Here is a 57,671-nt window from a genome sequence, read left to right as displayed (position 1 = left end):
CACCATAGAACGTCATCCGCTCAAGCCCGGCAAGCAGCGCCGCTGCGATATCCGCCTTTTCCGTCATCGCCTTGGCGGCAGCGGTGAAGAAGATCGACAGAAGCACGCCACTTGAGCCGCCCATGCTGGTGCTGAGGATATCGCCGATCGACGCCAGTGTTGCTGCCGGCTGCTTCAGCGGCAGACCCGACAGCCGGGCCAGGACGCTGCGCGCTCCGGTGGCAACCGTCGAGCCGGTGTCGCCATCGCCGACACGGCCGTCGAGCCTGTTGAGTTCGCCCTCGAGCGAGACCAGATGTTCGCAGAGCGCCGCGATCAGCCGCTTCGTGCGCTCGTCGTCGCTGGCCGCAGCCGCGCCATTGGATTTGGCGGCGACCTTCGGTGCGGGAAGCACGACGATGGCGTGGCGCTCGACAACGGGAATCCAGGCTTGCGGCGCGACCGCTGCCGCAAGCGCTGCCTCACGGCTGTCGTCCAGCGCAATGAGCGAGAGCGAGAAGCCGTTCATGTTGAGCGCCGTCATCATCGGCGCCGGCCCGATGATCAGCTTGACGCTGGCGGCAAGCGGGGACGACAGCACGGCATTGGCAATAACGCTCATTTCCAGCGGTGGCACGGCGCCGAGATTGTTGATCAACAGCGCGTGCGGCCCTGCCTTGCGCTGCGCTGCCGCAAGTCGCGCAGTCATGGTGGCGACGATATCGGCGACCGGTTGAAGCGCGATGCGTTCGACGCCCGGCTCGCCGTGGATGCCGAGCCCCAGCTCGCCTTCAGCCTCGCCGAGGCGATCTTCGTGCGCCTGGCCGGGCACGCTGCAGGTGCTGAGCGACATGCCGAGCGAAATGATGTCGCCGGCGGCGCTAGCGGCGTGGGCTGCGACCGATGCCAGGTCCTCGCCCGCCTCGGCATGAAAGCCGGCGATCTTGTGGACGAACAGCGTGCCGGCGACGCCGCGCGGCTGGTTGATATCCGGTATGGCGATATCGTCGGCGACAATGACCATGTCGACGTCGAAGCCTTCGGCCCGTGCCTTTTCCGCCGCAAGGCCGAAATTCAGCCGGTCGCCGGTATAGTTCTTGACGATCAGCAAGGCGCCCTTCGGACCGGTGACCGCCCGGATCGCTGTCAGCACCGCGTCGACGCTTGGCGAGGCAAAGATTTCGCCCGACACGGCCGCTGTCAGCATGCCCTTGCCGACGAAACCCGCATGCGAGGGTTCGTGTCCGGCGCCGCCGCCGGAAATGATCGCCACCTTCGACTTGTCCCAGTCGGCACGCAGGATCACCTTGATCTCGGGGAAGGTATCCAGACGGGCGAGGCGTCCCGCACCGCTGGTCAAAAGCAGACCATCGACCGCTTCGGTGACGATGTTTTCCCGACGATTGAAGAAATGTTTCATGGAATGATACCCGTGTGTTTGTCGTTGCATGCCGTCTTTGTTTGACCTTTGCGGCTCAGACGAGCCGTTGTCCACCCGCATCGAAATAGAGCGGATCGCGAAGCGTCAGATTGATCCGGTCGCCCGGCCTGATCTCGATATAGGGATCGGCGAGGGTGACGAGCTTGTGATCGCGAACGCGGATGTGCAGATGGTTCTGGTCGCCCAGATGCTCGATCCAGTCGACCTGCGCATTGGCATTCTGGCTGACGGCGATCTCGAGATGTTCGGTCCTTGCCCCGATCGTCTTCGTGCCCGCGGGTGGTGCGGCGCCTTCGAGCAGGTCGGCCGGCAACAGGTTGATGTGCGGCTGGCCGAGCCGGGCCGCGACATGCAGGTTGGCGGGATTGGAGTAGATTTCCCGCGGGGTGCCGACCTGCATAAGCTTTCCCTCCGCCAGAATGCCGATGCGGTCGGCCATGGTCATCGCCTCCACCTGGTCATGGGTGACGTAGAGCAATGTCGAGCCCAACTCCTTCTGGATGCGCTTCAGCTCCAGCCGCAGTTCCGAGCGCAGCTTGGCGTCGAGCGAGGAGAGGGGCTCGTCCATGAGATAGATCGACGGTCTGCGCACCAGAGCGCGACCGATGGCAACGCGCTGCATCTCGCCACCGGACAGCCGCGTCGAGCGGTTTTCCAGCTTGTGGTCGATCCGCACCATGCGGGCAATCTCGCGCACCCGCCGGTCGATCTCCTCGTTGGACAGTTTGCGGACCGGTGCCTTTAGGGGGAAGGCCAGGTTTTCGTAAACCGTCATGTGCGGGTAGAGCGAATACTGCTGGAAGACGAACGCGACATCCCGTTCGGCCGGTGCCTGACCGGCGACGTCCCGGCTGCCGATCTCGACGCGGCCATTGTCCGGCTTCTCAAGACCGGCGATGAGCCGAAGCGTCGTCGTCTTGCCGGCTCCGGTCGGCCCCAGAAGCACGACAAACTCGCCGTCGCGGATCGCAAGATCGAGGTCGCTGATGGCCTGGTTGTCGCCGAAGCGCTTGTTGAGACCTTTGAGAACAACGTCAGCCATGCTGGCCTCCCGAATAAAGCGATGAGGCGACTGCGCGACCGGACTTGCAATCGAAGAGCGCGAGGTTGGCGGGGGTGAACTCCAGCCCGACGGTTTCGCCGATCTGGAAATTGCGGTTTGCCGGCACGCGTGCCTTGATCAGCCCGTTACCGGTTTCGATGGCTACGACCTGATTGGTTCCGAGATACTCGCTGCCGTAGACAGCCCCGCGCAGCGGTGAGGCATCGCTGAAGCGGATATGCTCCGGCCGCACGCCGAGCGCGAGTTCACCGACCGCAACATCCTGATGGATCTCCGGCACGATGACGTCGACGCCGTTGAGCGAAATTGCGGATGCGCCCCTTTTCAGGCCGGATGTGAAACGTAGAAAGTTCATCGGCGGCGAGCCGATGAAGTCGGCGACGTACATGCTCGCCGGCTTGCGGTAGATCTCCTGTGGCGTGCCGAATTGCTCGATGACCCCATGGTTCATCACCGCGATCTTGTCGGCCATCGCCATGGCTTCGTGCTGGTCGTGGGTGACATAGACCGTCGTTGCGTGCACGCGGTTGTGCAGCTCTCTCAGCTCATGGACCATCACCTCGCGGAACTCCGCATCGAGCGTACCGAGTGGCTCGTCCATCAGAAAGCATTTCGGCCGCCGCACGATCGCCCGACCGAGGGCGACGCGCTGCCGGTCGCCACCGGCAAGGCCCGAGACGGAGCGGTCGAGGATATGGCTGATCTGCAGGAGCCGTGCGGTCTCTTCGACGCGCTCGCGGATTTCCGCCCTGGGCATGCCCTGGGACAGCAGCGGGAAGCCGATGTTCTTGCGCACGTTCATATGCGGGTAGAGCGCAAAGAGCTGGAAGACGAAGGCGATGTCGCGGGCGCTGGCCCGGTTGAAGGTGACGTCCTCGCCGTCGAGATAGATCTTGCCGCTCGTCGGCAATTCGAGCCCGGCGATCATGCGCAGCGTCGTCGTCTTGCCGCATCCGGAGGGTCCGAGAAGCGCCAGGAACTCGCCGTCGTTGACGACGAAGCTCGACTCCTTGACCGCGACGAAATCGGCGAATTCCTTGCGCAGGTTTTCAATTCTGATCTCGGCCATCGGTCACTCCGGAAATTTCGAAACGATGATGAACATCACCGTGCCGGCAAGCAGCGTTACGAGCGAGTAGGTGTAGAGCACCAGCGCAAACGGCTGGAACAGCATCAGAAAGCCGGTGGCGATCAGCACGGTCGCGATGTTTTCCATTGGGCCGCGCCGGAAGAAGAACGGCCGCTTTGGAGAGGTCTTGGTAGGTGTCCGGGTCAGATCTGTCATTTGCGCACCGCTCCAAAGGTGATGCCGCGCAGCAATTGCTTGCGTAGGAGAATGGTGAAAACCAGGATCGGGACCAGGAAGATCGTCGTGCCGGCCGCCACGGCCGGCCAGTCCTGGCCGCCTTCGCCGATGATCGTCGGGATGAACGGCGGCGCGGTCTGTGCCTGGCCCGAGGTCAGGAGTGCCGCGAAGGCATATTCGTTCCAGGCGAAGATCAGGCAGAAGATGGCGGTTGCCGCGATGCCGGTGGTTGCCTGCGGCAACACCACCTTTCGAAACGCCTGCAGCCGGGTATAGCCGTCGATCATCGCTGCTTCCTCGTATTCCCGTGGGATTTCGTCGATGAAGCCTTTCAGCAGCCAGACGGCGAGCGAGACGTTGACGGCGGTGTAGAGCAGGATCATGCCGAGCGCTGTATCGGAGAGCCCGAGCTCGCGGTACATAAGGTAGATCGGGATCGCGACGGCGATCGGCGGCATCATGCGCGTCGACAGTATGAAGAACAGCAGGTCGTCGGCAAGCGGCACCTTGAAGCGCGAGAAGCCGTAGGCGGCCAGCGTTCCGAGGAAGACGGCAAGGAAGGTCGAGCCGAAGGCGATCACCAGCGAATTGACGAAGCGTGGCAGGAAGTTCGACGGACCGGCGATCACCATGTTGCGCTTGCGCGTGACCTCGTCGCAGGTGCTTGTCGGCTCCGGCAGGGAGGCGATGTAATCAGGGGTCTGCCGCGTCCTCGTCGTGAACAGGTTGCAATAGCCTTCGAGCGTTGGGGTGAAGACGATCTTAGGCGGATAGCTGATCGAATCCGGCGGCGACTTGATGCTGGTCAGGAAGATCCAGACGAGCGGAATCAGCGTGATCAGGGCGTAGACGATGACGATCGTGCCGGCCACGCGTTTGCTGGTGTCGCTCGGCGCGACGACCGAATGGGCGGTGTTGGCGGAGCTCATCGTTGTTTCACCTTGTTGAGGGCTTTGACGTAGATGTTGGCAAGGCCGAACACCGCAACGAAAAGAATGATCGCGAAGGCGGACGCCCTGCCGGTTGCCCAGCTTTCGAACGCCGCACGCTTGAGTGTGATCGAAGCGACTTCGGTGACGGACCCTGGGCCGCCGCCGGTCAGCAGCGTTACCATGTCGAACATCTTGAAATTCTCGATGCCGCGGAAAAGAACAGCGAGCATGATGAAGGGAAGGGCCATCGGCACGGTGATCGACCAGAACTGTCGCCAGCCGGAGGCACGGTCGACTTCGGCAGCCTCGTAGATGTAATCCGGGATCGAGCGCAGCCCGGCGAGGCAGATCAGCATCACATAAGGGGTCCACATCCAGGTATCGACGATGATGATCGCCCAGGGCGCCAGCGAGACGTCGCCGAGCATCCGGATCTCGGAGGTCGGAATGCCGGTGACCATCGAGGCGGCATAGGCGAACAGGCCGATCTGCGGCTCATAGAGGAAGCGCCAGAAATTGCCGACCACGGCCGGCGAAAGCATCATCGGGATCAGGATGATCGTCGTCCAGAAGGCGTGGCCGCGAAACTTGCGGTCGATGAGATAGGCGAGAGCAAAGCCGATGACGGTCTGCAGCACGATCGTCCAGAAGACGAAATGGGCCGTCGTCTGCATCGCCTGCCAGATATCGGGGTCAGTCAGAACGCGTTGGTAGTTCCTGAGGCCGACGCCTTCGACGACTGCGTTCGGGCGATTGGCCCGATAGTTGGTGAAGGACAGATAGATTGCCCAGAGCAGCGGGAAAATATTGATCGCCAGCAGCAGGGTGATGGCAGGGGCGATGAAAGCCCAAGCGATCGCCCTGTCGGAGAGGCCGCGTACCCGCCGGGCAATGGGCGCCGGCGTTGCCATCGCGGCCGTCTCGGCGATGGAGGAATGGGAAAGGGTCAAGGTATCACCTGGTCTTTTGGGTCGGGATTTCGAGGCGGCCCGCAGCGATTGCCGATGGGGCCGCCCTTAGCGGCACGAGATCTCCGGATTTCGAGCCCGGACTAGATCTTGCCGTCTTCCTCGAACACCTCTGTCCAATCCTTCACCAGGCCGTCGAGCGCTTCCTTGGCGGTGCCGTTGCCGGCGACCACGTAGTTGTGCACGCGTTTCTGCATGTCCTGGAGCAGGGAGGCATAGCTCGGCTCGGCCCAGAAATCCTTGACGATCGCCATGGAGTCGAGGAACGCCTGGGCATAGGGCTGGCTGGAGGCAAAGCCTGGTGCGTTGACGACGGCCTTCAGGCAGGAGTAGCCGCCGAGTTCCCACCACTTGGCCTGCACGTCAGGCTGGGCGAACCACTTGATGTATTGCAGCGCGGCATCGCGCTTTTCAGAGTAGGACACGACCGATATGCCCTGTCCGCCGAGTTGGGCGAAATGCGCCTTTTCGGCCGGATTGGGGAAGAAGCCGATGCGATCGCCGCCAACCTTCTCGTCCTTGTAGAGGCCGGGCCAGGTGAAGGCGAAGTTCATCTGCATCGCCACCTGCCCCGATTTGAACGCATCGGCGGATTCGACCATGTAGACGTTGGAGCTGCCGGGCGGTGTGCAGCAATCGTAGAGCGCCTTGTAGAATTCGAGGCCCTTCACCGCATCGGGTGAATTGACGAAGCCTTCCATTTCGTAGGGCTTCTTCGGGTTCTCATACTGGAAACCCCAGTCGTAAAGCACGTTGGTGACACCCATGGTGATGCCTTCCGAGCCGCGCTCGGTATAAATCGAGGCACCATAGACGGTCTTGCCGTCGACTTCGCGCTTCTGGAAGAATTCGGCGATCTGCTTCAGCTGATCGTAGGTTTTTGGCGGGCCGAGATCCCAACCGTATTTCTCCTTGAATTCCTTCTGCAGTTCCGGCTTTTCGAACCAGTCCTTGCGGTAGGTCCAGCCGACGACGTCGCCCATTGCCGGCAGCGCCCAGTAATTCGGCGTGTTCTTCGGCCATTCGGAATAGCCGACAACGGTCGCCGGCACGAAGTCATCCATTTTGATGCCTTCCTTGTCGAAGAACTCGTTGAGCTTGACGTAGTGGCCGTTCTCCGCCGCGCCACCGATCCACTGGCTGTCGCCGATGATCAGGTCGCAGAGTTTGCCTTGGGAGTTGAGTTCGTTGAGAAAGCGGTCGGCATAGCTGGTCCACGGCACGAATTCGAACTTCATGTCGATGTTGGTCTTGGCGGTGAAATCCTTGGACAGCTCGACCAGAGCATTTGCCGGGTCCCAGGCGGCCCAGCACAGTGTCAGTTGTTCGGCCTTGGCCGCATTCGGCAACGCTGACGACAGGGCAAGCGCCGAGGCGAGCCCGAGAAGGGCTTTCAATTTCATCTGCATGAGTTCCTCCCAGAACTGAAAAAGCCGGCTCCCCGCCAGCGTCGAAACGGTATCGACTTCAATGAATGCTCACATGAACTCCTCACGCGTCATGTTTAGCAATATGTTTAGTGAACAGCATTTTTATAAACAACGCAAGCGGCAATCGTTGCTGCGTTGCACACAGGGCGTGGGGTGGGCGCTACGCGAAAGGCTGGGCCCGAAAGCGGCAAGGCCCGGTCACCTCACGGCGGCCGGGCCTCGTCTTCAGGTTAGCGGGCTATCGCAGAGGGATAGCTGCTGGAGATCGACCGTCTATGGTCTCAGGAGAACGTCAAGGCGCGGTCGCCGTCCGCATCCTTGATGCGGGTGGGAAGTCCGATCCGGTTGAGGATGTCGAGGAACGGGCGCGGCGGCAGCTCCTCGACGTTGACCATCTGCTTCACGTCCCATTCGCCCGATGCAATCAGCATGGCGGCAGCGACCGGCGGTACGCCGGCGGTGTAGGAGATGCCCTGCGATCCGACTTCTTCGAAGGCTTCCTTATGATCGGCCACGTTGTAGATGAAGACTTCGCGTTCCTCGCCGTCCTTCAATCCCTTCACGAAATCGCCGATGCAGGTCTTGCCCTGGTAGTTCGGTGCCAGCGACGACGGATCCGGCAGCACGGCCTTGACCACCTTGAGCGGCACGACCTCGAGGCCTTCGGCAGTTTTCACCGGCTGCTCGGACAGGAGGCCGAGGTTTTTCAGGACGGTGAAGACGTTGATGTAGTGATCGCCAAAACCCATCCAAAAGCGGACGTCGGCGCCGTCCATGTGCTTTGCCAGCGAATGAACCTCGTCGTGGCCGGTCATGTAGGCCTTGCACTTGCCGACCACCGGCAGGTCATATTCCTTGCCGACCTCGAACATCGAATTGGTCTGCCACTGGCCGTTCTGCCAGGAATAGACGACGCCGGTGAATTCGCGGAAGTTGATCTCGGGGTCGAAGTTGGTGGCGAAGTACTTGCCGTGGCTGCCGGCATTGATATCGACGATATCGACGGCGGTGACCTTGTCGAAATACTCATCCTTGGCGAGGCGTGCATAGGCGTTGACCACGCCCGGGTCGAAGCCGACGCCGAGGATGGCGGTGACGCCCTTTTCCTTGCACTCCTGCGCCCGCTGCCATTCGTAGTTTCCGTACCACGGTGGCGTTTCGCAGATCTTCTTCGGGTCTTCGTGGATCGCGGTGTCCATATAGGCAGCACCGGTATCCATGCAGGCGCGCAGCACCGACATGTTGACGAAGGCGGAGCCGACATTGATGACGATGCCGGCCCGGGTCTTTTCGATCAGCGCCTTCGTTGCCTCGACATCCATGGCATCAAGCGCATGGGCTTCGAGTGTCACGTCGGTCTTCAGGCTCTTCTTTTCGCGGACCGAGGCGACGATCGCGCGGCACTTTTCGACCGTTCTGGATGCGATATGGATGTCTCCCAGTACATCGCAGTTCTGCGCGCACTTATGCGCCACGACCTGAGCCACGCCACCGGCGCCGATGATGAGAACGTTCTTCTTCATTTCGGGTGATTTTTCCTTCTTTTGTGGGGGTATGACGAGCCTTAGGAGAGGCTCTGTTCGTAGTCGGCGAATGAAAATTCGCGGACGAGCCTGACGCTGCCGTCAAGCTCTCTGATGGCGATCGACGGCATGCCGACGCCGTTGAACCAGTTCTTCTTGACCATGGTGTAGCCGGCCGCATCCTGGAACGAGACGCGGTCGCCGACCTTCAGCGGCTCCGGAAAGCGGAACTCGCCGAAGATGTCGCCGGCGAGGCACGACTTGCCGCAGACCATGATGCTGTGCGGGCCTTCGTTCGGCTCGACCTTGGCGCTTTCGCGGTAGATCAAGAGGTCGAGCATGTGCGCCTCGATCGAGCTGTCGACGATGGCGAGGTCCTTGCCGTTGTTGAGCGTGTCGAGAACGGTGGTCTCGAGCGTCGTGCTGCGGGTGATCGCGGCTTCGCCGGGCTCCAAATAGACCTGAACGCCATGACGGCCGGAAAAGGCCTTCAAGCGCTCGCAGAAGGCGTCGACCGGATAGTCGTCGCCGGTAAAATGAATGCCGCCGCCGAGACTGACCCAGTCGGCGCGGGAAAGCAGTCCGCCGAACCTTTCCTCGACCTCGCCCAGCATCCGGTCGAATAGGCCGAAATCCCTGTTCTCGCAGTTGTTGTGGATCATGAAGCCGTTGATGCGGTTCATCGCAGTCTCGATCCGGGCCGCATCCCATTCGCCGAGCCGGCTGAAGGGGCGGGCGGGATCGGCAAGGTCGAAACTGGACGAGCTCATTCCCGGATTGAGGCGCAGCCCGCGGGCAATGCCGGACGCCTTGTCGGCGAAGCGGTCGAGCTGGCCGATCGAGTTGAAGATGATCTTGTCGGCATGGCCGATCACCTCGTCAATTTCATTGTCGCCATAGGCGACGCTATAGGCATGGGTTTCGCCGCCGAATTTTTCGCGGCCGAGCCGCACCTCGTAGAGTGAGGAGGACGTCGTACCATCCATGTATTCGCGCATCAGATCGAAGACCGACCATGTGGCGAAGCATTTGAGCGCGAGCAGCGCCTTGGCGCCGGATTTTTCGCGCACATAGGCGATCTTCTCCATGTTGCGAAGGAGCTTCGCCTTGTCGATCAGATAGTAGGGGGTCTGGATCATGATGTGCCTTGTGTCTTCAAGATGTCTTCGGATGCTTGGGCTGTCGGTGGGCAGGCCAGGGTTATCTGACGGTTAGCCCCAGCGCCCGCCGCTTCATGGCGCGGGCGGCAAGCGAGATATTGATCGAGCTTTTGGAGCGATAGTTCATGGCCAACGTGCCGACGTTACCCGCCTCGCCGATCATCGGTGCGGTGGGCAGTTGTTCGGGTAGCGAAGATTGGTTGGCAGCCGGTGTCGGGCAGAACTCTTCGCCCCTGATCGAGCCTAGCCAGATCAGATCGTGTTCGCCCGTTTGCCTCAGCACGGCCGCGGCCTCAAGAAAATCGGCTTGCGCGGCCGCATCCTGCGGGTCGAGGCGAAGGCGTTCCTGGCTGGCATGGATCGCGGTCGCAATGCCATGTGGATCGCACTTCGGTCTGCGCCACAGCAGATATCGTCCGTCGATCAGGTCGATGTAGTCGTCGAGCATGGCGACGGGCAGCGGTTCTGCGGCAAATGGTCCAAAAAACTGGAACGGGTCGGCGGCGGATGCCGGTTCAAAGCGCGCGCCGGTGTCGTGCGACGTTTCGGGCTCGAAGTCGACAATGCGGGCGACCGACACGGGGATCTGCGGCCAGTTCGAAAGCGCCTGCTCGGCAACGTGGCATTTCAGGTCGGCGTCGCAGCGAAGCGAATGGATGATGGCGAGGCTGGTGCGTGCCGCCGCGTCGAGCTCGAATTGCTCTGGGCCGTCTGCGCAAGCAGCCCGTCGTGTGCTTTTCAGCGTGTTGCAGTCGAACAGCTCGGCGAGCGCCGCCCGGCTTTCGCCGAGCGCGGTTGCGATGTCGAACGCGGTAAGCAGGCCGGAGCGCCAGCCGGCAGTTTGGGGAAGATTTTTCATTACATGCTGTCGAGAGCTAAGGCCTGCTCGCTATCAGGAAGTCCGCTTGTGGCGGTGCGAGGCGGCGACCGATTTCATCGTCTCAGCTAGCAGGGAGATAGCTGGGATGGCGTGACATGCCCCGGTCGCGCACGGTAAAAGCCGCGGCCGGGTTACGATCCCGCTTTGAGGCGCACGGGTTCTCGAAGGGCATATGAAGTCACGATCAGCATGCCACTATCGTAAATGCGACGGCGCATAAGTCAAGGCGATGGGCCCGGTGTGCGCAAGCGCCGCACTCTCCGGCGTGGCTTTCGGTCATCGATGCGGCTTCCCGAACGGGGCATGCGCGGCGCCAGAACGTACGAGAAAATGAGGAGTAGCAAAAAATCGCGGCGGTCATGCGAATCTTGGAAGAGCGATCCCTCTCGGGCTTCAGTTCTGGTTTTGCATTGATTGAGAACCGGGCGCCGTGCTGTCACATTATGACGGTCGCTTGATGTGCAGCCATCCTCCCGGCTGCGATAGCGATGTTCCCTCTGGAGGTTACACCTCTCGCTTTGCGTGGAGGTCATATCTCTCACTTTGAGGCCGCCGGTTCTACGGTGGCCTTTTTCTTTTGACACCACAACAAGACCGGCAAAACCACGTCCGAAATCGGGCGGGCTTGCGGACTCGAAATCTCCGTGGTAACGTTCCCACGAATTCATGCCATGGGAGGGCGTGTGGAATGCAGCGGAGGCGGCCGACGATCATTGACGTCGCGCGAAAGGCGGGGGTGTCGAAGAGCACCGCCGGCCGGGCACTCTCCGGCGCGTCCAATGTTACGGACGAGGCGCGCGAGCGTGTGCTCGAGGCCGCCCGTGCCGTCGGCTATGAGCGCAACGATCTGGCCGTCGGCATGCGCTCCGGCCGCACAGGCCTGCTCGGCCTTGTCATTCCTGATATCACCAACCCGTTCTGGGCCGAGGTGGCGCGCGGTGCGCAGGACCGCGCGGCCGAAAACGGCACTTCGCTCCTGGTGTTTTCCTCCGATTGGGATCATGGCCGCGAGGCGAGCCATCTGCGTGCCCTGCGGCAGGCGCGGGTCGATGGCGCCATCATCAATCCGGTTGCCGACAGCTTCGACGATCTCGACAGGTTCGGGCTGCCCTTCGTGCTGATCGGTTCGAGTGCTGAACGTTTTCCGGCCAATTCTTCCGTCGGTTCCGATATTGCCCAGGCGGTCAGGCTCGGCATGGACCATCTGGTGTCCAAGGGGCATCACGCGCCGGCGCTGATCCTCGGGCCGAAATCGCGTATCGCGCGGGCCCGGTTTCTGCGCACTTTTCATGAACATTGCGTCGAGCGCGACATCGACCCGGCAGCACTGCCGATGGAAGATGGCGAATATACCGTCGAAGGCGGGCGCACCGCGATGATGCGGCTGCTTGCACGCGACCGGGTCGGCCATCTCGCGGTTTTCGCCGCCAACGATCTGATGGCGCTCGGCGCCATGGTCGCCGTGCGCGAAGCCGGTCTGCGTTGCCCGGAAGACGTCTCCATCCTCGGCTTCGACGGCATTCCCGCAGGCGCATTTTCCTGGCCGGGACTGACGACGGTCGCCAAGCCCGGGCGTGAGATCGGCGTGCGCGCCGTCGATTGCCTGTTCGATGAAATCGCCGGCCGCCCCGAGCATGGCCGGGTGTTCATGCCATGCCGGCTGATCGAGCGCGGCTCATTGGCCGATCTGTCGCTCAACCAGCCCAGACGCGCAGCAAGCTCCGGGAGGGGGTAAGCAATGACCAATCGTGACGAGGCGGTGATGTCGCCTAAATTTGGGAACGTTCCCAAATCGAGCGCGCGCCGCAGGCAGGGGCGCGTTGCGGTCGCCGCCGATGGCTGGCGCCGGTGGTGGCCCTATTACGTCATGATGGCGCCGGGCATCCTGTTCTTCCTCATCTTCCATTACCTGCCGATCTGGGAGGCGCGCATCGCCTTCGAACAGGTCCGCATCGTGCCACCCAACATCTGGGTCGGCATCAAGCATTTCCAGGTGCTGTTCTCCTCGCCGGTGTTCTGGCAGGTGCTGGCCAACACCCTGATCATCTCGGCCATGAAGATGGTGTTCTTCCTGCCGGTGCCGATCATCGTCGCGCTGCTGTTGAACGAGGTGCGCGGCGGTTCGCTGCGCAAGTTCATCCAGTCGGCGATCTATCTGCCGCACTTCCTGTCCTGGGTGGTGATCGCCGGCATCTTCATCGCGGCGCTGTCGCCGACCGATGGCGCGGTCAACAATATCATGGGCATGGCCGGCATCGCGCCGCGGTCGTTCATGACCGATACGGGCGCGATCCGCTGGGTGCTGGTGTTCACCGAGATCTGGCGTTCGGCCGGTTGGGACAGCCTGCTTTATCTCGCCGCCATCATCGCCATCGACCAGCAGCTTTATGATGCCGCCGAGATCGATGGCGCCAACCGCTGGCAGAAGATCCGCCACGTCACGCTGCCCGGCATCGTACCGACGATCGCGACGCTGTTCATCCTCAATGCCGGCATGTTCCTCAACGCCGACCTCAACCAGGTGATCAACCTCTCCAACGACGTGGTGCGCAGCAAGATCGATATCGTCGACACCTATGTCTACCGCATCGGGCTGCAGACCGGCGAATACTCGCTGGCAACGGCCGCAGGCCTCTTCAAGGCCGTGCTCGGCACGATGATGATCGTAATCGCCCATTTCGTTTCCAAGCGTTTGACCGGAAAGGGAGTCTGGTAATGGCCCTGTCGCGCAAGACCCCGATCGAACGCATCGAATATGCGATCATCGTCTCGACGCTGCTGCTGCTCGTCGTCGTCACCGTCCAGCCGATCCTCAACCTGCTCGCCGTCTCGCTGTCGAACCCGGCAAAGGTGCCGGGCATGAGCGGGCTGACCATCATCCCTCGAGGGTTCTCCTTCGAGGTCTGGAGTGTTCTGCTGCAGCACCCCAATGTGCAGCGCGGCATCTTCAACTCGATCTTCATCACCGCTGTCAGCACCGTGATCGGCGTGGTCGGTACCGCGCTGATGGCCTGGGGGCTTTCAAGGCCCGGCCTGCCGGGTCGCAAGGCGCTGTTTATCCTCGTGCTCGTCACCATCGTGTTCGAGCCGGGCATCATTCCCGACTATTTCGTCAACAAGCGTCTGGGCCTCCTCGACAGCTACTGGTCGGTGATCCTCTTCAAGGCGGTCAATGCCTGGTATCTGATCATCCTCATCCGTTTCTTCGAGGAGATTCCGCAGGAACTGCTGGAGGCTGCCGAACTGGATGGCGCCAACCCGTTCCAGGTGTTCTGGCATCTGGTCCTGCCGCTCGCAAAGCCGGCGCTCGCGACCATCTCGCTGTTCTATCTCGTCTTTCACTGGAACGAGTTCTTCCGCGCGATGATCTATCTGAACGATCAGGGCAAATGGCCGTTGCAGGTGGTGCTGCGCCAGTTCGTCATCGATGGCGACAAGGTCGCGATCGTCGGCGCCAACAACGCCAGCAACAACACCGGCGCCAGCCAGATCGACCTGAGATCGCTGAAAGCCGGCATGATCCTGCTCACCATCGTGCCGATCCTGGCGATCTACCCGCTGATCCTGAAATTCTTCACCAAGGGAACCATGAGCGGCGCGCTCAAGGGGTGACGAAGACACGCGTTCAAACAAAGAAGCCTATCTAAACGGAGGAGACGAAATGCTTAGAAAAATGGTCCTGCTGGCATCGACAGCCCTGGCGCTCAGCCTCGGTGCTGCCGCCCCGACATTGGCCGAACCGGTCAAGATCCGGGTGGTGTCCAAGGACTTCACCCCGTCCAACCCCGACGACGTCAAGCACCTGCAGCGCATTGAGGACGCGCTTCGGGCGCAGGGCACCGATCTGGACATCGAACTCGTCGACCTGCCATCTTCCGGCTATGCCGACAAGCTGTCTGTCATGCTGCTCTCGGGAGACATCCCGGACCTGATCTATTTCCAGGGCGGCGACGCCAAGATGGTCGAGCAGGGGGTGCTCGAGGATCTCGGCCCGATGCTGGCCGACACCAAGTACCTGAAGGACGCGCTGTGGCCGCACAATGTCGAGCGCCTCAAGAACTATCCGTACCTGCTCTACGTCTATCCGGTGCGCGGCCCCCAGCCAGTGATCCGCAAGGACTGGCTGGAAAAGACCGGCCTCAAGGCGCCTGAAACCGTCGAAGACTATGTCACCCTGTTCAAGGCGATCAAGGACGGCGATCTCGACGGCAACGGTGTCGCCGACAGCTATGGCGTGACCACGGCCGACAACACCAACGAGCTCGATTCGATCTTCAACCAGGCCTTCGGCATCACCGGCACCTGGATGAAGAACGCAGGCGGCGAGTGGGTGCATGCGCGCACCACCACGCAGGAGAAGGACAAGATCGCCTTCTACGCCTCGCTGCGCGAGCAGGGCCTCTACGATCCCGAATACATCACCACCAAGTTCGACGTGAAGGAAGACAAGTTCTACACCGGCCGCGCCGGCGTGATCTTCGGCTCCTCCGGCGAGGTTATCGACATCTATGGCGGCAAGATGCGCCAGGTTCATCCGGGCACCGAGCTCGTGCTGCTGTCGCCGCCGAAGGGACCGGGCGGCCAGGGTCTCGCCGCCGTCGACGTCTCCAAGGAATCGCGCGGCTTTGCGATCTCGTCGGTGTCGGAACACAAGGCCGAAGTGATGAAGCTCTTGGACTTCATGGCAAGCCCGGAAGGCCAGATGTTCGACCGCCTCGGCTTCGAAGGCCAGGAATACACCAAGGACGGTGACGCCTATAAGGTCACCGACAAGATCGCCACCTGGTATGCCCGCTTCATGGTTGCAGCGAACTGGACCCCGCCTGTTGTCTGGCAGTCGGAAGCGGCCCAGCAATCGCTGGCGACGATCCAGAAGGACTTCAAGCCGGACAACACCTTCGTCTGGCCGGCCGACTATGCCGCCGATCTCGATGCCACTGAAAACGTCTACCGCTCCTGGGTCTACAAGTTCATCTCCGGCGCCGCCAAGATGGATCAGTGGGATCAGTACGTCGCGGAGTGGGAAGCGGCCGGTGGCAAACGTCTCAACGAGTATGCAAGGACTGTTCTCGATGCACAAAAGTAGCGTTCAAGGGCTCTCTCTCAAAGGGAGAGTCCGCGCGCTCATCCATGGCGTCGCGCTTGGCGACGCCATGGGGGCGCCGGTCGAAAAACTGCCGGCCGCCGAAATCGCTAAGCGATATGGCCGGGTCAGCTCGCTGGACACCGAGTGGCACAAGATGTCGCTTGACGCTACGGCCCGCAACGGCCGGGTGCGCGGCAACGGCATCGTCACCGACGACACGCTGATGACGCTCTGCCTCATGGATATCTATGGTGACGTCGGCCGGCATCTCGATGCCTGGGACATGGCCGACGGTATGGTCAGGCAGATCGCCTGGGTGCCGCGCTACGTGCCGGAACTGCAGCGCGAAGCGATGCTGATCGAGCGCCTTTTCTATCCGGAGAAATGGATCTTCCAGCGCCACCAGCTGACATCGTGCGATCCGCGCCAGGGCGGCATCGGCAACATGGTCAATTGTGGTGCCGCGATGTATGTCGCGCCAATCGGCGTCGTCAACGCCTGCGATCCGAGGGCCGCCTATGACGAGGCGATCGCGTTTGCCTCCGGCCACCAGGAGAGTTTCGGGCTTGAGGCGGCGGGCGTGTTTGCCGCTGCGGTTGCCGCGGCGTTCGTTCCGGGAACTGATATCGAAGGCGTGATCGAAGCCGTTCTGGCATTGGCCAAGGACGGGACGCGCAACGCCATTGCCGACATCGCAGACGTTGCCCGCAAGCTCAAGGTGCAAGGTGCTGATCATCAGACGGTCGTTGCCGCCTTCCACGCGGCGATCGCGCCCTATTCTCCCATGGGCGACGACGTCAACCATACCGCCGCCAAGGCAGGTCGCCTGACGGCCGCCTATCAGCCGAGCCGCCTCGGTTCGATCGAGGAGCTGCCGCTGGCGCTCGGGTTCTGCCTGCTCAACGACGGAGATTTCCGCCGCTCGATCGAGGACGGCATCAATTCCGGTCGCGATACTGACTCCATCGGCGTCATGGCTGGTGCGATCCTCGGCGCGATGCACGGCGAAGGTGTCATCGACGACGCCGACCATGCCCTCCTCGACCGGGCCAACAGGCTCGACCTCACCGCTTCGGCCGATCGCTTCACCGAAGTGGCAACGACGATGCTTGCCGCCGACCAGGCGGCCGCCGACCGGCGGGCCAGCTTCCGCGCCGCCCTCACATTCTGATCGATAACGAAAGACGCATGATGCCCAAGCTCAGCAAAGAGACGATTTACGAGAAGATCTATGCCGGTTTCATCGGCAAGGCCATTGGCGTTCGCCTGGGCGCCCCGGTCGAACCGACGATCTGGAGCTATGAGCGCGTCCAGAAGACCTATGGCGAAGTCACCCAGTATCTGCGGGACTTCAAGAATTTCGCCGCCGACGACGACACCAACGGCCCGGTCTATTTCATTCGCGCGCTGCGTGACTACGGCCTCAAGGCGAGTGCTGCCGATGTCGGCAAGACCTGGGTGAACTATGCCGCCGAAGAGCATGGCATGTACTGGTGGGGCGGCTTTGGGGTTTCGACCGAGCACACCGCCTACCGCAACCTGCGTGCCGGCATTCCTGCGCCGCAATCCGGATCGATCGCCCAGAACGGCGCGACCGTTGCCGAGCAGATCGGCGGCCAGATCTTCATCGACAGCTGGGGCTGGGTGCATCCGGGCGAGCCGCAGAAGGCAGCCGACGCTTCGGCTCGCGCTGCGAGCGTTGCCCATGACGGCGACGGCCTGAACGGCGCGCGCTTCTGCGCCGCCGCCATCGCTGGGGCTTTCGAGGCGACCTCGATCGCCGAGGTGATCGCCGCCGCCATGGCGACCATCGACGCGAAATCCACCTATGCCCGCGTGGCGCAGGCGGTGATCGACTTCCACAAGGCCAATCCCGGCAACTGGCGCGCCTGCCGCGACATGCTGACTGCCGATTGGGGCTATGACCGTTATCCCGGAGTCTGCCACATCATCCCCAATGCCGGCGTGACCGTCATGGCGATCCTCTATGGCGAAGGCGACCTGCCGCGCACTGCCGAGATCGCCACCATGGCCGGCTGGGACACTGACTGCAACGCCGGCAATGCCGGAGCGATCGTCGGCACGTTCCAAGGGCTTCAGCCGGGTTGGGACAAATACAGAAAGCCGATCAACGACTTCATCGTTGCCTCCGGCGTCGTCGGCTCGATCAATATCGTCGACATCCCGTCCTTCGTCCGAGAACTGACGGTGCTGGCGCTTCAACTGCGTGGTGACGACGTGCCGGCTCTCTGGCTCGAAGACTTCACCCGCCGTGGCGTCCGCTTCGACTTCGACCTGCCCGGATCGACCCACGGTTTCCGCACCGAGGGCTTCAACCAGATCAGCCTCAAGGGCTCGACCGAGAAACAGGCCGAAGGTTCGCGCGGTTCGCTCGAAATCCAGCTCGACCGCCTCGAGCGCGGCCAGGGCGGACGCATCTTCTGGAAGCCGTTCTATCGCCGTTCCGATTTCGACGATGAGCGCTACCGCCCGATGTTCTCGCCGCTCGTCGATGCCGGCCAGACGGTGTCGTTCAAGCTGTGGCTCGACCCCTGGAATGGCGACGGCAACCTGCGCGTCGCCCCCTATATCCGCCGGGCCATATCCGGCGCGATCGAGGAGACCGGCGCGTGGCACGTGCCCAACCACGAGGGTTGGCAGGACTATGCGTTCACCGTGCCTGAAGGTGCCGAAGCGATCGACGAGATCGGCATCCAGGTCGAGTATTTCGGTCGGTTGAAATTCCTCGGCCGCCTGTTCCTCGCCGACTTCAAGGTCGAAGGTGCTGGCCACACGGTCATCGACCCCAAGGGCGAAGTGCAGGAATGGGGCGCAATCTCGCGCTTTACCTGGAACCGCGGTCACTGGACCCTGCAGGATGGTCGCATCCATGCGCATACCGCCAGCGATGCCGACATGTGGACGGGCCACTACTACGCTCGCGACGTCGAGGTGATTGCCGATATCAAGCCGCTTGCTGGACCTTCGCAACTGGTCACCGCCCGCGCGCAGGGCACCAGCCGGTTCTATGCCGCGGGCTTCGACGGCGACGACGTGGTCATCCTCAAGGAGGATTTCGGCACCACCGTTCTCGCGCGCGCACCGTTCAAGCGTGAGCTTGGCAAGAGCTACGGCTTCGCGTTCACCCTCAAGGGCGATGCGCTGTCCTTCGCCATCGACGGCAAGCCGTTGATCGAGGCGCGTGACGGCCAGTTCGTCTATGGCATGGCTGGGCTTCGCCTCGGCGCGCTCGGTCGCATGAGTGTCGGAACGATCGAGATTGTCGAGACTGCCTGAGCGGCCCTGATCTCGCTCGCCGGCCCTTAAAAAACGGGCCGGCGAGGAGCCGGGAACCGCGTCTGCATATCAAGTGGGAGGAGAGACCATGTCCGAGATCGAACTCAGGAATGTGGGCAAGAGCTACGGCAGCATGTCGGTGCTCGACGATATTTCGCTCGACATGGGTAGCGGCGAATTCGTCGTCCTGGTCGGCCCGTCCGGCTGCGGGAAGTCGACGCTCTTGCGCATGATCGCAGGGCTAGAGGACATCAGCGCCGGCGAGATCACAATCGGTGGCCGCATTGTCAACGACATGCCGGCCAAGGAACGCGACCTTGCCATGGTGTTCCAGAGCTATGCGCTCTATCCGCACATGAAGGTGGCCGACAATATGAGCTTCGCGCTGAAGCTCGCCGGCGTGTCGAAGAGCGAGATCAAGCGTCGCGTCGATGAAGCAGCCGACATCCTCGGGCTCGGGCATCTGCTCGAGCGGCTCCCGCGCGAACTGTCGGGCGGCCAGCGCCAGCGTGTGGCCATGGGGCGCGCCATCGTGCGCGACCCGCGCGCCTTCCTCTTCGACGAGCCGCTTTCCAACCTCGATGCAAAGCTTCGGGTGAAGATGCGCGGCGAGATCAAGAAGCTGCATCAGCGCCTGGGCAAGACGACGATCTACGTCACCCACGACCAGACGGAAGCCATGACCATGGCCGACAAGATCGTGGTTCTGAACGGCGGCAAGATCGAGCAGATGGGGCCGCCGCTGGAGCTCTACAAGAACCCGCAGAACCTGTTCGTTGCCAGCTTCATCGGCTCGCCTGAGATCAACCTCTTGCGCGGCGAGGTCGATGGCCAGATGCTGCGGCTTGCCGATGGCGCCCGGCTGCCGCTGCCCACAGGTCACGGGCTCGCTTCGGGGCGCAAGATCGTTTACGGCATCCGCCCGCAGCACATCCACCTTGCCGACAGTGGCATCGCCGCCGAGGTCGTGCTGGTCGAGCCGACCGGGGATGCGCAGGAGGTGATGCTTCGGGTCGAGACCACCGACATCACCATGGTTCTTGGCGAAAGCGCGCTTCTGCAGTCGGGCGCGAAGGTGACAATCGGCTTCGACACGGCCAATGTGCTTTTGTTCGACGACAAGACGGGCGGGCGCCTCCAATGAACGATTTCGTCAAAAAGCACTGGGATCCTGATGCCGTAGGGCCGCTTCAGGGGATCAAGGTGCTTGACCTTTCGCGTCTGGTCGCCGGCAACATGCTGTCGCTGCAGCTTGCCGATTTCGGCGCCGACGTGATCAAGATCGAGCCGCCGGCGGGCGACCCGCTGCGCGAGTGGAAGGACGAAGGCCTGTCGTTGTTCTGGAAGACCTATGGGCGCAACAAGCGCTCGGTGGTCCTCAACCTCAGGGAAACGGCCGATCGCGAGGCACTCTGGGCACTGGTCGCGAGCGCCGACGTTTTCATCGAAAATTTCCGCCCGGGAACACTGGAACAGATGGGCTTCGGCCCGGACAAGCTTCTGGTGCGCAATCCCGATCTCGTCGTCGTGCGTGTGTCCGGCTTCGGCCAGACCGGTCCCTATGCGGCATTTCCCGGCTTCGGCACTATCGTCGAAGGCATGAGCGGCTACGCCTACCGCACCGGCTTTCCCGACCGGGAGCCGGTGCTGCCGCCCTTGGCGCTCGCCGACATGATCGCCGGCGTATACGGCATGTCGGCGACGATGACCGCGCTGTTTGCGCGCGAAAAGGGCAGGGCGCGCGGACAGGTCATCGACCTGTCGCTGCTGGAGCCGATCTTCTCGGTTCTCGGCCCAGAGGCCGCGATCTATGCGCTCAACGGCACCGTCAAGGAGCGCATCGGCAGCGCCTCGAACACCGCCTGCCCGCGCAACGTCTATCAATGCGCCGACGGCAAGTACGTCGCGCTGTCAGGCTCGACACCGGCCGTCGCCCGACGGATCTTCGAGATCATCGGCCGCGCCGACATGAACGAGGATCCGCGGTTTCGTTCCAACAGCGAGCGCCTCAAGCATCGCGATCTGGTCGATGAGGCGATCGGCGCCTGGTTTGCCGTTCGCTCTCACGACGAGGCACTTGCTGTCATGCGAGACAGCGGCGCAACGGTCGGACCGATCTACAACATTGCCGACGCGACCGAGGACGCGCATTTTTCCGAGCGCGAGGTGATCGTATCGCTCGACGATGCGGAGCACGGGCCGCTGCCCATGCACAACATCGTGCCGCGACTGTCCGAAACGCCGGGGCGCTTCCGGCGTCCGGCACCCGCGCTCGGGGAACACACGGCCGAGGTGCTGGCGGAGGTCGGGCTCTCCGCTGCGACGGTCGCTGCCATCACGGATGCCGGCCGTTAAGCCTCGCGACACCGAAACCGCGTGACGAAGACGTGAAGGAAGCCGGGTGGCAAGGCCGCACTTTACGCCCGGCGGCCTCGCCGGCCCCGGCAGGCTGCCACCAGCCCATGTCGACATGCACAGCGTCACGCATTCCGGCCAGTGTCAGCCGAAGAACAAGGCGCGCATGCGGGCCAGCAGGCCGCTGCGTTCGCCGTTCAGAATCGACCGGACGAGCCCGGCTGCCGTCGCGGCATGCACCGTTGCACCGAAGTGGCAGTAGCAGATCACGCCGTGAAGCTGCCAGTCGCGTAGCCCGAAGAACCGGAGCGCCTCGCCGTAGGTATCGTCTTCCAGGCCGGCGGCTCGCAGCATCGGGTCGTTGAACGCCACGGAAATTGGCGAACCGTCGCTGCGCAAGGTATCGCGCACGGCGGCCGACTGGTGCTCGGTTTCATAGAGCGTCGCCAGATGGCGGGTCGGGCTCTGCTCGAGAAGCTCCGCCCAGCGTTCCAGGCGCTCGCTGTGGGACATGTTCAGCGGACGGACGTCCGGTTCGATCTGCGCGAAGACCTGCAATTGCTCGCGTGTATGGTGCTTCATTGTCGCCTCCATTTAGACGATAGATGCGCTGCGCCAACCCTTTTCCCTGGCGTGAGCGTGACTCTTGTCGGGCCTGAAGTCCAATCACGATGACGCCCCCCTGATCCGCCTTCGAGATGATGCGGCGACGTTGCGTCCACAGGCAACATGCCTGACCTTTGGGGAGGACCCAGATTTCGCCATCTTGTGGGATCACGCCGACTGCCTGTTGCAAGGGAGGCATCCATGAAGACGAAGGCGCGCGACCGCGAACTCATCAACGCGATGAGACGATATTTCGTGGCAAAGGCCGAGCTGTCCGCGCTGCGGGCGGCACTCGAACAGGCCAGGCGTGCCACAGGTGAAGACATCGGCGGTTTCTACGATCCGCGGACCAATGTCGCCCACGCCGATCAGATCCGGCGATCGCATGCCCTCAACGCCGAGATGCGTTTGCTGATGGATCGGGCCGCAGCCTGGGGTCGCCTGGAGGTTGTCGAGCTGGAGAAAGGTCATACGCCAGAAGAGCCGGAAACCGCGTTGCCGCCAGCCGGCGATCCGGCCGGGTCCTCCACCGCATAACTGCGGCGATCCGGCTCACACGACAGTCACTGTCCCAACGAAGCGCACCCCGGCCGCATGGACGATATGCAGGGGCAGATCAACGCCAGCTGCGCGGGCTTTCATCCGCAATCGCCGAAGTGCGGCGTCGAGGCGGCGGCTCTCCGGGTCGGAATGGGTGTGGCCGAGGAGGGTGTCGATAGCCCCGCGCGAAACGGTCGCGCCGCCGGCGCCGGCAAGTTGTTCCATCAACATGGCTTCCCGTCCTGAAAGCTGGATCGACTCACCAGTCGGCGCGATCAGCCGGCGTTGCTGCAGCTCCAAAAGCCAGGGCTGCTGCGTCGTCGCCGAGGGGCCATCGCTGCTTGCGGCATTGGCTGACGGTGACGCACTGGCCCGGATGCGGCGTGCAAGGTTGCCGATGGCGAGCGCCAGTTCCTCGCCATCCACCGGCTTGGTCAGATAGAGGTCGGCCCCTTGCTCATACCCGTTTATGCGATCCTCGCGATTGGCGCGCGCGGTCAACATGATCACCCCCATGCGTTTGCCTGAGGAGGCTGTGCGCGCGAGTTCGAAACCGCTGACGTCGGGCAGGTTGACATCAAGGATCGCCACGTCGAAATCATTGCGGATCAGAGCGGTGTAGAAACCGATGCCCGATGCGACATCCGTGACATCGATCGCTTGCAGCCTCAAGTAGTCGGCAATGCCGTGCCGCAGATCGTGGTCGTCCTCGACCAGGAGGACGCGGATAGCCGTCGCGCGCTGATCCTGCACGTTTGCAGCTTGTGAAAAAATGGCTTTTGTCGTCATAAGCGTGCGCGAAACATTCCGGAATAAAATATGATACCGACCTACGGCGGTGTGCCTGTCGTCATGCAATATGAAGCTGTCGTGAAGCATGCCGTACGGCAGGTGGCCGAATGGATCGGTAAGCGTGGTGTCGGCGTTTTCTTTTCCGTCGTCTACGTATTGCTGACCACGCCGGCCGCTGCAAACGACATTTTGTCGTGGCCGACAACGACAATGGACAGGCTGCCTGCGCTGGAGCGCAAGCTGGCGATTCTGGTTGATCCCTCCTGGTCGCTTTCGCTCGCCGACGTGATCGCAAAGGAAAAGCAGGCGGAGTTCACGCCCGTTGAAGGCCGTAGCGTAAACCTTGGCTACAGCAGAAACGCCACCTGGCTCCGGTTGGAGGTCGATGCGGCCGAGGATGGCGCAGCCCTCCTGTCGCTTGCGCCGAATTTTATCGATTTCATCGATGTCTACGTGGGCGGCCAGCGCTCGGCCCTTACAGCAGGGGACTTCACCCACTACGCGCTCGGCGACCATCGCCCGCTCCCCGCCGACGGCCTTTCCGGGCTGCAGAACGTCGTGCCGCTGAGCCTGTCGAAGGGTGAGGTTACGCTCGTCTTCATTCGTGTCGCCAATGCCAACTCGTCGACCCATCTCAACATGCGGATCTATCCGGCTGGTGACCACACCATGCGCGTGTCTACTGCCAGCATGACTTCGGGTCTCTGGTTTGGCGGCATGGGGGTGTTGCTCGTCATCCAGCTGGTGTTTTTCTATTTCGACCGCAAATGGCAGTATCCGCTTCTGGCTTTGAGCACTTTGGGCATCATGCTCGTCTATACCGGCAATCTCGGGCTCAGCCGGTTCCTGCTGTTTCCCGGGGATGGTGCTGCAAACGACATGTTCATGGGCATTTCAGCATGGTTCGGTCTTTTCGCGAGTGCTCTTGCCTATTCGAGCATCCTCGAGCTGCCGCGCCTGGCGCCCAGGCTGCACCGGCTCCACCAGCTGAGCGCGGTCGTCGGGCTTATCGGCATAGGTTTCGCGATCTTCAAGGCCAACATCGTGTTCGGTCCGATCGGCAACAATTTCGCGTTGCTGATGGGGGTGGTCAATGTGGTGCAGGGGCTGCGCACGGCCAACGTGGATGGAGCCGCGAGCCGTCTGCGCGCTGCCGCATTCTGCGCCATTTGGATCGGCTCGGTGCTGTCTTTGTTGCAGCGGCAGGGCTATGCCTGGATGCCGAACATGTTCTGGCACGCCTATGCGATCAGCGGCCTCGTCCATGCGATCCTTTTGACAGGCGCCCTTGCCGTCAGACTGCGCGCCGCCGAAGCGTTGAACAGCGACATGCGTGAACAGGCGCTCGTTGCCGCCCAGAACGCGGAGCGGACCGCGAGCGCCTTGGTGGTGGAGAAGACGCGTGAGCTGGTATCGGCCAGACAGGTCGCCGAAGATGCGCTGCAGGCCGAGCTGCGTTCGCAGCAGCAGCAGGTCCGCTTCATGGAAGTGATCTCGCACCAGTACCGCACGCCCTTGGCTGCCATTCGTTCCAACGTGGATAGCATCGCAATCAGCCTGCCCAAGGGTGATGAACGCAACCAGAGCAGGGTCAAACGCATCGAGCGTGCCATCGTGCGCCTGGTCGAAATTTTGGAGGTCAATCTGGCGCGCAGCCGACTGCAAGGTCCATCCTTCCAGCCGCAGCTGGCCCTGGCCGCGCCGGGGGACATTGTCGCTTCGGCGGCTGCCCGCGCTCGGGATCTGATGCCGGGCGCGGATATCTCAGTAGACGTGGACCCTTCAGCGCTGAGCCGCCGCACACAGGCTGACGCCGGCATGCTTGAGCTCGCCGTCGTCAACCTGCTCGAGAACGCTGTCAAATTCTCCCAGCGGGACGGGGCGGCGCCGGTTGTTCTTGCTCTCGCGCACAGGGATGGAGCGGTGTCGATCTCCGTGAGCGACAAGGGTATCGGAATTCCACCTGGCGAGCTGGACGACGTTGTGACCCACGGGGTGCGCGGATCGAATGCGAGCAACATCGAAGGTTCCGGAATGGGGCTGTCCTTGGTGTCCCGCATCGCGGTAGCGCATGGCGGATCGGTGTCGATCGCCAGTGAGTTGGGGATGGGAACGACGGTGGAGATCCTTTTGCCGGCAGCTTTGGGGACGGGCAGGAACCCGACGACTGCGGGCGATCTCGCAACCGCGCAGTGAGCGCTGCGCCCTCGTCGGAACGTGCAGCCGAGGGATGCCAGTGAACTGCGCTGGTACGCCGTCGAGACGGTGAGAGAGCGGCTCTCTTCAGTCGCCAAATGACGGCTGCGAACACGCGGCGGCAGTCATGCCGCCGGAGCCGCGATGCTTAATTATCCTTTAAAATCATAATCTAAACGGTCTGTCGCCACACGGCCTTCGCAAAGCTGACATGGTGATGCAGGCGCGCAACGGTTTTCGTTCCATTTCGTTGCAAATCGTTCCATCTCGTTCCTGTCGCAGCTTTCGGCCGCCCAGTAGGTTGCCCACCGCATGGGTGGACGGATCGGCCGGATGGCAAGCTGGTCGTGTCTGACCCGAAGTCTAATCATGAGTATCGGGGGCACAAGAATATGACAGCAACGGCACAGCAGGACGTGCTCGGGAAACGCCGCGCGGCGCGGCAGGGCACTGCTTCCTTGCGCGCGCGTCTGCGGGTCGGCACGGCCCTCGCCGGCATGGCGATCCCGCTTGGGCTCCCCGGCCTGGCGCTTTCGGCCGACGAGTGTGGAGCCCCGATTGGAGGCGTCGTCACCTGCAATGCCGCAGGAAGCCCCTATGCCGGCGGAATCCTTTACAATGTCGGTGCTCAGGACCTGACCTTTACCTTGTCCGCAGACGCAGAAGTGCGCAAGATCACGATGGGGACCGGTGTCGTCGATATCTCCGCTGCCGGCAACAACTTGCTGCTCAATCTGGAGGGACGCGTCATCGCCGAGGGCGCTGGTGGCGTGGGTGTTCGGGTCGACTCCGATGCGGCCTCGGCCACCGTGAAGGTGAACAGCATCGTGTCTGGCAGTGCCGGCCTTCACGTCTTCAGCGGCTTCGGTTCGGCATTCATCAACGTCGGCTCCATCGAGAGCGCGACAACCGGGCTGAACGCGTTGAACTACGACGGGCCGATGACCATCGACGCCCATTCGATCTCGACGACCGACAACAATGCCTTGGGGATCGACGCTTACAGCGCCGCGACTGGAACGCTGACGATCAACAGCAACGGGCTCATCTCCACTCGTGGCGATTTCAGCACCGGCATCCTCGCCTCGACCAGCGGCAGCGTCTTCATCGACGTCAACGCTGTGGCGACCCAGGGACAATCCAGCAATGGCATCACCGCCGCCATTGACGGCACCGGTTTGATTGACATCAAGGCCGCTTCGGTATCGACCAAGGGCGTCGACAGCCACGCTGTTAGCGCACAGGCGAACTCTGCCGGTGGCCGGGTTGCGATCAACGTCGCTTCGGCGACGACGCAAGGCGATGCAAGTTCCGGCGTTCAAGCCACGACGCGCGACGGCAGTATCGATATCACCAGCGGCGGCGTATCGACCGCAGGCAATACCGCGGCCGCCGTCAAGGCAACATCCGACACGGGCGCGATCACCGTCAACAATACCGGCGTGATTTCCACCCAGGGCACTGCGAGCCACGGCGTTACGGGATACTCGGCGGGTGGTAGCGTTTCGGTGACGAACAGCGGTTCAGTCACGACTGCCGGCGACGGTTCAATCGGTCTCGCCGCCGAGAGCATTGACAAAAACGTCTCTATCAACAATTCGGGAAGCGTAGCGACTGCCGGCGACAATGCACAAGCGGTTTACGCCGCGAGCGACAAGGGTGACGTCACCGTCACCAACAGCGGTACGGTTTCGGCGACAGGCGAACGTCTTGCCGGCCTCTATGCCACCTCGAAGTCCGGCAACGTCACCGTGATCAGCACGGGCAGCGCCAGCGCGTCGGGTGATTTCAGCAGCGGCGTTTTGGCCGAAAGTGTCGGAGGAAACGTCTTCATCGACGTCGCTTCGGCTTCCGGTGCCGGTTTCCACAGTCGCGCCGTGTCTGGCTATTCCTCCACAGGAGACGTCACCGCTAAGATCGGCTCGGCTTCGACGACTGGCGAGGCCTATGTGATCGACCTGCGGAGCCAATACGGGAACCTGAGCTTGCTCGCAGGCGATCTGGATTCGCGAGGCGACGGCGCCTACGGCGTGTTTGCAGGCTCCGATTCCGGCCGCATCGACCTGAAGGTCAACTCCATCACGACCAAGGGGGAAGACGCCAACGGCATCGAAGCCAGTTCGCTCACCGGCCCAATAGCCATCGACGTCAGTGGCCAGATCACCACCTCCGGCGAAGGCGCCGACGGCATCAGTGCCAGTTCCGATACCGGTACCGTAACCATTGACGCGCGCGGTGCCATCACCACTTCGGCAGAGGATGGGGACGGTGTCAACGTCAGCAGTGGCGGTGACGTGACGATCAGAACGATGGCGATCAACACCGCCGGCTGGGGAAGTGACGGCATCCTTGCCGAAACCGACATGGGAAAGCTGACTATCGTCAGCAAGGGCACGATCACGACGACCGGTGACCGTAGCGAGGGTATCGACGTCTCCAGTGGCAGCGGCGCTATCGACGTGACCGCCGGCTCTCTCGTTACCAAAGGCGAAGGCAGCACCGGCATCGAGGCCGAGAGTGTGGCCGGCGCCGTACACATCGCCAGCAGTGGCACGATCGCAACCGAGGGCCAAAACAGCCTTGGCGTCGAAGCCTTCGGTGCGGCCGGCAGTTCGGTCGAGGTCAATTCGGTATCGACCGCAGGCAACAACGCCACCGCCATTCTGGCAAGCGCCGACACCGGGGACGTTTCGGTCAAGGTGCTCGATGTCCGCGCCTCGGGCGCGCTTAGCGACGGGATCGTGGCGCGCAGCAACCGCGGCTCGGTGAATGTCACGGCGCGCGATAGCAGATCTGCTACTGGCGCAGCCATTCGCGCCACGAGCACCACGGGCACAGCCACGGTCGCGGTCGCAGGCACGGTTCGCTCGACCGGTAGCGACGCCATTGTCGTTGAAGGCGGCGCCGGCGCGAACATCACCATTGCGGCCAATAGCCAGGTCACCGGCGCCTCAAGCGCCATCGTCGCCAGCGGTGCAAACGTGGCGATAACCAACTTTGGTGCACTCAATGCCGGTGCCGCGCCGACGATCATTGCTACGCAAGGTCCGGTTTCGCTGGCGAATATCGGGACTTTCGCCGGTGCCGTGCGCTTCGGTGCGGGCGACGACCTCGTCACCAACAGCGGTCAATTCGCGCTCTCGGGCATCAGCGACTTCGCTGCCGGCACGGACCGGTTTGTCAATGCCGGTGTCGTCAGTTTGCTGAGCAACGCAACCCTGTCAGGTCTCGAGCGATTCGAGAATGCCGGTCTCGTCACCCTCGCCAACAACCGCGCCGGCGATGTCCTGGCGCTTTCGGGTGACTATGTCGGCACAAACGGGCGGCTGGCGCTTGATATCGACGGGACCTCCGGCAGCATGGTCTATGACCAGCTGGTGGTCGGCGGGGCAGCCTCGGGCACGACTTCGATCGCGCTCAACTATCTGGGCGGTGGTGCCTTGATGCCAGGCAACATGCTGAAGCTGGTCGACGCGGCAGGCGGCTCGGCCGCCGATGCCGTCACACTCGCGCCTGAAACCGCGAATGTGGGCTTTTCGCGCTACGGCTTGCGCTACGACGCGGTGGGCGACGATTTCTTCATCGTGGCGACTGAAGGCACCGCGCTGTTCCAGACGCTCAAGATCAACGAGGGGGCGCAGGCACTGTGGCGCCAGTCGGCCGACGCCTGGTCAGCCCATGTTGCCGGCCTGCGCGATCCGGCCCGGGATGCGTCGACGTCCGAGCGGATCTGGGTCCAGGTCTACGGCGTTGCCGATGCGCGCGACCAGGCCTTCGTCAGCGGCAGTGAAGGGACAATCCAAAACGTCGAACTTTCCTACCGCCAGCAGCACGCCGGCGGGCAGTTCGGCGTCGATCTCGGCGCAATCGGCAACACCGGCGTAACCTATGGCTTGACCGGCGGTTACATCGACTCGACGCTGAAATTCGCCGGGACGGCCGATAGCACCGACTATCAGGGCTACAACATTGGCGCCTATGCCGGCGGGCAATGGGGCAACTACTTCGTCAACGCTTTGGCGAAATATGACCTCTACAGGGTCAAGATCGATAGCGTGACGGCAGGCTATGCCGACACGCTCGACGGCCACGCTTACGGCCTGCAGGTCGAAGCGGGCGCCCGGTTCGGTGATGCGGACCTCTTCATCGAGCCGGTCGTGGGCCTTGCCTACACCCGCACTGACCTCGACACGATCGAGGCCCTGGGCGCGGCGGTCGACTTCGACACACTGGACGGCCTGCGTGCCAAGGTCGGCGCGCGTGTCGGTGGGTCTGCGCCAGTTGCCGATGGTCTCGCCACCTTCTACCTGGGTGCGCATCTGGTGAACGAATTCGCAGGCGAAGACGGCGTGCGCCTCAACGCCGGCGGATCGTCGACCGCCCTGGTCAACGATCCGATTGGCGCCTACGGCCAGTTCCAGATGGGTGTCAGCCTGGTTTCGCAGACGGGCCTTGTCGGTTTCATCGAAGGCACTGCCGATACCAGCAGCGACTATCAGAACTATGGCGGCCGTATCGGGGTCCGCATGGCGTTCTAGGTTCCGGTGCTGACTGAGCCCCCAATTCCGGGGCCCTCGCCATGCGGGGGCTCCGCTTCATGGCCGAAGCATCGACCGGACCAGCGTCGGTCCGGTGTCTTCTCGTGCTGACTGCAGCGCCATTGCAGCTAAGCTTCGTGCTTGGCGGCAATGGCGCCTTTTGCTGGTGGTCGAGAAAAGGCCAAGACGGTTGGCGGCTACCGGCGATCCGCGAAAACAACGCGAAAGGATAGGGATGCTGCGGTCGTTCGGCCCTTGGCTGTAGGTCATTTTTGGTCATTTCGCTGCAAATTGGAACAAAGCTTCAAACGGCGCATGGAAGTTCTGCCGGCTGAGCACCGAGCGGTGTCGGGACGCTATGACAACCTCTGCTTTGCCTCGCGTGAGTTCCCGGTTGAATTCTGCGCGCTATTACGACAAACTCCGTCTCGCAATCGTTTGTCCACACGCTCCCTAGATGACAGGCCGAGAGGCTTACACACTGCCGTTGGGTCTTCTTTTGGCGCAGGGGTGCTGATCAATATTGGCGGAACGGCCCTAAGGTACAAATGACCTTCTTTCTGCAAACCTTTGGTGGCTTGAAGCTCGTCGACTCAGAGGGGCGGCAAGTTGCCTACCCCGAAAAAGGTTTGTTGCTTCTGGCCTATCTGCTGACGATCAGGGAAGGGGCCGAGCATCGCGCCGCCATGGCCGCATTCCTGTGGGGCGACGAGGACAACGCCGTGTCCCTCGTCAACATGCGCAAGATGATATCCAGGATAAAGCTCCGCCAAGACGAACTCGGTGCACAGCTCCTCTCCTTTTCCAGCAATATGATCCACGTCGAACGGCTGGCGGTGTCGTCGGACATGGTCTGGGTTGCCGATGAGGATGAGGCGGACCCCTTGCGTCAGTTGCGCAATCTCGCGACGCTGATGCATCGTTCGTTCCTGGGGCCTGTCGGCTGCCAGAGCCGTGACTTCTACGGATGGTTTGCCGAGCAGAAAGACCGTCAGAATACCCTTCTCAAAGCGCTGCTGAAGAGGGTGTCGCGTCTGGCGCGCTCGGACGAAGACGCCGAAATTCTCAAGGATGCGGGGATACTGCTCATCGGAGCGGAGCGCGCCGATCCGGACACTCTGCAGCTGCTTGTCGAAGTCTTCAACGCCGAAGAAGAGGTCGACCAGCTCCGCAAAATTCTCGAGAAGCGGAGCAACGCGCTGGCGCGCGGTGCTGATCTGGTCAACGCCACGGCGAACCGGGATGCCAGGCAAACAGCTGCGAGCGCACAGGCCCATCCCTCGCTCGTCAGCATATCAGAGCAACGCCCTCGTGTTGAACCTGACGACATGCGCCGGCACGCGGTACCTCGTTTGGTGCTATTGCCTCCAAGCGATCATATCGGGCGCCCGGACAGCCGCTTCATCGCGAACGCCTTGATCGAGGACATCACGATCGGGTTTTGCGCGTTCAACAGTCTTCAGGTCATCGCCCACCATTCCGCCGTCCAGATCGGACATCAGCTCGAAGACCAGGCGGATTTCTTTCAACGCCACGCTCTCAATTACATCCTCGATAGCCGGATCAGCAATCAGACAAGCGAAGGAACGTTGTTCGTTCAGCTTGTCTTTTTCCCCGACAACGAGGTCGTGTGGGCGGAACGGTTCAGCCTGAGCCAACCTGACCTCGTCGCTGCCCGCCGCGTGATCGCACGAAACATCGCGCTTTCGGTTTCAAGCGAGATCGAACGGCACGAGGCGACACGGCTTTACAGGGAACTGAACCCGGCGGCGTACCACAGTTATCTCGTGGGAAGACGGCATTTGAACCGGCTCACGCTGCCCGACCTTCGGCGTGCGCGCAAGGAAATGAAGACGGCGCTGCACGCGAGCACCGATTTTGCTCCGGCGCTGAGTTCGATCGCCAGAACCTATTCCAAGGAATGGCTGCTGACCGCACGGGGCGATATCGAGCTGCTGAAATCCGCCGAGGGGTTTGCGGTGCGCGCAATCGATGCGCGCCGGAACATGGCCGATGGCTACCGAGAGCTTGGCGTTGCCAAGCTTTTGCAGGGCGCATTCGATGAAAGCGCCGAGGCGATGGAACTGGCCGAGACGCTGGGGCCGCACTACGCCGATATCATTGCCGATCATGCGGATACGCTGGTCCATTGTTCTCTTCCCGGCAAGGCGTTGCAGAAGATCGAACGGGCGATCGAGCTCAATCCCTTGAGCCCGGACTCCTATCTCTGGACCGCCGCGGGCGCAAACTACGCGCTGAGCCAATTCGAGACCTCGCTGGACTATATCGGCCGTATGGCCGATCCGAGCCTGGCCGACAGGCTCTCGGCTGCGAACTGGGCGATGTTGGACCAGAAGGACAAGGCGCGTGTCTTTGTTCGCCGCGTGCGCGAAGCCAACCCCAACTTCGATCTGGAAACGTGGCTCGCGGCTGTTCCGAGCAAGGAACAATGGCACAGGGACCTCTATCGAGACGGCTTGAAGAGGGCGGGATTTTAACCGGAGCAATCCATCGTGAGAGGGGAAGTGAATGACTAAAGTTGTTGTGATCGGTATCGAGGGTGAAAAGGGGCTTTGGGTGGTCGATCTGGACGCTCGCAGTGTCGAGCCTCTCGAAACGCCGAAGTCAGGCGGACTGAAGACCGTCGCAGATCTGCGTGCAACGGGGGTGAGCGTGATCAAGGGTGCGGATGTGGCGCTGGTGGTCAAATCGGCTGCCGCGGCGTCGTCGGGCCACTACGAGGGGTAAGCGCTGGCGTGTGGAAGCAGGGCTCGCTCGCTGCCGACGCAATGCGAACGGTGGCGACGGCTTCCTCGGTTTTGTGGCGTCGTCGCCTCTCAGGGGCTGTTGCCTGATCCTCGAATGGGATCGGGGTGGCGGGGAACCTTTCGACCGGGTTTGAGGTGTTCCTGCGCTGCGCGTAACGCATGGCGCAGGACCATTGTTGCGCGACCCGTCGTTGTCAGGCGGCCATCGGTGCTGGCGCGGCCCGCGCAAGCCTTTCGCGCTATCCAAAGGACTTCGAGTAGACCCTCAGCTTCGCAACCTGTTTGTAGTCGCTGGCCTTGTAGTATTCCGCAGCGGCTCCCTGGCTTTGCGACAGGAGCCAAGCACTTGAAAAACCGGCGTTGTGAGCTTCTGCTTCAAGCAGTTTAAGCAGCCGTTTTCCAATGCCCCTGCCTTGATGAGATGGAAGGACGGCGATCTCGGGTATGTATAGGCCCCTGCCGGAAGCGGATGTGTGCGGGAGGCCGATGGCAAACCCGAGCAATTGTCCGGCCTCAAGGGCGCCGACCCCTATCCAGCCCGGTGTGGTCGACAATTCGCCCATGCGTGCCGTCGCCCCCTCCAGCGACCACTCTTCATTCCAAGGCGGCTCCACATAAGCCTGCACGATAATCGTCGCTGCCTGTGACGCCTGGCCCTCATTAATGCGCTGAAAGATGACCGGCATCCAAGCTCCGCTTTGCCTGTATTTCCTCAAATCGGCATTGATCCGAGGAGAAGATTGTAATGCGCTGCTGCCACAGAAGCGCCGATTGTTGAGTATTCGAATCCTCGGAGATTAACAACTCTACGGTATTGTTGGTTTCATTTAAAACGTACAAATTGAAAATTGAGTGGTGTCGGCGATGGCCGGTTTCGAGTACGGCGCCAAGGCATCCGCTCTTCCGATCCGGGTGTCTCGTCACGTCATGCGATATCTTTCAGCGACCGAAGATAGCTCGGGATCGTTCGCTGAAAGACCGCGCTAACGGTCTCTTTTCCTTCGAGCAGGCAGAGAAGTCCGCCGCCCTCGATCAATGCCAGGCACTGGTCGGCAACGACCTCCGGCAACAGGCAAGAGCGCAGTCGCCCCGCCTCCTGATCTTGCCGCACGGCGGCGGCAATCTCAGCGCGGGCCGTTGCGATCTGCTGCGTTATCACGGACTTCACCTTTGGCAAGATCGAGAAGATGAAGCGATAATAGGCGTTTACATCGGGTGTGACGGTGGCGATTTCCGCAATGAGGCGCTCGTAGCCGGCGCACAGCTCATTGATCACATGCTCAAGGTTGGCCTCGCCTCCGGGCTGGGCCGCAGTCTCTGCCGGTTCAAAAAAGCGAACAAAGAAATACTCGATCGCGGCGTCGTGCAGCGCGTCCTTGTCCTTGAAGTGGTGATAGACGGCACCCTTCGACAGGTCGGATGCTTCGACCAGATCCGACATGCTGGTATTCTCGTATCCACGTTCCAGAAACAGCCGGAATGCGCACTCGATGATGGAGGTCTTGGTGTCTTTCACGATGTCTCCTCAATGGGTCGGAACTTGGCCTCGGCGTAAGTCCGCCGATATCGACCGGGGCCAACCTGTTGAAACCGCCCTGCAGATCCGCAACGACATTGCCCCCTAGCCTTTGTCGAGCGCCGTGCCGGGCGAACGCGGTTGGTATCCGGATCGCTCGACCGCGCCCTGATGCCAGCTTGTCGAGATCTCGAATGAAGACGCCATCGATCAGGTCCGTCCTTCTGGCGCGCAGGCCGCTTGGGAACAGGAATAGTGATCCACTGCAAAGCTGAAGAGCACCTTCAGCATGAACAGGGCGAAAGCGATCGACATGAAGGGGGACACGCCGGGGTATAGCGCAAGCCAGCTCAGGCCCGCGGCCAGCAGAGACCCACCGGCAAACGTCTGTAGCGGGTTTGATTTCAACACGTTGACGACAACGGCACCGGCGATCGTGTAGCCCCACACGACCAACGAGGCCGCGAAGTCGGTGCCCAGCAGAAGGGCGACGATGATCACGTGGACATGGATTGCGATGAAGATCCACCGGTTGCGCGGCCGAGCGGCGTAAAAGTCGTTCGTGGATCGCGTGAAGTTCGCGACGCAACCGGCAGCGATATCGAGCACGAGGATCAGCGCCAACGCGCTTCTCCACAGCGGCACCGACGCCAGAAAATCCGGAAATCTGGTGGCGAGGGCGACAGGCAGAGCGATGCCGAACGAGATTGTCGCGGCCAGTTCCGGCAGGGTTTGCTGCAACCCGAAGACATCGTGGAGGTGGCGATGCACGGCAATGGGCTTCAACAGGTATCTCCATCACAAACCGAACGGTCGGTTTGTCTCATGCTGCATGTCTTCCGTCAATGTCTGTCAGCGTGACGGCGAAGAGCCTCTCTCCGAAAGAGGTACGGCGTGGGGAGCGATGCGGGAGGACGCGCGCTCACGGTTCGCGCCGGGTCGCCCCGTGACTTCGGAAGGCGCGTTGCGAACGCAGGACCGCCGGGACGCCGGCCTCAGCTGCCGATCAAGGGGGTCGCTCGGCATGCGCAGGGTTGCCCGCCGTTGGGCGCAAAAAGGCCGGCAAGAATGCCGGCCTTCGTCGTCCGTTGTACCAATTTTGCAGCCTGAAAAAATCAGGCGGCCTGAAGAACTGCGTCCGGCTCCGGATCTTCAATCGACTTCCCGGCATTGTATACGGTCTCGTCGAGAATGCCTTCGCGCTTGGCAACGATCGTCGGCACCAGTGCCTGTCCGGCGACATTGACGGCGGTGCGGCCCATGTCGAGGATCGGGTCGATGGCGAGCAGAAGGCCCACACCCTCAAGGGGAAGCCCAAGCGTCGACAGTGTCAGCGTCAGCATGACCGTTGCGCCGGTGAGGCCGGCGGTCGCTGCCGAGCCGAGCACCGAGACGAAGACGATCAGGACATATTCCTGGATGCCGAGCGGCACGCCGAAGAACTGCGCGATGAAGATAGCCGAGATCGCCGGATAGATGGCAGCGCAACCGTCCATCTTGGTCGTTGCGCCGAGCGGCACGGCAAAGGCGGCATATTCGCGCGGCACGCCGAGGCTCTTTTCCGTCACGGTTTCGGTGACGGGAAGGGTGCCGACCGACGAGCGCGACACGAAGGCCAGCTGGATTGCCGGCCAGGCGCCGGCGAAGAAGCGCGAGGGCTTCAGGCCATGTGCGACCAGCAGCGCCGGATAGACGACGAACAGCACGATCGCGAGGCCGATATAGACGGCCGCTGCGTACCAGCCGAGCTGCGCCAGCGTTCCCCAGCCATATTGCGCCACGGCGCGGCCGAGCAGGCCGATGGTGCCGAGCGGCGTCAGCCGAATGACCCACCAAAGGATCTTGCGGACGATGACGAGCAGCGACTGGTTGAAGGCGAGAAAGGGCTTGGCTGCGTCGCCCGCTTTCAACGCGGCCGTGCCGAAGACGATCGAGACGACGAGGATCTGCAGGACGTTGAAATTCAGCGACGTGCTGGCGCTACCCTCCGTCAGCTTGGTGCTTGCCTCCAGGCCCAGAATGTTGGCGGGGACAAGGCCCTTGAGGAAATCGAGCCAGGACCCGGAATAGGAGGGTGCCTTGGCAGCTTCCTGCGATACGGTCGAGCCTATGCCGGGCTCGATGATGAGGCCGAGCGCAATTGCGATGACAACGGCGATGAGCGAGGTGATCGCGAACCAGAGAAGCGTTTGCCAGACCAGCTTTGCCGCATTCTGAAGCGTCGCCAGATTGGCGATCGAAGCGACGATCGCGGTGAAGACCAGCGGCGGGACCAGGGCGCGCAGAAGCTGCACGAAGATGGCGCCGATCGTCTGCAATGTCACGGTCAGCCAGTTGGGGTTGCCGGCCGCGTCGACGCCCATGTTGCGGGCGATGAGGCCGAGCAGCAGACCGATGACCATGGCTGCGAGAACCTGGAAGCCGAACGACAGGAAGAACGGCTTCGGCGGGGATTTGATGGAAGCTTGGGACACGATTTACACTCGATTGATTGGTGGAGCGGAGCGCGAGGGAGGCAGCGTCCGCAACGAGGGCAAATTAGTCAAGGTTGTAAGGGAGTTTAAGCAACCGTTTCGCGCGCGACGCATGATAGGCGGAAAAATTTTCCCGGCAGGCGGGCGAGCTTCGGTGCACCGAGGGATGGACGATCGTCTCCTCCATCCCGCCGGCCGCGTTTTCGAGCGTCGGCGAGCCAATCCGTGCAGCGTCATACCAATCCGCCGATACCGCCCTATCTGCAAGGCCGTAGATGTCACCCGGAGGAGATGAGCATGCAGATCAATCGCACTGGACAGGCAAAATGGGCCGGCGGTCTCAAGGACGGCAAGGGGCAAATTTCGACGCAGAGCGGGGCCTTGAAAGACTATCCCTACGGCTTTGCAGCTCGTTTCGAGGGCGTGCCGGGCACAAACCCGGAGGAACTCATCGGCGCGGCTCATGCCGGTTGTTTCACCATGGCATTGTCGCTGATCCTGGGAGAGGTCGGGCTCGCGGCCGAGAGCATGGAGACCACCGCCAAGGTCACGCTCGAATCCGTCGCCGACGGTTTTGCCATCACCGCGATCCATCTGTCCCTGAAGGGAAGTGTGCCGGGCGCGGATCTCGCAACATTCACCGAACTCGCCAACAAGGCGAAAGCGGGATGCCCGGTGTCAAAGGCGCTTGGTGCAGTTCCCATCACACTCGACGTCAGCCTGGCATGATCGGCGTCAGCGCGGCATGAGCGTGAGCCCGGAAATGAGGCGGGCGCCCATCTCAGATAGATAGGCGCGCCGCGAAAGCGGCGTCCCGTCGCTCAACGCCAGCCGAGCGCTGGCGCCACGTGCTTCAGGATCGCCTCGATGACGTGGGCATTGTAATCGACGCCGAGCTGGTTGGGCACGGTCAGCAGCAGCGTATCGGCTTCCGCCACCGCTTCATCGCCGGCCAACTGCTTGATCAGCACATCCGGTTCGGCCGCATAGGAGCGGCCGAAGATTGCCCGCGTGTTCTCGTCGATGAAGCCGATCGTGTCCTGTTCCTTGCCGCTCTGGCCGAAATAGGCGCGGTCGCGATCGTCGACGATCGCAAAGATGCTGCGGCTCACGGAGACCCGAGGCGTGCGGGTGTGGCCCGCTTCCTTCCATGCTTGCCGATAGGCGCGGATCTGGGCTGCCTGCTGCACATGGAACGGCTCGCCGGTCTCGTCGTCCTTGAGCGTCGAGCTCTGCAGGTTCATGCCGAGTTTGGCGGCCCAGACGGCGGTTGCGTTCGAGCTGGAACCCCACCAGATGCGGTCGCGCAGTCCTTCCGAATGGGGCTCGAGCCGCAGCAGGCCGGGCGGGTTCGGAAACATCGGTCGCGGGTTCGGCTGGCCGAAACCGTTGCCTTTCAGCGCTTCCAGAAATACTTCCGCGTGGCTGCGGCCCATGTCGGCATCCGATGCGCCGTCCTGCGGCACGTAGCCGAAATAGCGCCAGCCATCGATCACCTGCTCGGGCGATCCGCGGCTGAGACCGAGCTGCAGGCGAGAACCGGAGATGAGGTCGGCGGCGCCGGCGTCTTCGGCCATGTAGAGCGGGTTCTCGTAACGCATATCGATGACGGCGGTGCCGATCTCTATGCGCTTCGTCCGGGCGCCGACGGCGGCCAGCAGCGGGAACGGTGAGGCCAGCTGCCGAGCGAAATGATGCACGCGGAAATAGGCGCCATCGGCGCCGAGCTCTTCGGCGGCGACCGCAAGGTCGATCGACTGCAACAGCGCGTCACCCGCCGAGCGGGTCTGCGACTGGGAGGAGGGGGTCCAATGGCCGAAGGAAAGGAATCCGATTTTTTTCACGATAGCGCCGCCTGGGAATGTGTCATTGCTCGTTTCCTAGATGGCATGGGACCGCCCCGAGCAACAGAGGTTGGGGGCCGAACGCTGTGTTTCCGAAACGCGCAGGAAACGACATGCGTTCGATCCGTGAAAATGCAGCGAGCAGTTTAGGATGTTTCATTGAGGTGCAAGGGTGGCAGGCCCCTTCCTGAACTGCCGGCGGTAGCTTGCCGGCGAGATCGAGAAGGCGCGGGTAAAGTGCTGGCGCAGCGAGACGGTGGAGCCGAAGCCCGCGATCTCGGCGACCCGGTCGATCGGACAGGAGCCGGTTTCGAGCAGGCGTTGCGCGGTCGCCAGGCGTTGATTGAGCAGCCATTGTGTAAATGTGGTGCCGGTCGCCTTGCGGAAATGTCGGGTGAAGCTGCGCAGGCTCATTCCGGCCCGCTCCGCCAGTTTACCGAGCGACAAGGGTTCGCTCAGATGTTCGATGGCCCAGTTGATCGTCGCGCCGAGCTGCACCTCGCTGACGGCCGCCGGCATCGGTTTTTCGATATATTGGGTCTGGCCGCCTTGGCGATGCGGCGCCACCACCAGCCGCCGGGCAATGCGATTGGCAATTTCCGCTCCATGATCGCGGCGAACGATATGGAGGCAGCAATCCATTGCGGCGGCCGTTCCGGCCGATGTGAGGATGTCGCCATCATCGACGTAGAGCGCATCCTGATCGAGGGCGACCTGCGGGTAGCTTCGTTGGAACTCTCCGGCCCAGGCCCAATGGGTGGAAGCCGGTCGCCCGTCGAGCACGCCGGCTTCAGCCAAGACGAAAGTGCCGAGGCACAGGCCCACCAGCCGCGCGCCGCGCGTATGAGCAGCCCTCAGGCTCTGCAGCAAGGCTTCGGGTGGCCGCTCGTCCGGATCCCGCCAGGCCGGCACGATGACGGTATCGGCCGCGCCCAGGTGGCTCAGATCATGTGTCACCTCGATGCGAAAGCCGGAACCGGTGGGGATCGATCCGGTGTTTTCGCCGCAGATCAGCAGCCGGTAGCGTGGCACTCCAAGTTTCAACAACTCGTCGCCAAACACGATGCAGGGCACCGAAAGGTGGAAGGCGCTGATGCCTTCAAAGGCGATGACGGCGATGGTGTGCATCGGTGCTGTGATCCCGTTTCGAAGAGTTGGCCAGAACCTAGCATATATTGTCATTCCGGCCACTTTCGTGAGGCCGCCTTATGCGGGATTTTCCCGCGGCCAACAAAGACGCGAAAGGACATTTCCATGATACAGCACCCAACCATCCGCGCCCTCGCCGGTGCCACGGCGCCGCAAAGTCTTGATCCTGAGAAGACAGCCCTGCTGGTGATCGATTTTCAGAAGGAGTATTTCAGCGGCAGAATGCCGATCCCGGATGGCGAAAAGGCACTCGTGAATGCCAAGCGCCTTATCGCCCGGGCCGATCAGGACGGCATGCGCGTCTATCACGTGCAGCATGTGACACCGGCGGGCAGCCTTGTGTTCGCCGAGGACAGCGAGATGTCCCGGTTGCACGACGCGATCCAGCCATCCGCGAGCCATGCGGTGATCAGCAAGTCGTCGGTCAGTGTGTTTCCTACCACCGATCTCGACCAACGGCTGAAGGAGGCCGGCATCGATACGCTGATCATCGCAGGTCTGATGACCCATGCCTGCGTCGCCGGGGCCGCCCGCGATGCCGTGCCGCTCGGTTACAGCGTGATCGTCGCCGACGACGCCTGCGCCACGCGCGACCTCGATATGGCGGATGGCAATACCGTCAGCCATATCGCTCTGCACCGCGCAGCTCTGGCCTCGATCGACGACACCTTCGGCGACATCGTCACGACCGATCGCCTCCTTGAGCTGCCGCTGACGGCCAAATGAGGCGTTGACGGTCAGCCAGCCTTGCAAGAAACGCCGCCGCCGACTGATCAGGTAGGTGGCGGCGATCGTTAACCGATGCGCAGTTGGCGGCCGCCCCGACCCTGGAGAAATCGGGATCTCGGCCGCCAACCGATTGGGCTTTCAACTCAGCCCGGCTGGAGGGCCACCTTGCGGGAGACCGCCACGAGCGAGGCGCCCAGCAGCGCAGCCAATGCGGCGAAGAGGAACACACCCGCCGGTCCCTGGAGTTCGACGATCACGCCGCCGAGGATTGCTCCCGTCGAGATGGCGATCTGGAATGTTGTCAGTGTCGCAGCGCCCGCACCTTCCGCCTCGTCGCCGGCAGCCCGGCTGATGAAGGACTGGACGCTGACGGGCAGAGCGCCGAAGGCGAACCCCCAGGCTGCCGTGGCTGCCGCGGCAACGGCCGGCAGCACGCCGGCGACGGCGAGAAGCAGAGCCGTGGCGGCGATACCGGCCGCCGCCAGCATCATCGACAGGCGGGTGTTGCGCTCCGCCAGAAAACCTCCGGCGATATTGCCGAAGAAGCCGCCGATACCGAAGGCGAGCAGGATCGCGGTGATCATCTCGACGTCAAAACGCGGAACCTGTTCGAGATAGGGGCGGATATAGGTGAAGCCAGCAAAGTGACCGGTGACAACCAGCAGGATCGTGGCAAGGCCCAGCCGGATCGCCGGGCGCTTCAGGACCCTTGCGATCGTGTCGAGGCCGGTGGTCCCGATGGGCGGCAACGATGGAACAGTCAGCGCCTGGACGATAAAGGTGATCACTCCGACTGCGGATGCAAGCAGGAACGCATAGCGCCAGCCGAGCGTGGCGCCGATCCAGGCGCCGACGGGTGCCGCGCACACTGTCGCGATCGACACGCCCGACATCACGATCGCCATGGCCCGCGGCATCAGTCGGCCGGGAACAAGCCGCATGGCGAGCGCCAGCGACATGGCCCAGAAACCGCCGAGCGCGACGCCGAGCAGCACTCGGGCCGCAAGCAGAAAGGGAAGGTTCGGCGCAAAACCCGCCATCAGGCTCGAGACGACGAGCAGGCCGGTCAGAGCCAGAAGAACCGTTCGCCGGTCGAACCGTCCCGTGTAGACGACGATCGCCGGACCGGCGACCGCCGCGACGACGGCCGTCGTCGTCACCGATTGCCCGGCCGCCCCGACGCTGACCCCGAGATCCGCCGACATCGGCGTCAGCAGGCTTGCTGGTAGAAACTCTGCCGTCACCAGGCCAAACACGCCAAGCGAAAGGGACACCACGGCGCCCCACCGCGCGCGGCTCCGGTCGTCCGTCGGGGCCGCTGATTTTGTCACCAAGCCATCCATATTCTCGATCTCCGCGATTGTTGATGGCGAAAATAGGTGGGATCTTCAGGAGTTTCTATGCTAGAAAATCCAAAAGACTGTGCCGTTTCTCCAAACTTGCCGGTGGGTTCATGAGCGATGCATTGACCGAAATCTTGCGCGGGCTGCGGCTCGACGGTGTTGAATACGGGCGTTGCCAACCCTGCGCGCCCTGGGCGACGGCCTATCCGGCGCAGGAGCCCGCGCGGTTCCACTTTCTCGCATCAGGCTCCGCCCACCTTCGTGCGCCGGATGGCGAATGGATCGAGCTTTCGCAAGGCGATGCGGTTCTGTTGCCCAGAGGCGATGCGCATGTACTGGCGAGCAAGCCGGGCATTCCGCCGGTCTCGATCGCCGACCTGCCGAAAAGGCAGCTGTGTGACGGCATCATCGACGTGCAATGCCCGTCGACGGACAGCAAGAACCTCATCTTCTACGCGGTGATGCAGTTCAATGTCGATCGGCTGCATCCACTCCTGCAACTGATGCCGGCCGTCATGCGCACCAGCGATCTTGCGTCGAGCGAACCGTCGATCCCGCCACTTCTCGACGCCATGACGCGGGAAGCCGAGATGCAGCGCGTCGGTTCGGGCGGCATTCTGGCGCGGCTCGCCGACGTGCTGACCGCAACGCTCATTCGAACCTGGGTGGAGCATGGCTGCGGCACGGCGACCGGCTGGCTGGCGGCTGTGCGCAATCCGGAACTCGGTCGTGTGCTTGCCGCCATCCACCTTGAGCCAACGCGGGATTGGAGTGTACCCGAATTGGCAAAGCTGATGGGGGCGTCGCGATCGGGTTTCGCTCAGCGTTTCGTCGACATCATGGGCGAGACACCGGCGCGCTATGTCGCACGCATGCGAATGCACCAGGCGCATCAATGGCTGCAGGAAGGGCAGAGGGTAGCCCTTGTCGCCGGCCGCCTCGGCTATGATTCCGAGGCTTCGTTCAGCCGCGCCTTCCGCAAGATCATCGGGGCACCGCCAAGCCACTATCGAAGCAAGACCTCGGTCAGGGAGAAACTGGCTTCCTGATACGATCTGATATTCTTTTCCCCGGTCGCCCGGGGTCAGAACCGCCCGCTTATGCCAACCTTTGCGCCGGCAGATGTCTCGCCGTCGCCTTCGATGTTGAACAGCAATCCGGTGTCGATCGACCAGCTCTGCGCAGTTTGCAGCGATAGCGCGGCCGAGAGCGAGCCGAACAGACCCGCGCCATCAAGCCCGGAATAGCCGATCGTACCGGCGAGCTTGGGCGTCAGCGCCATGTCGTTCTCGAGGCTGAACTGCCGGGCAATCTCCGCCCTCAGGCTGATCCGCAATTGCTCTTCGGTGAAGCCCTTGAGGTCGACGATGTCGCCGGCGCCGTTCTTCACCCCATAGTCGTCAACCGTTTCGGAGAAATAGACGGCTCTCAGCGCCGGCGTAAACACGGTTGCATCGTCCAGCTGCCATTGCCCCTTGACCGAAGTGTCCATGAGCAGGCGGCGCGTGTCGAATGTGCCGTCCCAGGCATTCATGTCGATGGTGTTGGACGAGCCGCCATAGAGCAGGCTCGAATCCCAGAAGATGCCCTTGCCGAGTTCGAAGGAGGCATAGGGACCGGCGAGCCAGCCATTGCCCGAAAGCTCTGCATCCTCGTCGGTCGGGTCGGTCATGCGGTCATAGTGGAAGGACAGGCCGAGCAGTGCTCTCTCAGACAGCAGATAGTCTGCGCCAAGCGAGACCATGCCGAAGTTGCCCCACTTGTCGTCGTCGTCCTTGCGACGGTGCATCAGGAACGTGCTGTCGAGCCAGATGTTGAATGGCGAGGCTTCGGCCTGGTCAACGCCATCGGCCCTGTCGCGCGCCGCCTCGATCTGGGCAAGGCTTGTGGAAAAGCCAAGTGTAACGCCATCGGTTGAAGGTGTCATACGGGTGGTGACCGTGTCTGATCCCGCGGCCATCCGGCGCCGGTCGATCAGGCCCGGCACCTTGATGGTCGAGGCGATCAGGTTCTGCCGTGTCCGCACGAAGTCGCGCACGAGTGCGTCGATCTCTGCGGCCTGCCCGGAGGTATCGAAGGCGAGATTGTACGTCACGGTCCCGGTGTTGGAGGTGCCGAGCGCACTGACCATACGGAAGCCGATGCGCACCCGGCCGGAATAGGCCTTGTTGGGCGTGAACTTCAGATACCAGCCAACCGGAGCGGCGGCCGGACCAACCTGTGCCAGTTCGCCCTGGATGATGGACGCCGTTCCGGCCTGGGCCGGCTCGACAAAGGTCGCCTCGGCCGCGATGAACGGACCGCCGGTGGCGCCGCGATTGAGATAGACATCAGGCGGTGCCGATCCGGCCGGGACATCGACCACCTTGTCGGTGACGGTGATCGCGCGGGCCTGGACCTTCACGGAATAGCTCGCCGTTCCCGTTGCGCCGTTGTTGTCGCGAACCTCGATCGCGAAGGTGTAACTGCCTCCGGCGTCCGCGGCCAGCGGGCCGGTCAGTTCACCCGTTGAGACGTTGAGGACCATGCCTTTGGGCAAAGCGCCGGATGCCAGGCGATAGAGCATTGGCCCGGTTCCGCCCTTGGCGGCAATCGGCTGGCTGTAGTCCTCGCCGGCCATGGCGTCCGTGAGCGTGCCAGCGGGTGGCTCGAAGCTGAAATCGACTGGGGCGGCTGCAATCGCGATCGAATAGCGTGCGGTTCCCTCAGCGTTGTTGGCATCGGTTGCCGTCACGGTGAAATCGTGGTTTCCGGCTCGGGTCGGGATGCCGCCGATCGCGCCGGTGGCGCTATCGAGTGCGAGCCCCGCAGGAAGCTGGCCCGATGTGACGGCATAACGATAAGGCGCGGTTCCGGCCGAGGCGGTGACGGCGCCGCCGCTATAGGCGGCTCCGGCGGTTCCAGTCGCCAGCGCGCCAGCCGGTGGCGAGAAGGTGAGCGTCGGTGCTGTCACTGTGATCGACACCGTCGCGGCAGGCGAGGTGCCGGTGACGTTGGTGGCCACATAGGTGAAGCTGTCGGAACCGGAATAACCCGGTGTCGGGGTATAGGTGATCGCCAGTCCGGACACCGCGGCGGTGCCGTGCGCCGGCTGGGCATCGACCGAAACCGTATTCGCTGCGCCGCCGCTCAGATCGAGCGTGATCGGGTTGGTCGCGGAGTTTGCTGCGACGGTTGCACGCACATCGTTGGCTGTCGGTGCCTGGATGACGATGGCGATCGAGTAGCTTGCGGTTCCCGTTGCATTGTTGGCGTCGGTTGCCGTCACGGTGAAATTGGCGGTTCCGGCCGTCGTCGGCGTTCCCGAGATGCGACCGGTGATGCCATCGAGCGCGAGGCCTGCAGGCAGTGCGCCTGAAGCCACGGCATAGCGATAGGGCGCGGTGCCGGCCGACGCGGCGATGGTGACCCGGTCATAGACCGTCCCGACGATACCTCCGGTCAACGTGCCGGCTGCAGGCGAGAAGCTGAGAGTGGGTGCCGTGACGGTGATCGTCACGGTCGCGGCTGTCGACGTGCCGGTCGCGTTGGTGGCGGTGTAGGTGAAACTGTCGGAACCGGAGTATCCAGGCGTCGGTGAGTAAGTGATCGCAAGCCCAGACACCGAAGCGGTGCCGTGCATCGGCTGCGTCCCTATCGCGAGCGTATCTGCGATCCCGCCGCCGAGATTGAGCGTGACCGGGTTCGCCGTGGAGTTTGCCGCGACCGTTGCGCTCACATCGCCGGCGGTCGGTGCCTCGACCGCAATCGCGATCGAGTAGGCCGCCGTCCCCGTTGCGTTGTTGGTGTCGGTGGCCGTGATGGTGAAATTGTAGTCTCCGGCCGTTGACGGCGTTCCCGAGATGAGACCGGACGCAGGATCGAGCGTCAGCCCGTCCGGCAGCGTGCCGGTTATGGCATAGGTGTAGGGTGAAGTGCCGGCCGATGCAGCGACGGTGACGCCGCTGTAGGCGGATTTGGCGGTCCCGCCGGGCAAGGCGCCGGCTACAGGCGAGAAGCTGAGGGTAGGTGCCGTGACGGTGATTGTCACGGTCGCGGCTGTCGACGTGCCGGTCGCGTTGGTGGCGGTGTAGGTGAAACTGTCGGAACCGGAGTATCCAGGCGTCGGTGAGTAAGTGATCGCAAGCCCAGACACCGAAGCTGTGCCGTGCGTCGGCTGCGTGCCGATGGCCAGCGTATCGGCGATCCCGCCGCCGAGATTGAGCGTGACCGGGTTCGCCGTGGAGTTTGCCGCAACCGTTGCGCTCACATCGCCGGCGGTCGGTGCCTCGACCGCAATCGCGATCGAGTAGGCCGCCGTCCCCGTGGCATTGTTGGCATCTGTGGCCGTGATGGTGAAATTGTAGTCTCCGGCCGTTGTCGGCGTTCCCGAGATGAGACCGGACGCAGGATCGAGTGTCAGCCCGTCCGGCAGCGTGCCGTTGACGGCATAGATGTAGGGCGCGGTGCCGGCTGATGCAGCGACGGCAATGCCGCTGTATGGGGTCGCAGCCGTTCCGCCCGCCAGTGCGCCAGCGGGCGGAGAGAAGGCCAGGGTCGGCGCAGAAACGGTGATCGTCGCGGTAGCGGCGGCGGACGTGCCGGTCGCGTTGGTAGCGGTATAGGCGAAGCTGTCGGAACCGGAGTACCCCGGCGTCGGGGTGTAGGTGATCGCGAGTCCCGACACCGAAGCCGTACCGTGCGTCGGTTGGGTGCCGATGGCAAGCGTGTCCGCCGCACCGCCGCTGAGGCTGAGCGTTATTGGATTGGCCGTGGAGTTCGCCGCAACCGTCGCACTCACAGCGTTGGCGATCGGCGCAGGCTTTGGTGTGACCGAACTGGACGCATCGGAGGCCGGACCGGGGCCGATGCTGTTGGTGGCCGTGACTTTGAAGGTGTAGGCGGTGCCGTTGGTAAGGCCCTTCACGGTGATGGGACTTGATCCGCCGGTTGCCGCGGCACCGCCCGGATCAGCCGTCACGGTATAGCTGCTGATCGGCGTGGTGCCTGCATTCACAGGGGCGGTGAAGCTGACCGTCGCCTCGCCGTCACCCGACGCAGCGCTGACGGCGGTCGGCGCATCAGGGGCTGCGCCCGCGCGATTGACGACGATGTCATAGGTCTTCGTGGCGACGGTGTCCTGCGCCGTCACCACGATGCTTACGGCGTTGCCGCCGACCTGGAGGTTGACGGGAAGGCTGCCCGGCGCCGCGATGACGGTTCCGTTGACCGAGACGACGGCGCCGGGATGTGCGCTGGCCGGCGTGATGGTGATGGCGGAAACGCTATTGCCCACCGAGACAGTATAGCTGGTGGTGGCGGCGTCGAAGGTCGGGGCAAGCGTGCCGCTCGAAACGCCGATGCCCGAGAGGTTGGCGTCGCTCGAGGGCGGCGCGACGATCATGGGCGTACCGCCGGTGAACGCCTTGGTCATCTCGTTGCCGGCGAAGTCCTTGATGCCGGTGCTGGCGGACAGGCCGAGCGCCAAGGTACCTTCTCCCGAAACATTCGCGATCTTCACCTGATAGGTCGATCCCGATCCCGACACACTGTCGATCGTGCCTTGCGCGGTTCCTGTTTTCGCCAGGGTGAACTTGCCGATGTCCACGGCCGTGACCGGTTCGGAAAACGTGACGTCGAAGGTGGCGGCTGTCGCGGTGGGGTTGATTGACGTTACCGTGGGCCGGACGCCGTCGATCCTGATGCCTGATGTATCGGCAATGTTGCGCAGTGTGATATCTGCATCCACTAGGCGGTTGTAGTCCGTGATCGTTGCCCCCCCGCGCGCCATTGACGAGATTGCGATTCCGTCTTCGTCGAGGTCGTTTTCGGCAACAGTGTAGGAAAACGTCATGGTGTTAAAGACGGCGCCGATCAGGTTGATCCGCCGCTCGACAGCCCCAAAGACAGCCTTCAGGTACGGCCCCCCGTTGCTAGCGATGTGCTGATCGAACTCCACGTCGAACAGCAGCGTGGCGCCGATCGCGTAGGTTCGTGCGGGCGTGTTGAGCGGTTTGACGGCGGTGACAACCGGCGCGGCGACATAGGTATAGCCGTTTGCGCGCGTCACGGAACTGTTGCCCACGGTCGTCACGGTCACATCGGCCGGGCCGGCCGCTCGTGCCGGCGCAGTGGCGGTAATCCGGGTGGCACTATCGACGGTGAACGTGGTGGCGGGAACGCCGCCGAATGCAACGGCACTCACACCGATGAAGTTGGTGCCGGTGATGGTCACGGATTGTCCACCGGCACTGCTTCCAATCGACGGCGTGACGCCGGTGATCGTGGGAGGTGCGCTGCGCGTGACGACCACCCGATAGGTCCGCGTGACCGTGCGGTCCTCGGTCGTCACGGCAATGGTGAGTGTGTTGTCGCCAACATTGAGTGGCACGGCGGTCGATGTGCCCGATACGGCGCTGACCCCGTTGATCTTCACCGTCGCGGTGGTTCCGGGCGTTGACGGTGTCACGCCGAGGGTGGAAACGCCGTTGGCCACCGTGGCCGTATAGGTCAGGGTATTGGTGTCGAAGGCCGGCTCGAGGTTGCCGCTCGACAGGGCGAGACCGGAAAGTGCGGCGTCTAACGGGTTGCTTTTCGTGACGCAGACGACGTCCATACGCCAAGGAACGGTTGTCGGGCTTTGGTTTATGAATTCGACATAGATTCCACCGTCAACGAGGTTTTGCCCGGAAATCGATGCGGATTCATTGCCAGTTACAACACCGGCTTCATAACTGGTCATGAAGTATTCGACGCCAGTTTCAGAGATCGCGGTGAAGTACGCGCTGTCCCAGTAGGATGGATTGCGGATCAAATCGATATGAAGCCGGTCCGTCGTTAGAAAATCACTCTTGGGGTAGGTCTTCGAGAGAGCTAGGACGTCCTTCCCGTTCAGATCGGCAACGATATCCTCGCACCCTTTCGACGCAGCGACGGCTTCTCCCGCGACGGCCACCAGGCCGGAAAGAAGAAACACCAAGGCCATGAGCAGCCGGATCTGATTGCGCCAAAACCGGCGCATCTTTCCATCCTTCGGCCCGGCCTCGACCAGTGTTGTGGCGCACTTCCGTTCGACGGTACCGTCAGAGAGCATCGCAGCGGTGTTGCCGCCGCCTGCCACACGAACAGCCCGGTTGCAGGAGCGTGCGGCAGTGGCCGATCGATCGCTTGTCATGACGCATTTCTCTCAACAAAAACCGCGCCATGGCAGGCGCGCTTCCTGTTAGCTTGGAGAAAGTGCCGTCTTCAATTGGCGCAGGCGATCCGGAGCGGAAATGCGCACCCCGTGCCAATGACCCTGCATTTACTGCCAAATCGACTGTCTCGCCGCCACCCTGACCGTTTGCCGTTCAGGTCCTTAACGCCCGATCAGGCTGATCCATTGCGACCAGTCGGTCGCCGACAGCCCAGGCGCGGATTTCAGCAGGGCCGGATGATGCGCCGAAAGGTGCCGTAGCTCCCGCGGCGACATGCCGAATTCCCGACGAAAAGCACGGCTGAAATTTGCCGCGTTGGTAAAGCCGTGTGCTAAGGCGAGGTCTGCAATCGCCACGTGCCTGTACTCCGGCGCTCGAAGATTGATGAAGGCACGCCGCAGGCGCTGCTGCGCCAGGAAAACCGAAAATCCCCCAACCAGCTCCAGAAGCCGATAGACCGTTCGGCGCGACAGCCCGAATGCGGCCATGACACGCTCCACTGTCAGATCCGGTTCGAGCAAGTGGTCGGTTATGTAGCGCCGGACCGCGATCGACAGCGCATGGCCGACGCTCGCTGCATTGCCCTCGCTCGTCTGGCTGTTGATCGCAGCGCCCGCGAGATCGAGCAGCGGAGACAGGACCGCTTCCGCGTCGCCGACGGAGATATGATCCAGTTGCCTGTGCAGGCTGCCGAGCGTGTCCCTCAACAGCGAAACGAGCGGCATGCTCGACGGTAGGACCAATTCATGATTGTCGTCCGGGCGCTTCAGACGGGGGGCCAGCATCTGGCGCGGAATGACCAGGCTGAGATGCTCGTGATCGATTGTGGACGTGGCGAGCGGCTGCGCCATATCGATCACGTAGAGGTCACCGGGGCGGGCAATGCTGTCGGAGCCGCCGCGGCTGCCGCTTTGACCATTGAGATAGAACTGCACGAGATACCCGTCCATGCCGTCCCGGGCGATCTTGTAGCGGGAACGATCGAAGTCCTGACCGCTCGATCGAGTGCGCGCGACCCCGACACCTCCGATCAGGGCCGCATCGACGCTGGCGAAGAAAGGCTCGTCGGACGGACCGCGAAGGCGTGTGTCGAAAAGAACGCCGATCGACTCGCGCCACATCAAATGGGCGTCTTGCTGCCGCATGGCTGTCGTGTCGAATCGAGAGCGCGGCAATCCGAAGTGATCGATAGGCGAGGAGTCCAAGCTTGACGTGGCATCAATTGACATGGTCGGAAAACTTCGTTCTTGCGCTGCACTGATGGTCATAAGTTGACAACTGGCAATTGGCTTACCCAAGCATGTCCGCCACAACTCCTGAATACATCCGTTCATGTCGCGACTCTCGTTGGCCGCAAGCTAAACACTAGAGATAGCTGGATATTCTTGCGAGATCATTTCAGCCGCAAGGAGAAAAAAATTCCGAAGCGACAAGCTTCGAGCGGATAAAGGCAGACTGCGGCCGTATGCCGTTGCGGCACATTTCAGCTCTGTTTGCCGGTTTCGCCGTACTGCTTTTGACGGAAAACCGCTCCGCACTTTTCCAGGAAAGGCCCTAAGGGCTTGTCGCGGCCTTAAGAGCGCCTGCAAGCTTTCTGACGGCGACGTCGAGCTCGATCGGCGTATAGGCGGCGAATCCCATCAGGAATCCGGCCTCGCCAGCGCCGGATGCGTGAAGTGCCGACAGGCCCAGCAGCTCGACGCCAACGCGCCGCGCCGCGTCGATCGCGGTGCACTCTGGCAAGCCGCAGGTCAGCACGCAGGGCATCTGAAGACCGCCGATCGGAATCCGTGGCTCTACGAACGCCGAAAGGTGGGGCCGCACGAGGCCGACAAGAGCATCGAGACGTTCGCAGTAGACGCCGCGCATGGTGCGAACGTAAGCGCCGAAATGCCCGCCATCCATGAACCGGGCGAGTGTCAGTTGCGCAATCGAAGCCGTATGGCCGTCAAGCAATGTCCGTGCAACGGTCATCGGTTTGACCAATTGCGGAGGCAGCACGACATAAGCGATCCGCAGCCCGGGAAAGAGCGATTTGGTGAAGGTGCCGATGTAAATGGTCCGGTCGTGAGGGTCGAGGCCCTGCATGCAGGCTGTTGGTTTTCCGGCATAGTGGAATTCGCTGTCGTAGTCGTCCTCGATGATCCAGGTCTGGTGCTTCCCTGCCCATTCGATCAGGGAAAGTCGTCGATCGAGCGCAAGCGTCGCGCCGGTCGGAAACTGATGCGAAGGCGTCAGGAAAACGGCCTTGGCCTTGTGAGGCTGGCTCAGGATCCGTTCGACCGTGATGCCCTGATGGTCCACGGGAATTGGAACACATTCGAGGCCGGCAGCGTCGAATGCCTTGCGCGCGCCGTAGTATACCGGATCTTCGATGAAGATGCGGTCACCGGGATCGAGCAGCATATTGGCGCAAAGTGCCATTGCCTGTTGTGAACTCGTGAGAACCAGCACACGGTCGGCGCTGGCGTGCGCACCCCGTTCCAGGTTGACATAGTCGGCAATCGCGCGTCGAAGCGGTTCTGCGCCTTGTGGATCTCCATGAAGGAGAGCCTGTGTGCCCGTTTCCTTCAGGACCTGGCGCTCCAGACGTTCCCACAGCGAAAGCGGAAAGCTGCGCGTCTCCGGCACACCCGGTGCGAATGGCCGGGGTACAAGTTGTTCGCGGACGCCGCCGCTGCGGGACATGGCGGCACCGCGTTTGCTGAGGCTTGGCTCCTTGTGGCGCTGGAGCGCATCTCGTGGCGGAACTTTTTGGGCCGCGGAGAATGCCTTCACCTCGGCGACGAAACTGCCGCTGCCCACCCGTCGGTCGATAAAGCCCTCGGCATGGAGTTGGCAATAGGCGGCCTCGACGGTGTCGCGGGAGACACCGAGCGACCTGGCGAGTGCACGCGACGCTGGCAGCGGCCTGCCGGGGCCAAGCGCACCATCGACGATGAGTTGCCGGACTGCTCGCTGAATCCGAGCGTGGAGCGGCAGCGCTGCATACGCCGGATGGACGAGCCAAGCCTGCACGGTTTCCAATTGGGAATGCTTGAACAAATGGTCTGGCCGTCGACTGATAAATGGATGGGATAATCAGTCCATTTATCAACTAAAAGTCAAGCCGCATCCTGGCCCGGCGCCAGAGACTTTCAGGAGATTCCACCGGATCATGTCGCATACCTCGCCACCATCGCCCTTCCGTTTGGGCGACCTCACGCATCCCATCGTCGCCGGATTGATCTCCGTCATCGTCAACTATGGCGGAACCTTCATTCTGGTCTTCCAGGCCGCAAAGGTCGCGGGTCTGAGCCCGGAACTGACCGCATCGTGGGTGTGGTCTGTTTCCATCGGGGTGGGTCTGACCGGACTGTTTCTGAGCTGGCGCTATCGCGAGCCGATCATCACGGCCTGGTCGACCCCGGCTGCGGCATTCCTCGTGACGGCTCTTGCGACCACGCCCTATGCCGAAGCGGTGGGCGCCTATCTGATCTCGGCAGCTGCCTTCGTCGCATTGGGGCTGTCGGGCTGTTTCGACAGGGTCATCAAGCTGATCCCGCCCGGCATCGCCGCGGGGCTGCTCGCGGGAATATTGCTGCAGTTCGGCATCGGAGCTTTTGGCGGCGCGACGGTCGATCCGCTGCTGGTCGGGCTTCTGATCGTTGCCTATGTCCTGTTGAAACGCTTTACCGCACGCTATGCCGTGGTCGGCATACTGGTGCTCGGTCTCGTGTTCCTGGCCATGCAGGGCCGTATCGATCTTTCCGGGCTGCAGTTGAAGCTGGCCGCGCCGGTTTTCACCATGCCGCAATTCTCGCTGAATGCGCTTCTGAGCGTGGCGCTGCCGCTGTTCCTGATCACCCTGACCGGGCAATACATGCCGGGCATGCTGGTTCTGCGCAACGATGGCTTCAAGACCGGCGCCAGCCCGATCTTGACGGTGACGGGTTTGGGTTCGCTTGTCATGGCGCCGTTCGGCTCGCACGCCTTCAACATCGCGGCCATCACCGCCGCGATCGCTACCGGCAAGGAGGCGCACGAAGACCCGAGCAAGCGTTGGGTGGCGGGGATCGCGGCGGGCGTCTCTTACGTTCTTGTGGGCGTGTTCGGCGTGACACTTGCGGCAGTCTTCATGGCATTGCCGGCGACGTTCATCACCACCTTGGCCGGGCTTGCCCTGCTGGGCACGATCGGCGGCAGTCTCGCCGGTGCAATGGCCGATCCGAAATCGCGCGAGGCAGCGTTGATTACCTTCCTCGCTTCGGCCGCCAACATCAGCCTGCTCGGGATCGGCGGCGCGTTCTGGGGCCTCGTGATCGGTATTGTCGCTTCCATCGTGCTGAACGGCCGCCTGCCGCGTCGGGACTGTGGCAAACTGGTTGCCATCGAGAGGGCGGCAGAGTGATATCCGTGGCAGATGTCGTACCGGCCGTCCTCATGATGTCGGATGTGGAACGTTGCCCATTTTCTTGACCCCGACCGCTTGAGCGGGGGCAGGCGTGCGCTTTGCCCGCCACTCGGTGGGGCTCATGCCGGTCACGCGCCTGAACTCGCGGTTGAAGTTGGATTTCGTCAGAAAGCCGACGTCGTAGACAATCGTGGTAATGGCGATGTCGCCGCTTTCCAGGAGCCGGCAGGCCTCCGCGATCCGGAAATCGTTGACATATTGCGACAGGTTCTTGCCGCAAACGCTGTTGACGGCTTTCGACAGCTGGCGCGTGGGAATGCCGGCCCTGCGCGCAAGCCGGCTGAGGTTGAGATCATGATCCCGGTAGAGCCCTTGCGTCTGCAATAACGGCTTCAGGCGCGCCACGATATGCGCGTCGTCGTCAGACGCAGGCGTTGGCTGCACCGCTTCGGGCGCAGGCGAGGACGGGTTTCGCGATGCGATCGCAGCCGCGGCCCCGAGCAGCATGACGAGAGGGATCGTTGCTGCGGTGACGATCATGGCGGCATGTGAGCCGTCGAACACGCGAAGATCCATCGCGATCAAACTGTCGGCGATGGCTGCAAGCAGCATCGTCGTGGCCATAACCTGCAGCGACCGATGGATGAGCGGCGCATCGTCGAAACGCGCCAGATCGAGCGCGTCGGTTCCGGCCCAGGCCAGACGTCCGAGCGCCACCGCATACCAGGCGAAGATGGCGATGAGGATAACGTCGATCAACTGTGGCCGGGCAACGGTGAGGATCGCGACCAGGAGCGACGGCAAGAGGTGGGGCCAAACACGATGGGCGAGTCTGTTGCCCTGCTCGGTGACAAAGGCCGCGAAACAGACCCACGCCAAGGGGCCGACGGCTGAGGCAAGGATGGCCTGGGCCGGCAAGACGCGTTCGATCCCATAGCCCCAACGCACGCCGATGACGATCGCAAGCAGGCAGAGCAGCAGCACCAGAATGCGGAAATGCCGGCTCGCAGCCTGCTCACGAAGGCACATCTGTCCGAAAAGGATGAGCAGCAGAAGGGCCGCGACGAACGGCAGCGGAATGAAAAGCATCGGGTCGGTCCTGTTTGGGCGACACTATTGACCAGATCGCGATCGGAGACGACCTGGATCATGATCTTGGTCTCAATTGCAAAAACGTCATGCGAGGTTGGTCCGCATCATTTCAACCGGGCCAGCTCCATGATCTCGTTCAGACCGTTTCTCATCCTTGTTTTCCAGTTCACGCTTTTCATCTCCTCTGCGGCCTGTGCGAGCGTCGGCTTTGCGGAAGTTGAAGTCCCGGACCCTCTCGATCGCCCTATACAGGCGTCGATCTGGTATCCGACGAATGACGAGCCGCGATTGCAACCGCTCGCAGACTACGAGCAGATCGTCGCCCTAAACGGTCACGTCGCCGGCGAAGGACTGCCGTTGGTGGTTGTCTCGCACGGCACGGGCGGCAGCGCCTATGGCCATCACGATACCGCTTTCGCGCTTGCCGAAGCCGGCTTCGTCGTGGTGGCCCTGACGCATCCCGGCGACAACTATGCCGACATGCGCCACTACGCGAGCCGCAGCCAGCTGACGGAACGCCCCCGTCAGGTCTCACTGATCATCGACTATATGCTGCGGGCGTGGCCGCACCGCGGAGCGATCAATCCGGATCGTGTTGGCATTTTCGGGTTTTCGATCGGCGGGTTCACGGCGCTGGTCGGGATGGGTGGAAAGCCGGTGCTTTCCGGCCTCATCGAGCAATGCGCAGCCGCTCCGCAGCGATGGGTCTGTCGCGAATTCGGTGGGGTGGACAATCTCGCCAGAAGCTTCGGCGCTGCACCTCTTGATGTCGTTCACGATGCACGGCTGAAAGCGGCGTTCGTGGCCGCACCGGCCATCCCGGCACTCTTTCTTGCTGATGGCCTCAGTGATGTGCACAAACCCGTGGCGCTCTGGGCGGCCGCTTTGGACGACATCGTGCCGGTGGAGCCGGACTTCGCCATCGTCCGCGACGGATTGCCGGTCAGGCCCGTTTCCCATGTCGAGCCCGGTGCGGGACACTACTCCTTCCTCGCGCCGTGCACTCGGAGCCAACGCGCGGAGCTGCACGAGATCTGCACCGATCCGCCGGGCTTCGATCGCGCCGCATTTCATGCGCGTCTGAACGCTGCTGCGGTCGCCTTCTTCAGGGCCAATCTCTAGGCGGATGCTTGGGTGGATGTGAGTGGTGCGAGGCGAGGCGCCCGTATCGATGGGCGACGACGGGGTCGACTGCCTCATTGCGTATGGGAGGCATACGCCGCTGCAGGAGGACGCAATCGCCGCTGCAAGCTAGACACAACAGCAGTTTCAGAGCGGAGGTCGGTCGATGAATGCAGTGGGGCAGAGATATTCCGGGAAGGTCGCGCTGGTTGCCGGCGCAAGCAGGGGCATTGGCGCCGCCACTGCCAGGGCATTTGCGGCGGAAGGTGCGGCGGTCGTGCTTCTCGCCCGCTCGAAACAGGCGATCGATGACGTCGCCCTTTCGATCCGCTGGCAGGGTGGGGAGGCGCTGGCGATAGAGGCGGATGTCGGTGACGAGAGCGCGATGGCACGCGCGTTGGACATCGTCCTGCAGCGCTATGGACACCTGCACGCTGCCTTCAACAATGCGACCGATGGCGGCATGCCAGCGCCGCTTGCCGATCTCGATGTCGAGGCCTTCGATCGCGGCCTGCGAACCAACATTCGTGGCACCTTCATTGGCATGCGCCACCAGATCAGGGCCATGGTGCGCAACGGCGGCGGCGCGATCGTCAACATGGCCTCGGTCGCCGGCGTGAACGGGACATCCGGTCTTTCGGCCTATGTCGCGGGAAAGGCCGGCATTATCGGTCTTACGAAAGCTGCGGCGCTCGACTATGCCGATCAGGGCATCCGCATAAACGTCGTCGCCCCTGGCCCGATCCTGACCCATCATCTGGAAGCCGCCGGTGCGAAGGCTCAGGAGCAAGCCGCCCTTTCGACGCCGATGCGCCGGCTCGGAACGGTTGAGGAGGTTGCCGCGGCCGTGCTTTGGCTCTGCTGCGAGCAGGCAAGCTACATCACCGGGGCGGTGCTTCCCATCGACGGTGGCATGAGCGCCGGCACCAAGCTTTCTGTGAACTACCGACGGGGTGAGCCGCTCGGCAAGGGTGCGGATTGATTGTTCTGCACTTGCATCGGGCTGTGGATGGCGTTCTATGCCGCTGTCGATCTGGACAGAGGTGATCCTATGGACTGGGAAGAACTGCATCTTGTTCAAGTCCTTGCGCGCTACGGTTCCTTAAGTGCCGCGGCGCGCGGCCTGGGCACGAGCCAGCCGACACTCAGCAGACGCCTGGATGCGTTCGAGGGCAAATGCGGGCAGAAGCTGTTCGAGCGACATCCGAACGGATTGATGCCGACGATGGCATGCCGTTCCATTCTGTCTGCGCTGGACGAAATGGAGGCGGGTGCTCTTGCGGTGGAGCGGCGTCTTGCCGCCCAGGAAGACGATCTGCAGGGAGCCATTACCGTCACCAGTCTCGACTGGTTGGGTGACTATGTCATTGCGCCCATGCTGGCGAGATTTGCGGCCTGTCATCCGGGCATCACGATCAATCTCCTCAACGACAGCAGGCGCTTCAACCTGTCCAGGCGGGATGCCGACATCGCGTTTCGGTTCGGCAGCTTCGACCAGAACGATATCGTCGAGCGCAAGGTAGCGGATATTCGCTATGGGCTGTTTGCAGCCGACGGCTATGTCGATCGTTTCGGACAGCCTTCGGCTGACAGCAGCGGCACACATTCCGTCGTCGAACTGGATGAAGCGCCGGTGCGCGTGTCCCTTTCCGGCTGGCTGCGGGAGTTGCTTCCGGACGCGCGGGTGATCCTGCGGACAAATTCGATACGCTCGCAGCTGAGCGTCGTGGAGGCCGGGTTGGCTGCCGCCACGCTTCCCTTTTTCCTAGCCGCCGGTCGACCCGGACTAAAGGCCTTGGTTACGGGGACATCGGCGCCGACCCTGCCACTCAAACTCGGCGTCCACAGCGACGTGCGCAACATCGTCCGGATCAGGAAACTGATCGATTTTACCGTTGCCGAATTCGCCGGCCTTCGATCCAGCCTTCATCCTGCCAATCCTTGAGCCGATGGCGTCGCCGGGGCTTTACCAAA

At 62.6% G+C, this 57,671-nt stretch carries 43 protein-coding genes (1 of these 43 running past the window's edge); 20 read left to right on the top strand and 23 right to left on the bottom strand.

What is annotated here, in order from left to right:
- The 10 genes from AC1Q80_RS19790 to AC1Q80_RS19745 form a co-directional block, all read right to left on the bottom strand.
- Positions 1–1,399, bottom strand: partial view of a dihydroxyacetone kinase subunit DhaK gene (locus AC1Q80_RS19790; protein WP_492361545.1) — the 5' portion only. 242 nt of this gene lie to the left of the window's left edge; the window shows 1,399 of its 1,641 coding nt (coding positions 1–1,399); the start codon lies at positions 1,397–1,399; its stop codon lies beyond the left edge, outside the window.
- Positions 1,400–1,454: 55 nt separating this feature from the next.
- The gene (locus tag AC1Q80_RS19785) at positions 1,455–2,462 is read right to left on the bottom strand and encodes an ABC transporter ATP-binding protein (RefSeq protein WP_492361544.1); all 1,008 of its coding nucleotides are present in this window, start codon (positions 2,460–2,462) and stop codon (positions 1,455–1,457) included.
- Entirely contained in the window at positions 2,455–3,552 is a 1,098-nt protein-coding gene (locus tag AC1Q80_RS19780; RefSeq protein ID WP_492361543.1) for an ABC transporter ATP-binding protein, read from the bottom strand. Before AC1Q80_RS19780 ends, AC1Q80_RS19785 begins: the two co-directional genes overlap by 8 nt.
- A gap of 3 nt (positions 3,553–3,555) precedes the next feature.
- The gene (locus AC1Q80_RS19775) at positions 3,556–3,768 is read right to left on the bottom strand and encodes a hypothetical protein (RefSeq protein ID WP_173421193.1); all 213 of its coding nucleotides are present in this window, start codon (positions 3,766–3,768) and stop codon (positions 3,556–3,558) included.
- Positions 3,765–4,718 carry a carbohydrate ABC transporter permease gene (locus AC1Q80_RS19770; protein ID WP_209788670.1) on the bottom strand — a complete coding sequence of 318 codons (954 nt, stop codon included), beginning with the start codon at positions 4,716–4,718 and terminating at the stop codon, positions 3,765–3,767. The genes AC1Q80_RS19775 and AC1Q80_RS19770 overlap by 4 nt, the downstream gene beginning before the upstream one ends.
- Positions 4,715–5,671 carry a carbohydrate ABC transporter permease gene (locus AC1Q80_RS19765; protein WP_492361542.1) on the bottom strand — a complete coding sequence of 319 codons (957 nt, stop codon included), beginning with the start codon at positions 5,669–5,671 and terminating at the stop codon, positions 4,715–4,717. The genes AC1Q80_RS19770 and AC1Q80_RS19765 overlap by 4 nt, the downstream gene beginning before the upstream one ends.
- Before the next feature lie 101 nt (positions 5,672–5,772).
- Positions 5,773–7,098, bottom strand: coding sequence for an ABC transporter substrate-binding protein (locus AC1Q80_RS19760; protein ID WP_209788664.1), 1,326 nt, complete (start codon positions 7,096–7,098; stop codon positions 5,773–5,775).
- Between the two features lie 302 nt (positions 7,099–7,400).
- Positions 7,401–8,642, bottom strand: a complete 1,242-nt coding sequence (locus tag AC1Q80_RS19755; protein WP_492361541.1) for a saccharopine dehydrogenase family protein — start codon at positions 8,640–8,642, stop codon at positions 7,401–7,403.
- 41 nt (positions 8,643–8,683) lie between these two features.
- Positions 8,684–9,781 carry a carboxynorspermidine decarboxylase gene (nspC, locus tag AC1Q80_RS19750; RefSeq protein ID WP_492361540.1) on the bottom strand — a complete coding sequence of 366 codons (1,098 nt, stop codon included), beginning with the start codon at positions 9,779–9,781 and terminating at the stop codon, positions 8,684–8,686.
- A gap of 61 nt (positions 9,782–9,842) precedes the next feature.
- The gene (locus tag AC1Q80_RS19745) at positions 9,843–10,661 is read right to left on the bottom strand and encodes a hypothetical protein (protein ID WP_492361539.1); all 819 of its coding nucleotides are present in this window, start codon (positions 10,659–10,661) and stop codon (positions 9,843–9,845) included.
- Positions 10,662–11,370: 709 nt separating this feature from the next.
- Between AC1Q80_RS19745 and AC1Q80_RS19740 the strand changes: the two genes are divergently transcribed.
- From AC1Q80_RS19740 to AC1Q80_RS19705, 8 genes are all read left to right on the top strand, one after another.
- Positions 11,371–12,417, top strand: coding sequence for a LacI family DNA-binding transcriptional regulator (locus AC1Q80_RS19740; RefSeq protein WP_173421187.1), 1,047 nt, complete (start codon positions 11,371–11,373; stop codon positions 12,415–12,417).
- Positions 12,418–12,420: 3 nt separating this feature from the next.
- Positions 12,421–13,398: an ABC transporter permease gene (locus AC1Q80_RS19735; protein WP_173421186.1), complete on the top strand. Its 978-nt coding sequence runs from the start codon at positions 12,421–12,423 to the stop codon at positions 13,396–13,398.
- On the top strand, positions 13,398–14,294 hold the full coding sequence (locus tag AC1Q80_RS19730; protein WP_173421185.1) for a carbohydrate ABC transporter permease: 897 nt from the start codon (positions 13,398–13,400) through the stop codon (positions 14,292–14,294). The genes AC1Q80_RS19735 and AC1Q80_RS19730 overlap by 1 nt, the downstream gene beginning before the upstream one ends.
- Before the next feature lie 49 nt (positions 14,295–14,343).
- Entirely contained in the window at positions 14,344–15,768 is a 1,425-nt protein-coding gene (locus AC1Q80_RS19725) for an extracellular solute-binding protein (RefSeq protein WP_492361538.1), read from the top strand.
- Positions 15,755–16,939 carry an ADP-ribosylglycohydrolase family protein gene (locus tag AC1Q80_RS19720; protein WP_492361537.1) on the top strand — a complete coding sequence of 395 codons (1,185 nt, stop codon included), beginning with the start codon at positions 15,755–15,757 and terminating at the stop codon, positions 16,937–16,939. Before AC1Q80_RS19725 ends, AC1Q80_RS19720 begins: the two co-directional genes overlap by 14 nt.
- 17 nt (positions 16,940–16,956) lie before the next feature.
- Positions 16,957–19,065, top strand: coding sequence for an ADP-ribosylglycohydrolase family protein (locus AC1Q80_RS19715; protein ID WP_492361536.1), 2,109 nt, complete (start codon positions 16,957–16,959; stop codon positions 19,063–19,065).
- An 88-nt stretch (positions 19,066–19,153) separates the two neighbouring features.
- Positions 19,154–20,209, top strand: coding sequence for an ABC transporter ATP-binding protein (locus AC1Q80_RS19710; protein ID WP_492361535.1), 1,056 nt, complete (start codon positions 19,154–19,156; stop codon positions 20,207–20,209).
- Positions 20,206–21,420: a CaiB/BaiF CoA transferase family protein gene (locus AC1Q80_RS19705; protein WP_492361534.1), complete on the top strand. Its 1,215-nt coding sequence runs from the start codon at positions 20,206–20,208 to the stop codon at positions 21,418–21,420. Before AC1Q80_RS19710 ends, AC1Q80_RS19705 begins: the two co-directional genes overlap by 4 nt.
- Positions 21,421–21,564: 144 nt before the next feature.
- On the opposite strand, the gene AC1Q80_RS19700 is transcribed toward AC1Q80_RS19705, so the two are convergent.
- Complete coding sequence (locus AC1Q80_RS19700) at positions 21,565–22,002, bottom strand: hypothetical protein (protein WP_173421181.1); 438 nt, start codon at positions 22,000–22,002, stop codon at positions 21,565–21,567.
- Between the two features lie 225 nt (positions 22,003–22,227).
- Between AC1Q80_RS19700 and AC1Q80_RS19695 the strand changes: the two genes are divergently transcribed.
- Complete coding sequence (locus AC1Q80_RS19695; RefSeq protein ID WP_492361533.1) at positions 22,228–22,563, top strand: hypothetical protein; 336 nt, start codon at positions 22,228–22,230, stop codon at positions 22,561–22,563.
- A 15-nt stretch (positions 22,564–22,578) separates the two neighbouring features.
- Here the strand turns inward: AC1Q80_RS19695 and AC1Q80_RS19690 are convergent, their stop codons facing one another.
- On the bottom strand, positions 22,579–23,445 hold the full coding sequence (locus AC1Q80_RS19690; protein WP_492361532.1) for a response regulator transcription factor: 867 nt from the start codon (positions 23,443–23,445) through the stop codon (positions 22,579–22,581).
- Here AC1Q80_RS19690 and AC1Q80_RS19685 point away from each other — a divergent pair.
- The 4 genes from AC1Q80_RS19685 to AC1Q80_RS19670 all read left to right on the top strand — a co-directional run bounded on the left by AC1Q80_RS19685 (position 23,437) and on the right by AC1Q80_RS19670 (position 32,840).
- The gene (locus tag AC1Q80_RS19685; RefSeq protein WP_492361531.1) at positions 23,437–25,554 is read left to right on the top strand and encodes a sensor histidine kinase; all 2,118 of its coding nucleotides are present in this window, start codon (positions 23,437–23,439) and stop codon (positions 25,552–25,554) included. The two genes, AC1Q80_RS19690 and AC1Q80_RS19685, sit on opposite strands and share 9 nt — an antisense overlap.
- A gap of 392 nt (positions 25,555–25,946) precedes the next feature.
- Positions 25,947–30,092: a beta strand repeat-containing protein gene (locus AC1Q80_RS19680; RefSeq protein WP_492361530.1), complete on the top strand. Its 4,146-nt coding sequence runs from the start codon at positions 25,947–25,949 to the stop codon at positions 30,090–30,092.
- 548 nt (positions 30,093–30,640) lie between these two features.
- Positions 30,641–32,590, top strand: a complete 1,950-nt coding sequence (locus tag AC1Q80_RS19675; RefSeq protein WP_492361529.1) for a hypothetical protein — start codon at positions 30,641–30,643, stop codon at positions 32,588–32,590.
- Positions 32,591–32,621: 31 nt separating this feature from the next.
- Positions 32,622–32,840: a hypothetical protein gene (locus AC1Q80_RS19670; protein WP_173421179.1), complete on the top strand. Its 219-nt coding sequence runs from the start codon at positions 32,622–32,624 to the stop codon at positions 32,838–32,840.
- 259 nt (positions 32,841–33,099) lie between these two features.
- Here AC1Q80_RS19670 and AC1Q80_RS19665 read toward each other — a convergent pair whose 3' ends face one another.
- The 4 genes from AC1Q80_RS19665 to AC1Q80_RS19650 form a co-directional block, all read right to left on the bottom strand.
- The gene (locus AC1Q80_RS19665) at positions 33,100–33,546 is read right to left on the bottom strand and encodes a GNAT family N-acetyltransferase (RefSeq protein ID WP_209788638.1); all 447 of its coding nucleotides are present in this window, start codon (positions 33,544–33,546) and stop codon (positions 33,100–33,102) included.
- Between the two features lie 239 nt (positions 33,547–33,785).
- A complete protein-coding gene (locus AC1Q80_RS19660; protein ID WP_209788634.1) occupies positions 33,786–34,376 on the bottom strand; it encodes a TetR/AcrR family transcriptional regulator in 591 nt (196 codons plus the stop codon).
- A gap of 210 nt (positions 34,377–34,586) precedes the next feature.
- Entirely contained in the window at positions 34,587–35,162 is a 576-nt protein-coding gene (locus AC1Q80_RS19655) for a hypothetical protein (protein WP_209788631.1), read from the bottom strand.
- A gap of 329 nt (positions 35,163–35,491) precedes the next feature.
- Positions 35,492–36,853, bottom strand: a complete 1,362-nt coding sequence (locus tag AC1Q80_RS19650; protein WP_412728343.1) for a dicarboxylate/amino acid:cation symporter — start codon at positions 36,851–36,853, stop codon at positions 35,492–35,494.
- A 294-nt stretch (positions 36,854–37,147) separates the two neighbouring features.
- Here AC1Q80_RS19650 and AC1Q80_RS19645 point away from each other — a divergent pair, with 294 nt between their 5' ends.
- Positions 37,148–37,579 carry an OsmC family protein gene (locus AC1Q80_RS19645; RefSeq protein ID WP_492361528.1) on the top strand — a complete coding sequence of 144 codons (432 nt, stop codon included), beginning with the start codon at positions 37,148–37,150 and terminating at the stop codon, positions 37,577–37,579.
- A 92-nt stretch (positions 37,580–37,671) separates the two neighbouring features.
- On the opposite strand, the gene AC1Q80_RS19640 is transcribed toward AC1Q80_RS19645, so the two are convergent.
- Together AC1Q80_RS19640 and AC1Q80_RS19635 are read right to left on the bottom strand one after the other, a co-directional pair.
- Positions 37,672–38,694 carry an LLM class flavin-dependent oxidoreductase gene (locus tag AC1Q80_RS19640; RefSeq protein WP_209788624.1) on the bottom strand — a complete coding sequence of 341 codons (1,023 nt, stop codon included), beginning with the start codon at positions 38,692–38,694 and terminating at the stop codon, positions 37,672–37,674.
- Between the two features lie 156 nt (positions 38,695–38,850).
- Positions 38,851–39,822, bottom strand: coding sequence for a GlxA family transcriptional regulator (locus AC1Q80_RS19635; RefSeq protein WP_209788621.1), 972 nt, complete (start codon positions 39,820–39,822; stop codon positions 38,851–38,853).
- 126 nt (positions 39,823–39,948) lie between these two features.
- On the opposite strand from AC1Q80_RS19635, the gene AC1Q80_RS19630 reads away from it, so the two are divergent.
- Complete coding sequence (locus AC1Q80_RS19630) at positions 39,949–40,569, top strand: cysteine hydrolase family protein (protein ID WP_492361527.1); 621 nt, start codon at positions 39,949–39,951, stop codon at positions 40,567–40,569.
- A 146-nt stretch (positions 40,570–40,715) separates the two neighbouring features.
- Here AC1Q80_RS19630 and AC1Q80_RS19625 read toward each other — a convergent pair whose 3' ends face one another.
- Entirely contained in the window at positions 40,716–41,915 is a 1,200-nt protein-coding gene (locus AC1Q80_RS19625) for an MFS transporter (RefSeq protein ID WP_492361526.1), read from the bottom strand.
- 110 nt (positions 41,916–42,025) lie between these two features.
- Between AC1Q80_RS19625 and AC1Q80_RS19620 the strand changes: the two genes are divergently transcribed.
- Positions 42,026–42,964: an AraC family transcriptional regulator gene (locus AC1Q80_RS19620; protein WP_173421170.1), complete on the top strand. Its 939-nt coding sequence runs from the start codon at positions 42,026–42,028 to the stop codon at positions 42,962–42,964.
- A 35-nt stretch (positions 42,965–42,999) separates the two neighbouring features.
- Here the strand turns inward: AC1Q80_RS19620 and AC1Q80_RS19615 are convergent, their stop codons facing one another.
- The 3 genes from AC1Q80_RS19615 to pdxR form a co-directional block, all read right to left on the bottom strand.
- Positions 43,000–49,068, bottom strand: a complete 6,069-nt coding sequence (locus tag AC1Q80_RS19615; protein ID WP_492361525.1) for a putative Ig domain-containing protein — start codon at positions 49,066–49,068, stop codon at positions 43,000–43,002.
- A 183-nt stretch (positions 49,069–49,251) separates the two neighbouring features.
- Positions 49,252–50,424: an AraC-like ligand-binding domain-containing protein gene (locus AC1Q80_RS19610; RefSeq protein ID WP_492361524.1), complete on the bottom strand. Its 1,173-nt coding sequence runs from the start codon at positions 50,422–50,424 to the stop codon at positions 49,252–49,254.
- 220 nt (positions 50,425–50,644) lie between these two features.
- On the bottom strand, positions 50,645–52,135 hold the full coding sequence (pdxR, locus tag AC1Q80_RS19605; protein WP_492361523.1) for a MocR-like pyridoxine biosynthesis transcription factor PdxR: 1,491 nt from the start codon (positions 52,133–52,135) through the stop codon (positions 50,645–50,647).
- Between the two features lie 112 nt (positions 52,136–52,247).
- Between pdxR and AC1Q80_RS19600 the strand changes: the two genes are divergently transcribed.
- A complete protein-coding gene (locus tag AC1Q80_RS19600) occupies positions 52,248–53,480 on the top strand; it encodes a benzoate/H(+) symporter BenE family transporter (protein WP_492361522.1) in 1,233 nt (410 codons plus the stop codon).
- 30 nt (positions 53,481–53,510) lie between these two features.
- Here AC1Q80_RS19600 and AC1Q80_RS19595 read toward each other — a convergent pair whose 3' ends face one another.
- A complete protein-coding gene (locus tag AC1Q80_RS19595; protein WP_492361521.1) occupies positions 53,511–54,572 on the bottom strand; it encodes a helix-turn-helix domain-containing protein in 1,062 nt (353 codons plus the stop codon).
- A gap of 129 nt (positions 54,573–54,701) precedes the next feature.
- On the opposite strand from AC1Q80_RS19595, the gene AC1Q80_RS19590 reads away from it, so the two are divergent.
- The 3 genes from AC1Q80_RS19590 (at position 54,702) to AC1Q80_RS19580 (ending at position 57,642) form a co-directional block, all read left to right on the top strand.
- The gene (locus AC1Q80_RS19590) at positions 54,702–55,697 is read left to right on the top strand and encodes an alpha/beta hydrolase family protein (protein WP_492361520.1); all 996 of its coding nucleotides are present in this window, start codon (positions 54,702–54,704) and stop codon (positions 55,695–55,697) included.
- Between the two features lie 166 nt (positions 55,698–55,863).
- On the top strand, positions 55,864–56,679 hold the full coding sequence (locus AC1Q80_RS19585; RefSeq protein ID WP_173421163.1) for an SDR family NAD(P)-dependent oxidoreductase: 816 nt from the start codon (positions 55,864–55,866) through the stop codon (positions 56,677–56,679).
- 27 nt (positions 56,680–56,706) lie between these two features.
- A complete protein-coding gene (locus AC1Q80_RS19580; RefSeq protein WP_492361519.1) occupies positions 56,707–57,642 on the top strand; it encodes a LysR family transcriptional regulator in 936 nt (311 codons plus the stop codon).
- The last annotated feature ends 29 nt before the right edge of the window (positions 57,643–57,671 follow it).

The organism is Ensifer sp. GW823-FHT05D09 (genome assembly GCF_058795755.1).
This window is presented reverse-complemented; position numbering and strand designations above follow the sequence as displayed.

Bases quoted from the DNA above. Each gene is read 5' to 3' on its own strand.
- AC1Q80_RS19760 (WP_209788664.1), bottom strand. From the start codon at position 7,098: ATGCAGATGAAATTGAAAGCCCTTCTCGGGCTCGCCTCGGCGCTTGCC.
- AC1Q80_RS19775 (WP_173421193.1), bottom strand. From the start codon at position 3,768: ATGACAGATCTGACCCGGACACCTACCAAGACCTCTCCAAAGCGGCCG.
- AC1Q80_RS19585 (WP_173421163.1), top strand. From the start codon at position 55,864: ATGAATGCAGTGGGGCAGAGATATTCCGGGAAGGTCGCGCTGGTTGCC.
- AC1Q80_RS19740 (WP_173421187.1), top strand. From the start codon at position 11,371: ATGCAGCGGAGGCGGCCGACGATCATTGACGTCGCGCGAAAGGCGGGG.
- AC1Q80_RS19670 (WP_173421179.1), top strand. From the start codon at position 32,622: ATGACTAAAGTTGTTGTGATCGGTATCGAGGGTGAAAAGGGGCTTTGG.
- AC1Q80_RS19625 (WP_492361526.1), bottom strand. From the start codon at position 41,915: ATGGATGGCTTGGTGACAAAATCAGCGGCCCCGACGGACGACCGGAGC.
- AC1Q80_RS19630 (WP_492361527.1), top strand. From the start codon at position 39,949: ATGATACAGCACCCAACCATCCGCGCCCTCGCCGGTGCCACGGCGCCG.
- AC1Q80_RS19580 (WP_492361519.1), top strand. From the start codon at position 56,707: ATGGCGTTCTATGCCGCTGTCGATCTGGACAGAGGTGATCCTATGGAC.
- AC1Q80_RS19610 (WP_492361524.1), bottom strand. From the start codon at position 50,424: ATGAACGGATGTATTCAGGAGTTGTGGCGGACATGCTTGGGTAAGCCA.
- AC1Q80_RS19615 (WP_492361525.1), bottom strand. From the start codon at position 49,068: ATGACAAGCGATCGATCGGCCACTGCCGCACGCTCCTGCAACCGGGCT.
- AC1Q80_RS19745 (WP_492361539.1), bottom strand. From the start codon at position 10,661: ATGAAAAATCTTCCCCAAACTGCCGGCTGGCGCTCCGGCCTGCTTACC.
- AC1Q80_RS19705 (WP_492361534.1), top strand. From the start codon at position 20,206: ATGAACGATTTCGTCAAAAAGCACTGGGATCCTGATGCCGTAGGGCCG.
- AC1Q80_RS19755 (WP_492361541.1), bottom strand. From the start codon at position 8,642: ATGAAGAAGAACGTTCTCATCATCGGCGCCGGTGGCGTGGCTCAGGTC.
- nspC (WP_492361540.1), bottom strand. From the start codon at position 9,781: ATGATCCAGACCCCCTACTATCTGATCGACAAGGCGAAGCTCCTTCGC.
- AC1Q80_RS19785 (WP_492361544.1), bottom strand. From the start codon at position 2,462: ATGGCTGACGTTGTTCTCAAAGGTCTCAACAAGCGCTTCGGCGACAAC.
- AC1Q80_RS19735 (WP_173421186.1), top strand. From the start codon at position 12,421: ATGACCAATCGTGACGAGGCGGTGATGTCGCCTAAATTTGGGAACGTT.
- AC1Q80_RS19645 (WP_492361528.1), top strand. From the start codon at position 37,148: ATGCAGATCAATCGCACTGGACAGGCAAAATGGGCCGGCGGTCTCAAG.
- AC1Q80_RS19590 (WP_492361520.1), top strand. From the start codon at position 54,702: ATGATCTCGTTCAGACCGTTTCTCATCCTTGTTTTCCAGTTCACGCTT.
- AC1Q80_RS19770 (WP_209788670.1), bottom strand. From the start codon at position 4,718: ATGAGCTCCGCCAACACCGCCCATTCGGTCGTCGCGCCGAGCGACACC.
- AC1Q80_RS19695 (WP_492361533.1), top strand. From the start codon at position 22,228: ATGAAGACGAAGGCGCGCGACCGCGAACTCATCAACGCGATGAGACGA.
- AC1Q80_RS19620 (WP_173421170.1), top strand. From the start codon at position 42,026: ATGAGCGATGCATTGACCGAAATCTTGCGCGGGCTGCGGCTCGACGGT.
- AC1Q80_RS19700 (WP_173421181.1), bottom strand. From the start codon at position 22,002: ATGAAGCACCATACACGCGAGCAATTGCAGGTCTTCGCGCAGATCGAA.
- AC1Q80_RS19680 (WP_492361530.1), top strand. From the start codon at position 25,947: ATGACAGCAACGGCACAGCAGGACGTGCTCGGGAAACGCCGCGCGGCG.
- AC1Q80_RS19725 (WP_492361538.1), top strand. From the start codon at position 14,344: ATGCTTAGAAAAATGGTCCTGCTGGCATCGACAGCCCTGGCGCTCAGC.
- AC1Q80_RS19720 (WP_492361537.1), top strand. From the start codon at position 15,755: ATGCACAAAAGTAGCGTTCAAGGGCTCTCTCTCAAAGGGAGAGTCCGC.
- AC1Q80_RS19665 (WP_209788638.1), bottom strand. From the start codon at position 33,546: ATGCCGGTCATCTTTCAGCGCATTAATGAGGGCCAGGCGTCACAGGCA.
- AC1Q80_RS19690 (WP_492361532.1), bottom strand. From the start codon at position 23,445: ATGCTTCACGACAGCTTCATATTGCATGACGACAGGCACACCGCCGTA.
- AC1Q80_RS19715 (WP_492361536.1), top strand. From the start codon at position 16,957: ATGATGCCCAAGCTCAGCAAAGAGACGATTTACGAGAAGATCTATGCC.
- AC1Q80_RS19595 (WP_492361521.1), bottom strand. From the start codon at position 54,572: ATGCTTTTCATTCCGCTGCCGTTCGTCGCGGCCCTTCTGCTGCTCATC.
- AC1Q80_RS19600 (WP_492361522.1), top strand. From the start codon at position 52,248: ATGTCGCATACCTCGCCACCATCGCCCTTCCGTTTGGGCGACCTCACG.
- AC1Q80_RS19730 (WP_173421185.1), top strand. From the start codon at position 13,398: ATGGCCCTGTCGCGCAAGACCCCGATCGAACGCATCGAATATGCGATC.
- AC1Q80_RS19675 (WP_492361529.1), top strand. From the start codon at position 30,641: ATGACCTTCTTTCTGCAAACCTTTGGTGGCTTGAAGCTCGTCGACTCA.
- AC1Q80_RS19780 (WP_492361543.1), bottom strand. From the start codon at position 3,552: ATGGCCGAGATCAGAATTGAAAACCTGCGCAAGGAATTCGCCGATTTC.
- AC1Q80_RS19635 (WP_209788621.1), bottom strand. From the start codon at position 39,822: ATGCACACCATCGCCGTCATCGCCTTTGAAGGCATCAGCGCCTTCCAC.
- AC1Q80_RS19710 (WP_492361535.1), top strand. From the start codon at position 19,154: ATGTCCGAGATCGAACTCAGGAATGTGGGCAAGAGCTACGGCAGCATG.